Source organism: Rhodococcus sp. T9N, from assembly GCF_024436645.1.
Classification (GTDB): domain Bacteria; phylum Actinomycetota; class Actinomycetes; order Mycobacteriales; family Mycobacteriaceae; genus Rhodococcus_F; species Rhodococcus_F qingshengii.
The window spans coordinates 227971-284256 of record NZ_JAMSKS010000003.1; the positions used below are offsets into that span (position 1 = coordinate 227971).

At 62.4% G+C, this 56286-nt stretch carries 57 protein-coding genes and 1 pseudogene (2 of these 58 cut by a window edge); 33 read left to right on the top strand and 25 right to left on the bottom strand.

Annotated elements, in window-relative coordinates; all coding sequences use genetic code 11:
- Positions 1-561 carry the 3' portion of a hypothetical protein gene (locus M1L53_RS07495; protein ID WP_021345221.1) on the top strand. It extends 171 nt beyond the left edge of the window, so only the last 561 of its 732 coding nucleotides appear in the window; its start codon lies beyond the left edge, outside the window; its stop codon occupies positions 559-561.
- 74 nt (positions 562-635) lie between these two features.
- Here M1L53_RS07495 and M1L53_RS07500 read toward each other — a convergent pair whose 3' ends face one another.
- The 4 genes from M1L53_RS07500 to M1L53_RS07515 are packed head-to-tail and all read right to left on the bottom strand — an operon-like array spanning position 636 to position 4697.
- Positions 636-2294 carry a long-chain-fatty-acid--CoA ligase gene (locus tag M1L53_RS07500; RefSeq protein WP_054188832.1) on the bottom strand — a complete coding sequence of 553 codons (1659 nt, stop codon included), beginning with the start codon at positions 2292-2294 and terminating at the stop codon, positions 636-638.
- Positions 2291-3346 (bottom strand): dihydrodipicolinate reductase, encoded by a 1056-nt coding sequence (locus tag M1L53_RS07505; RefSeq protein ID WP_050654671.1) that lies wholly within the window; start codon positions 3344-3346, stop codon positions 2291-2293. Before M1L53_RS07505 ends, M1L53_RS07500 begins: the two co-directional genes overlap by 4 nt.
- Positions 3343-4113 (bottom strand): SDR family oxidoreductase, encoded by a 771-nt coding sequence (locus M1L53_RS07510; RefSeq protein WP_042451076.1) that lies wholly within the window; start codon positions 4111-4113, stop codon positions 3343-3345. Before M1L53_RS07510 ends, M1L53_RS07505 begins: the two co-directional genes overlap by 4 nt.
- Entirely contained in the window at positions 4110-4697 is a 588-nt protein-coding gene (locus M1L53_RS07515) for a nuclear transport factor 2 family protein (RefSeq protein ID WP_042451074.1), read from the bottom strand. Before M1L53_RS07515 ends, M1L53_RS07510 begins: the two co-directional genes overlap by 4 nt.
- 114 nt (positions 4698-4811) lie before the next feature.
- On the opposite strand from M1L53_RS07515, the gene M1L53_RS07520 reads away from it, so the two are divergent.
- The 9 genes from M1L53_RS07520 to M1L53_RS07560 all read left to right on the top strand — a co-directional run bounded on the left by M1L53_RS07520 (position 4812) and on the right by M1L53_RS07560 (position 13636).
- Positions 4812-5615, top strand: a complete 804-nt coding sequence (locus M1L53_RS07520) for an ABC transporter ATP-binding protein (RefSeq protein WP_003940309.1) — start codon at positions 4812-4814, stop codon at positions 5613-5615.
- Positions 5612-6325, top strand: a complete 714-nt coding sequence (locus tag M1L53_RS07525) for an ABC transporter ATP-binding protein (protein ID WP_054188831.1) — start codon at positions 5612-5614, stop codon at positions 6323-6325. The genes M1L53_RS07520 and M1L53_RS07525 overlap by 4 nt, the downstream gene beginning before the upstream one ends.
- A 3-nt stretch (positions 6326-6328) precedes the next feature.
- Complete coding sequence (locus tag M1L53_RS07530; RefSeq protein WP_003940241.1) at positions 6329-7225, top strand: branched-chain amino acid ABC transporter permease; 897 nt, start codon at positions 6329-6331, stop codon at positions 7223-7225.
- On the top strand, positions 7222-8310 hold the full coding sequence (locus M1L53_RS07535; RefSeq protein ID WP_030534909.1) for a branched-chain amino acid ABC transporter permease: 1089 nt from the start codon (positions 7222-7224) through the stop codon (positions 8308-8310). Before M1L53_RS07530 ends, M1L53_RS07535 begins: the two co-directional genes overlap by 4 nt.
- 58 nt (positions 8311-8368) lie before the next feature.
- Positions 8369-9652: an ABC transporter substrate-binding protein gene (locus tag M1L53_RS07540; RefSeq protein ID WP_054188830.1), complete on the top strand. Its 1284-nt coding sequence runs from the start codon at positions 8369-8371 to the stop codon at positions 9650-9652.
- Positions 9653-9665: 13 nt separating this feature from the next.
- Complete coding sequence (locus tag M1L53_RS07545) at positions 9666-11387, top strand: class I adenylate-forming enzyme family protein (protein WP_054188829.1); 1722 nt, start codon at positions 9666-9668, stop codon at positions 11385-11387.
- A complete protein-coding gene (locus M1L53_RS07550) occupies positions 11384-11785 on the top strand; it encodes a nuclear transport factor 2 family protein (protein ID WP_021345212.1) in 402 nt (133 codons plus the stop codon). The genes M1L53_RS07545 and M1L53_RS07550 overlap by 4 nt, the downstream gene beginning before the upstream one ends.
- Positions 11766-12770, top strand: a complete 1005-nt coding sequence (locus tag M1L53_RS07555) for an LLM class F420-dependent oxidoreductase (protein WP_228232790.1) — start codon at positions 11766-11768, stop codon at positions 12768-12770. Before M1L53_RS07550 ends, M1L53_RS07555 begins: the two co-directional genes overlap by 20 nt.
- A 65-nt stretch (positions 12771-12835) precedes the next feature.
- Positions 12836-13636: a crotonase/enoyl-CoA hydratase family protein gene (locus M1L53_RS07560; protein WP_042451070.1), complete on the top strand. Its 801-nt coding sequence runs from the start codon at positions 12836-12838 to the stop codon at positions 13634-13636.
- 46 nt (positions 13637-13682) lie between these two features.
- Here M1L53_RS07560 and M1L53_RS07565 read toward each other — a convergent pair whose 3' ends face one another.
- Both M1L53_RS07565 and M1L53_RS07570 read right to left on the bottom strand, forming a co-directional pair.
- Entirely contained in the window at positions 13683-14984 is a 1302-nt protein-coding gene (locus M1L53_RS07565; protein WP_007727683.1) for an MFS transporter, read from the bottom strand.
- A gap of 267 nt (positions 14985-15251) precedes the next feature.
- Positions 15252-16439, bottom strand: coding sequence for an ROK family transcriptional regulator (locus tag M1L53_RS07570; protein WP_003946405.1), 1188 nt, complete (start codon positions 16437-16439; stop codon positions 15252-15254).
- Positions 16440-16633: 194 nt separating this feature from the next.
- Here M1L53_RS07570 and M1L53_RS07575 point away from each other — a divergent pair, with 194 nt between their 5' ends.
- From M1L53_RS07575 to xylB, 3 genes are all read left to right on the top strand, one after another.
- The gene (locus M1L53_RS07575) at positions 16634-16864 is read left to right on the top strand and encodes a DUF3263 domain-containing protein (RefSeq protein ID WP_030534904.1); all 231 of its coding nucleotides are present in this window, start codon (positions 16634-16636) and stop codon (positions 16862-16864) included.
- Positions 16865-16933: 69 nt separating this feature from the next.
- A complete protein-coding gene (locus tag M1L53_RS07580; protein ID WP_003946343.1) occupies positions 16934-17251 on the top strand; it encodes a WhiB family transcriptional regulator in 318 nt (105 codons plus the stop codon).
- A 24-nt stretch (positions 17252-17275) separates the two neighbouring features.
- The gene (gene xylB / locus M1L53_RS07585) at positions 17276-18673 is read left to right on the top strand and encodes a xylulokinase (protein ID WP_007727678.1); all 1398 of its coding nucleotides are present in this window, start codon (positions 17276-17278) and stop codon (positions 18671-18673) included.
- 7 nt (positions 18674-18680) lie between these two features.
- Here xylB and M1L53_RS07590 read toward each other — a convergent pair.
- Positions 18681-19393 (bottom strand): annotated as a pseudogene (locus M1L53_RS07590) (HAD family hydrolase).
- A gap of 142 nt (positions 19394-19535) precedes the next feature.
- Between M1L53_RS07590 and cycA the strand changes: the two are divergent.
- The 7 genes from cycA to M1L53_RS07625 all read left to right on the top strand — a co-directional run bounded on the left by cycA (position 19536) and on the right by M1L53_RS07625 (position 27742).
- Positions 19536-20999, top strand: a complete 1464-nt coding sequence (cycA, locus tag M1L53_RS07595) for a D-serine/D-alanine/glycine transporter (RefSeq protein ID WP_003946351.1) — start codon at positions 19536-19538, stop codon at positions 20997-20999.
- A 122-nt stretch (positions 21000-21121) separates the two neighbouring features.
- Positions 21122-21892: a M23 family metallopeptidase gene (locus M1L53_RS07600; protein WP_003946431.1), complete on the top strand. Its 771-nt coding sequence runs from the start codon at positions 21122-21124 to the stop codon at positions 21890-21892.
- Between the two features lie 125 nt (positions 21893-22017).
- Positions 22018-23523 carry a glutamate-cysteine ligase family protein gene (locus M1L53_RS07605; protein ID WP_050654664.1) on the top strand — a complete coding sequence of 502 codons (1506 nt, stop codon included), beginning with the start codon at positions 22018-22020 and terminating at the stop codon, positions 23521-23523.
- Positions 23524-23664: 141 nt separating this feature from the next.
- The gene (locus M1L53_RS07610) at positions 23665-24558 is read left to right on the top strand and encodes a universal stress protein (RefSeq protein WP_007727672.1); all 894 of its coding nucleotides are present in this window, start codon (positions 23665-23667) and stop codon (positions 24556-24558) included.
- A 176-nt stretch (positions 24559-24734) separates the two neighbouring features.
- Positions 24735-25775: an LLM class F420-dependent oxidoreductase gene (locus tag M1L53_RS07615; RefSeq protein WP_007727670.1), complete on the top strand. Its 1041-nt coding sequence runs from the start codon at positions 24735-24737 to the stop codon at positions 25773-25775.
- Between the two features lie 358 nt (positions 25776-26133).
- On the top strand, positions 26134-27027 hold the full coding sequence (locus M1L53_RS07620; protein WP_003946389.1) for a universal stress protein: 894 nt from the start codon (positions 26134-26136) through the stop codon (positions 27025-27027).
- Between the two features lie 76 nt (positions 27028-27103).
- A complete protein-coding gene (locus tag M1L53_RS07625) occupies positions 27104-27742 on the top strand; it encodes a response regulator transcription factor (RefSeq protein WP_003946380.1) in 639 nt (212 codons plus the stop codon).
- A gap of 3 nt (positions 27743-27745) precedes the next feature.
- Here M1L53_RS07625 and M1L53_RS07630 read toward each other — a convergent pair whose 3' ends face one another.
- From M1L53_RS07630 to M1L53_RS07650, 5 genes are all read right to left on the bottom strand, one after another.
- Positions 27746-29437 carry a GAF domain-containing protein gene (locus tag M1L53_RS07630; protein WP_054188826.1) on the bottom strand — a complete coding sequence of 564 codons (1692 nt, stop codon included), beginning with the start codon at positions 29435-29437 and terminating at the stop codon, positions 27746-27748.
- Positions 29438-29464: 27 nt separating this feature from the next.
- The gene (locus M1L53_RS07635; protein ID WP_054188825.1) at positions 29465-30160 is read right to left on the bottom strand and encodes a hypothetical protein; all 696 of its coding nucleotides are present in this window, start codon (positions 30158-30160) and stop codon (positions 29465-29467) included.
- A 19-nt stretch (positions 30161-30179) separates the two neighbouring features.
- Positions 30180-30512 (bottom strand): cupin domain-containing protein, encoded by a 333-nt coding sequence (locus tag M1L53_RS07640; RefSeq protein ID WP_003946336.1) that lies wholly within the window; start codon positions 30510-30512, stop codon positions 30180-30182.
- 84 nt (positions 30513-30596) lie between these two features.
- The gene (locus tag M1L53_RS07645; RefSeq protein ID WP_003946393.1) at positions 30597-31088 is read right to left on the bottom strand and encodes a dihydrofolate reductase; all 492 of its coding nucleotides are present in this window, start codon (positions 31086-31088) and stop codon (positions 30597-30599) included.
- A gap of 2 nt (positions 31089-31090) precedes the next feature.
- Positions 31091-31891 (bottom strand): thymidylate synthase, encoded by an 801-nt coding sequence (locus M1L53_RS07650; RefSeq protein ID WP_054188824.1) that lies wholly within the window; start codon positions 31889-31891, stop codon positions 31091-31093.
- 86 nt (positions 31892-31977) lie between these two features.
- Here M1L53_RS07650 and cobF point away from each other — a divergent pair, with 86 nt between their 5' ends.
- From cobF to M1L53_RS07670, 4 genes are all read left to right on the top strand, one after another.
- Positions 31978-32718: a precorrin-6A synthase (deacetylating) gene (gene cobF, locus M1L53_RS07655; protein ID WP_050655570.1), complete on the top strand. Its 741-nt coding sequence runs from the start codon at positions 31978-31980 to the stop codon at positions 32716-32718.
- A gap of 76 nt (positions 32719-32794) precedes the next feature.
- A complete protein-coding gene (locus tag M1L53_RS07660; RefSeq protein ID WP_223304416.1) occupies positions 32795-33961 on the top strand; it encodes a GGDEF domain-containing protein in 1167 nt (388 codons plus the stop codon).
- Positions 33962-34004: 43 nt separating this feature from the next.
- The gene (locus M1L53_RS07665; protein WP_007727655.1) at positions 34005-35180 is read left to right on the top strand and encodes a diguanylate cyclase; all 1176 of its coding nucleotides are present in this window, start codon (positions 34005-34007) and stop codon (positions 35178-35180) included.
- 40 nt (positions 35181-35220) lie between these two features.
- Positions 35221-36087, top strand: coding sequence for an Fpg/Nei family DNA glycosylase (locus tag M1L53_RS07670; protein WP_007727653.1), 867 nt, complete (start codon positions 35221-35223; stop codon positions 36085-36087).
- Here M1L53_RS07670 and M1L53_RS07675 read toward each other — a convergent pair.
- Positions 36080-36955 carry a LysR family transcriptional regulator gene (locus M1L53_RS07675; protein ID WP_007727651.1) on the bottom strand — a complete coding sequence of 292 codons (876 nt, stop codon included), beginning with the start codon at positions 36953-36955 and terminating at the stop codon, positions 36080-36082. The genes M1L53_RS07670 and M1L53_RS07675 overlap by 8 nt on opposite strands.
- 72 nt (positions 36956-37027) lie before the next feature.
- On the opposite strand from M1L53_RS07675, the gene M1L53_RS07680 reads away from it, so the two are divergent.
- A complete protein-coding gene (locus M1L53_RS07680; protein ID WP_042921334.1) occupies positions 37028-38260 on the top strand; it encodes an MFS transporter in 1233 nt (410 codons plus the stop codon).
- A 30-nt stretch (positions 38261-38290) separates the two neighbouring features.
- Here M1L53_RS07680 and M1L53_RS07685 read toward each other — a convergent pair whose 3' ends face one another.
- From M1L53_RS07685 to M1L53_RS07710, 6 genes are all read right to left on the bottom strand, one after another.
- Positions 38291-39070, bottom strand: coding sequence for a DUF427 domain-containing protein (locus tag M1L53_RS07685; protein WP_047272578.1), 780 nt, complete (start codon positions 39068-39070; stop codon positions 38291-38293).
- Positions 39071-39127: 57 nt separating this feature from the next.
- Positions 39128-39604, bottom strand: a complete 477-nt coding sequence (locus M1L53_RS07690) for a nitroreductase/quinone reductase family protein (protein WP_003946395.1) — start codon at positions 39602-39604, stop codon at positions 39128-39130.
- A gap of 199 nt (positions 39605-39803) precedes the next feature.
- Positions 39804-41597, bottom strand: coding sequence for a DEAD/DEAH box helicase family protein (locus tag M1L53_RS07695; RefSeq protein WP_050655573.1), 1794 nt, complete (start codon positions 41595-41597; stop codon positions 39804-39806).
- Positions 41597-42457 carry an SDR family oxidoreductase gene (locus tag M1L53_RS07700; protein WP_054188823.1) on the bottom strand — a complete coding sequence of 287 codons (861 nt, stop codon included), beginning with the start codon at positions 42455-42457 and terminating at the stop codon, positions 41597-41599. The genes M1L53_RS07695 and M1L53_RS07700 overlap by 1 nt, the downstream gene beginning before the upstream one ends.
- A 59-nt stretch (positions 42458-42516) precedes the next feature.
- Positions 42517-43419, bottom strand: a complete 903-nt coding sequence (locus M1L53_RS07705) for a dihydrodipicolinate synthase family protein (protein ID WP_007727643.1) — start codon at positions 43417-43419, stop codon at positions 42517-42519.
- A 33-nt stretch (positions 43420-43452) separates the two neighbouring features.
- Positions 43453-44238, bottom strand: a complete 786-nt coding sequence (locus tag M1L53_RS07710) for an aldolase (protein WP_030534888.1) — start codon at positions 44236-44238, stop codon at positions 43453-43455.
- 166 nt (positions 44239-44404) lie between these two features.
- Between M1L53_RS07710 and M1L53_RS07715 the strand changes: the two genes are divergently transcribed.
- Positions 44405-44995: a helix-turn-helix domain-containing protein gene (locus M1L53_RS07715; RefSeq protein WP_003946400.1), complete on the top strand. Its 591-nt coding sequence runs from the start codon at positions 44405-44407 to the stop codon at positions 44993-44995.
- Positions 44992-45417 (top strand): hypothetical protein, encoded by a 426-nt coding sequence (locus M1L53_RS07720; protein ID WP_054188822.1) that lies wholly within the window; start codon positions 44992-44994, stop codon positions 45415-45417. Before M1L53_RS07715 ends, M1L53_RS07720 begins: the two co-directional genes overlap by 4 nt.
- Before the next feature lie 7 nt (positions 45418-45424).
- Here M1L53_RS07720 and M1L53_RS07725 read toward each other — a convergent pair whose 3' ends face one another.
- From M1L53_RS07725 to M1L53_RS07735, 3 genes are read right to left on the bottom strand one after another with little or no spacing between them, the layout of a single operon-like run.
- Positions 45425-46897 (bottom strand): carboxylesterase/lipase family protein, encoded by a 1473-nt coding sequence (locus M1L53_RS07725; RefSeq protein ID WP_261949213.1) that lies wholly within the window; start codon positions 46895-46897, stop codon positions 45425-45427.
- Complete coding sequence (locus M1L53_RS07730) at positions 46894-48423, bottom strand: carboxylesterase/lipase family protein (protein WP_003946388.1); 1530 nt, start codon at positions 48421-48423, stop codon at positions 46894-46896. Before M1L53_RS07730 ends, M1L53_RS07725 begins: the two co-directional genes overlap by 4 nt.
- Positions 48424-48452: 29 nt before the next feature.
- Positions 48453-49862 (bottom strand): NAD(P)/FAD-dependent oxidoreductase, encoded by a 1410-nt coding sequence (locus M1L53_RS07735; protein ID WP_042449247.1) that lies wholly within the window; start codon positions 49860-49862, stop codon positions 48453-48455.
- Between the two features lie 82 nt (positions 49863-49944).
- On the opposite strand from M1L53_RS07735, the gene M1L53_RS07740 reads away from it, so the two are divergent.
- Complete coding sequence (locus tag M1L53_RS07740) at positions 49945-50697, top strand: SDR family oxidoreductase (RefSeq protein WP_054188820.1); 753 nt, start codon at positions 49945-49947, stop codon at positions 50695-50697.
- Positions 50697-52019 carry an NAD(P)/FAD-dependent oxidoreductase gene (locus M1L53_RS07745; protein ID WP_003946361.1) on the top strand — a complete coding sequence of 441 codons (1323 nt, stop codon included), beginning with the start codon at positions 50697-50699 and terminating at the stop codon, positions 52017-52019. Before M1L53_RS07740 ends, M1L53_RS07745 begins: the two co-directional genes overlap by 1 nt.
- A gap of 3 nt (positions 52020-52022) precedes the next feature.
- Here M1L53_RS07745 and M1L53_RS07750 read toward each other — a convergent pair whose 3' ends face one another.
- Positions 52023-52526 (bottom strand): hypothetical protein, encoded by a 504-nt coding sequence (locus tag M1L53_RS07750; RefSeq protein WP_054188819.1) that lies wholly within the window; start codon positions 52524-52526, stop codon positions 52023-52025.
- A 125-nt stretch (positions 52527-52651) separates the two neighbouring features.
- Here M1L53_RS07750 and M1L53_RS07755 point away from each other — a divergent pair, with 125 nt between their 5' ends.
- From M1L53_RS07755 to M1L53_RS07765, 3 genes are read left to right on the top strand one after another with little or no spacing between them, the layout of a single operon-like run.
- On the top strand, positions 52652-53122 hold the full coding sequence (locus M1L53_RS07755; RefSeq protein WP_261949214.1) for a MarR family winged helix-turn-helix transcriptional regulator: 471 nt from the start codon (positions 52652-52654) through the stop codon (positions 53120-53122).
- A gap of 1 nt (position 53123) precedes the next feature.
- Complete coding sequence (locus M1L53_RS07760; RefSeq protein ID WP_042921332.1) at positions 53124-53975, top strand: ABC transporter ATP-binding protein; 852 nt, start codon at positions 53124-53126, stop codon at positions 53973-53975.
- Positions 53935-54753 (top strand): ABC transporter permease, encoded by an 819-nt coding sequence (locus tag M1L53_RS07765; protein WP_007727621.1) that lies wholly within the window; start codon positions 53935-53937, stop codon positions 54751-54753. Before M1L53_RS07760 ends, M1L53_RS07765 begins: the two co-directional genes overlap by 41 nt.
- 26 nt (positions 54754-54779) lie before the next feature.
- Here the strand turns inward: M1L53_RS07765 and M1L53_RS07770 are convergent, their stop codons facing one another.
- A complete protein-coding gene (locus M1L53_RS07770; RefSeq protein WP_003946341.1) occupies positions 54780-55223 on the bottom strand; it encodes a helix-turn-helix domain-containing protein in 444 nt (147 codons plus the stop codon).
- A gap of 551 nt (positions 55224-55774) precedes the next feature.
- Positions 55775-55936 carry a hypothetical protein gene (locus M1L53_RS07775; RefSeq protein WP_157092633.1) on the bottom strand — a complete coding sequence of 54 codons (162 nt, stop codon included), beginning with the start codon at positions 55934-55936 and terminating at the stop codon, positions 55775-55777.
- Positions 55937-56146: 210 nt separating this feature from the next.
- Between M1L53_RS07775 and M1L53_RS07780 the strand changes: the two genes are divergently transcribed.
- Positions 56147-56286, top strand: the 5' end (the start) of a protein-coding gene (locus tag M1L53_RS07780; protein WP_007727618.1) for an FAD:protein FMN transferase. It continues 673 nt past the right edge of the window; only the first 140 of its 813 coding nucleotides appear in the window; the start codon lies at positions 56147-56149; the stop codon falls past the right edge of the window.

Genomic DNA, 56286 nt, shown 5'->3' on the forward strand with positions numbered 1-56286 from the left:
GGGCCGCAGGCATTTCTCGAGATCGTCGCGCCGCTCGACGAGAAGGTCTCGCTGGCGAGATGGATCCGCAAGGGCGGAGGGGAGGGCGGCTATGCACTCTCGATCCAGGTTTCGAACATCGAGCCCTATCTGGAACGTGCAGCTGCGGCGGATGTTCGGACGGTGGCAGATCTCGAGGCCTACGGTCACCGGATCGTCCAACTTCATCCCGGTGATCTCGGACTGCTCGTAGAACTCGACGAGATTCCCGACGCCGACGAGTGGTTCTGGGATGAGACGGAGAAGGAGGTTTCCCTCGATCCCTGGGTCGACGACATCCTCGGCGTCGACGTGTCCTCGCCCGATCCGGCCAGGACGGCGACGCTGTGGGCCGAAGTGTTCGGAAAGAAACCGGTCTCGGCGCAACCACTCTCGATCAGGCTGGGATCACGCGTCGTGTCGTTCGTTCCGGGGGAGCGGTCGATGCTCACTGCAATCGATCTGGCGGCGTCGAGCGGCGCGTCTGCCGTCGAGCCCGGGCTGAGTGTCGGCGGCGTGGAATTCCGGATTCACCCACGCTGAGCGTGCTTCACATCGAACGACAGAAATCGGGGCCGATCGCTCGAAGCGACCGGCCCCGAATTCGTGTCATGGACTCAAGCGAAGTCCTGTCGCAAACGAGTCTTGAGCAGCTTCCCGCTAGCGTTGCGTGGCAGCTCCTCGATGAACCGAACCGCACTGGGGCACTTGAAGTGAGCCAGTCGCTCGCGTGACCACTCGATGATCTCCGCTTCGGTTGCATCCGAATCAGCAGCTCGAACGACCACGGCAAGGGGAGTCTCACCCCACCGATCGGAGTGAACGCCGACTACCGCGACCTCGCGGATGCCGGGGTGCCCGGAGAGAACACTCTCCACCTCGGCCGGATAGACGTTCTCACCGCCGGAGACGATCATGTCCTTGAGGCGGTCGTGGAGGTAGAGATAGCCGTCCTCGTCGAACGATCCGCCGTCTCCGGTGCGAAGCCAGTCGCCGTCCAACATGGTGGCCGCAGTTGCTGCTTCGTTACGCCAGTAACGCTTCATGACGTGAGCGCCGCCGATGACGACCTCGCCGCGGGTACCGACCGGGACGTCTTCGAGCGTCACGGGATCGACTATGCGGATGGGCACTCCGAACATCGGCTGCCCGACGGACTTCAACCGATGCGCGGTCGACTCGTCGGTCGCCCGATGATCTTCCGGGGTCAGCATGGTGACGCCGCCGGTCGACTCGGTGAGTCCGTATGCCTGCAGGAAACTACACCCGAAGACCCCGGTCGCGTCTTGCAACAGGGGAAGTGGCATCGGCGCGGCTCCGTAGACCAGGAACTGCAGGGCACTCCAATCTGCCTCGCGCACAGCCGGAAGGGAGGTCAGGACGCTGATCACCGCGGGAACGGCGACCGCATGCGTGACTTTGTACTCCTGCATCAGCGCGACGAGTTCGAGAGGTCCGGCGATGGTCTCGAGCAGTAGAGCGCCACCGCCGAGCGTCGTGACCAGGGCGAGACCCAGTCCGGCCACATGGAAGAACGGAACCGGGCACATAGCCACGGAGTCGGTGTCGAGATCGAGCAGGTGATACATGGTGGCGAGGGCACGGCCGAGGTTGGCGCCGGTGAGTTCGATTCCCTTGGGGTGACCGGTGGTTCCCGACGAGTAGAAGATCAGCGCTGTGTCGTCGGGGCGGCGCGACGACCCCGGATCGTCGTCGCCGACACCGGAAAGCCAGTCGTTCCACGAGATCGAGTTTCCGGCGCCATCCACCGTGACGACGGTCCGGACGCTACCGACCGCCGCGGCGACGTCGGAGAGGCCCTCATCGCCTGCTCCGAGTACGACGACGGTCGGCTCGCTGTTGCTCAGGATGTAGCCGACCTCGCCCGGTGCCAGCCGATTGTTGACGGCCGTCAGAATCGAGCCCATCTTCGAAGATCCGTACAGGACGGAGAGGAAAGACGGTGCATTGGCCCCGATGTACGCCACCCGGTCGCCGGGTCGAACACCATCGCGCAGAAGTGCATTCGCGACACGATTTGTTTCGATGTCGAGTTCGCGGAAACTGGTACGCCCGTCATCGGAGATGACGGCGGTGCTCTCCGGACTGGCAATCGCCCGGCTGCGTAGCAAGTCTTCCAGATTCTGCACGGGGCGACCGTCGGGCAGGAGCGCGTTCACGGAAGGTTCACGGACGGCAGGTTCACGGACGGCAGGTTCACGGGTGGCAGGTTCACGGGTGGCAGTCGAACCTACGGCCGTCGGCTGAGTTGTCATGCTGAATGCTCCAATCTGAAGGGGGCAAAGACAGGGGGTTCGAAAATGCCGGCGGGAGCAGCGAGTACATGCTCGACGGCGCGTAGTGCCGGGCCTGCAGTGATGAACTGACCGGCTGTCGTGCGACTGTTCGGATCTTGTGGTTCGACCAGGTTGACGGTCATCACGATCTCGGGTTTGCCGAAGAGGTGGACTTCCCATTGGTCCCGTCCCGCGTATTCGTCGCGATCAGGTTCCATGGTCCAGATGATGGCGAGGGTGAGGAACTGCTTTCCGTCGACCATTGCGTGCCAGCGCCATTCGGTGGTTCCGACGGTTCCCGCGGCGATGCGTCCGGCGGCGACGTCGAGATCCGTACGTGCCGGAACGACCCTGTGATCGGACACGACCTCGTCGTAGGTGACGCCCAGGCGCTCGCACATGAACGCGATGGTCTCGAGGTACAGCGACGCGTACAGCGAGGGCAACGGCCCGGTTCCGTCCAGTTCCTCCGGGGGCGAACCCATTCCCATGACGGTGAACGCGAAGTCGGGGTCAGGCATGCCGCGAGCGTCGAGCACCTCGTCGATCGTAATTCGGTCGAGTTCGATCGATGTTCCCGTCAGCGCCAACGCCAATCGCTCGCCGATGACACCTGGGCTCACGCCGACCCCGAAGAGCGTCGAATCGCCTTCCTTGCATGCTTGGGCGAACATGTGCTCGCGTTCGGTGCCGTGTGCGCGGGGGAAGTGCTGCCCGGCCGTCGTGATCACGTTGATCCCGGCGCGAAGCAGACGGCACAGATCGTCGTCGTGGCGTTCGTACGGAATCTGCAACCGCGGACTGTGGATGAGAACCTGTGGGCGCGAGCGGATGATCTCGTCCACGTCGCGTGTAGCGATCACCCCCGTCGGTGCTCGTCTGGCGATGTCACCGGCGTCTCGACCCGCCTTGGCGTCGCTGTACACGTACAGGCCGACCAACTCGAGGTCGGGACGATCGATGATTCCGCGTAGCGCTGTCTTGCCGATGGCACCGGTCGCCCACTGGGCAACACGAATCGGATCGCTCATGATCGAGTGGTCAGTTCGCCGGCGAAGAGGAGCTTGCCCAGACCGCGTTCGTACCGAATCGGGTCGCGTGCCAGACGCGCACGGGCATCGATTGCCATGAAATCTGTGTCGCACGTCCACTCACCGCGTTGCGTGGCGGCGAGTCCGGTCGCGGCGATGTCCAGAGGATTTTCCTTGTGGCCCTGAACATGTGACGCCATGCGGGTATCGACGCTGCCGACGATCAACGACGTGACGGTGATGCCGTGCGGTTCGAGTTCGGCGCGAGCGATGCCGCCGAGCGACAGAGCAGCCGCCTTGGCCGGTGAATAGCCACCCATGAAGGCGGTCGGAGCGATTGCGGCCACCGACAGGACGTTGACTATCGATCCTCCGCCGCGGGCGGCGAGTACCGGCGCGAAGGCGCGGATCATCGTCAGAGGCCCGAAGTAGTTGACCTCCATCTCGGCTCGCGCAGCCGCTTGGTCGTCGGCCTCGATCAACCGATTCCCGGTGAACAGTCCGGCATTGTTGACGACCACTGTGGTGTCACCGCACGCCCTGGCCGCTGCATCGACGAGTCCTGGATCGGTCACGTCGAGTTCGACGATGTGTGCTCCGGTGGATCGCAGCTCGGCGGGCGCCTCGTCGGGATTTCTCACCCCTGCATAAATTTTGGCGGCACCCATCGACTTCGCCTGTTGGACGAAGGCCAAGCCGAGCCCTCGATTGGCGCCGGTGACGAGGACAGTCGCGCCCTCTATCGGCGTTCCGCGAAACCTTGTCATGAGTGCTCCTGTGTCTGCCGTGTGTAGATGAGGTCGTCGGGAAATTTCTTGCTCTTCTTCAAAGACGTTTCAGGCGCGAGCATCCCGAAGATCCAGCCTTCGGCTGTGGCCATGTCGTGGTTCCAGTCCCACCGCAGTGCGCGGTGGCGGATTCCCCACCTGCCGTCCTCGTAGCCGAAGCGGTCGATCAGGCGCGCCGCGGTGAGTGTGTCGGCTATGCCGTCCGAGTGCTTGATTCGCGCGAAGGCAAGCACGTAGGACTCGACGTGTGCTGTGGCCCCGTCGAGTTCGATCAGGACGTTGGTCATTGCGTGGGTCGTCAGTGACCGTGGGTGAGTGATGGCCCCGGCGATGTGGTCGATGTAGTCGTCGGCGGTGCCGGTGAAGACACCCCCGTGGTCTTCGGTTGCGCCGGGTAGATAACACCGCCTGGCGTCCTCGACGTCTCCGCGATCGGCAGCTCGGAGGAAACGAGCCAGAACCTCGTAGATTTCCTGCTTGGCGACGAGAGCGTCGACCCGGCTGTAGTCCCTGACGTCTGGGCCCCCGCCGCTGTCGACTGCGTGAATGTTGTTGGACCTCACGATGATGTCCCTTCTCGGCTCCGGATCGGGGGCCGCACGTTGACGGAGTGCCTCTGTTTACTGTAGTAATCTCTATCACACTGTTAATTGAAGTGTCACGAGGAGGTGAAACCAATGCTTGGAAACACACCACCCGCACAACCTGCGAATGACCCGGTCGTACTCACGCTCTCCGATGTATCGATCGAATTCGGCGGAGTCACGGCTCTCGACGACGTCGGCTTCGACGTCCACGCCGGCCAGATCTGCGGACTCATCGGGCCGAACGGCGCTGGTAAGACCACGCTGTTCAACTGCATCACAAGGATTTACGAACCGAGTCGCGGTGTCATCACCTGGCAAGGAACCGACCTCTTGGGATTGCGGCCCTATGCATTGGCATCTGCAGGGATCGCTCGGACCTTCCAGAATCTCGCACTGTTCAGCGGCATGAGCGTCTTCGACAACACCATGGTCGGCGGATCGTCTCGGGGCCGCTTCGGACTGGCGAGCGGGCTTCTCGGCTGGCCTCCAGCGCGCGCCCGAGTCCGAGAACTGCGAGAGAAGGCCTGGTACCTGCTCGAACGCCTCGAACTCGTCGACGTCGCGAACGCGCCGGCAGCAGGCCTTCCGTTCGGAACACTCAAGCGCGTCGAACTGGCACGAGCATTGATGTCCGAGCCTTCGCTGCTTCTGCTCGACGAGCCCGCCGGCGGGCTCACACACAGCGAAGTCAAGGAGTTGGGAGAACTGATCGTCTCGCTCCGCGACGACTTCGGCTTCGGAGCGCTTCTGGTCGAACACCACATGGGATTGGTGCTGGGTATCTCCGATCACGTTGTCGCACTGAACTTCGGCCACAAGATCGCTGAAGGTACTCCGGCGGAGATCCAGCAGAACGACGCCGTGATCAATGCTTATCTGGGGCGAGCGGCATGAGCCTGCTGACCGTCGATGATCTGCATGCCGGTTACGGGCGAGGCAATGTACTGCACGGGGTGTCGCTCGACGTGGAACCCGGCGGGGTCGCTGTTGTTCTCGGCGCGAACGGTGCCGGCAAGACCACCATGATGCGTGCGCTTGCCGGATTGATTCCGCACCAGGGAACGATCACCTTCAACGGTTCGCCGCTCGGATCCAAACCTGAACGCGCCGTGGCCGCCGGCGTCAGCCTTGTCCCACAGGGCCGTGGAACTCTCGGTCAACTGTCGGTACGTGACAACCTGCTCGTCGGCGCTGCGCTTCGCAACGACAAGGCGGAGATCGAGGCCGACATCGAGCGGTGGTGTGAGACATTTCCGGTGCTCGCGAGGAGGTCCACACAGTTGGCAGGTTCGCTGTCAGGCGGTGAACAGCAGATGCTCGCGGTCGCGCGGGCATTGATGAGCCGTCCCACCCTGCTTTTGTGCGACGAACCGAGCCTGGGTCTGGCGCCCATCGTCATCGCCGAATTGTTCGACACGCTCGGTGCGATCAACCGGAGCGACGGAACTGCACTGCTGATCGTGGAACAGAATGCCGATCTCGCGATGAAACTCGCGTCGAAGGTCTTCCTGCTCGACGTAGGCACCATCGTCGCTGCCGGCACGCCCGAGGAATTTCGTTCGGACGACGTCGTGCGCAGCGCCTATCTCGGGTACCAGGAGTAAACGGTGACACTCTTTCTCGAACGACTCATCTCCGGATTGACCAACGGCTCGATCTACGCAATTCTCGCGCTGGCACTCGTGGTGGTGTTCCGTGCCACCGGCACGATCAACTTCGCTCAGGGCGAGTTGGCCCTGTTCACAACCTTCGTGGCGTGGTGGCTCACAACGATGTCCTGGCCGATCTGGGCCGCGATCGGAGCGGCTCTCGCTCTCGGCTTCCTGCTCGGGGCGTTGATGGAGCGTCTGCTCATCCGGCCGGTTCAACGTAGAAGTGACATGGCAGTGCTGATAGTGGCACTGGGATTGTTCACCGGGCTCAACTCGTTGGCCGGAATGCTGTGGGGGAGCGAAACGAAGATCATGCCGAGCCCGTTTCCCAACGGTCCCACCGACTACATCTCAGTGGGCGGCGCGCGCGTGTACGGCGACGCACTGGGCGTACTGGTTGCGCTCGTTGTCCTACTTGTGTTGATGTCCTTGCTCTTTCGCAAGACGAGAGTCGGTCTGCACATGCGTGCCGTCGCGGACAATGCCGAATCTGCCACTCTCGCCGGAGTTCCGACCAGCCGGATACTCGCAATCGGCTGGGGTGTTGCGGCAGCGATCGGCGCACTGGCCGGTGTCCTGGTCACTCCGCTCTCGCCGCAACAACTCGGCCTCACGACCATGTTCCCGATCTTCATCGCAGCATCTGCGGCAGCGCTGTTCGGCGGTCTGGACAGTCTTGTCGGCGCAGTTGTGGGTGGGTTGACGATCGGTGTTCTGGAATCGATGCTCAGCGGCTACATTTCGGTCATCGGCGGTTCGCTGCAGCAGACATCCGCGCTACTGATCATCGTGGTGATCCTCTTCGTCAGACCCAATGGACTGTTCGGTACCAAGAAACTGGAGCGGGTATGACGACGCTTGCCGAGAGAAATGAACCCGCGGTCGCCGAAAAGGCAGTCAGGCAGCCGCGCGTGGTGGTTGCCGGATCGACGTCGTACCGGATACTCCAACTGGTTCTGCTGGTGGCTGCCGTCTGTGCCCTGCTCCTCGTGTCGCAGAGCGCGCCGTTTCGCGTAGGGCAGTTCACGAGTGTCTTCATCATCGCGATTGCCATCGCCGGACTGAATATCGTCAGCGGGTACACCGGACTTCTGTCGATCGGCCATTCTGCCTTCTTCGGCCTCGGCGCGTACACGACCGGCGTTCTGATCGTCGATCGCGGATACTCGCCGTTGACCACAATCCCGATGGCAGTCGTATTGTGTTTCGTACTAGGACTTCTCGTCGGGCTTCCCTCCTTGCGGATCAAAGGGCTGTATCTGGCCCTCGTTACCCTCGCCGTCGCTGTGGCGTTTCCCGAAGTGATCCGCAAGACCGGGGATCTCACCGGTGGCGCGGCCGGCATGGTCGTTCGTGCGAATCTTCTGGTCCCGCCGAAATGGACGGGTTTGACCCGCGCGGACACCTATCTCTGGATCTTCTGGGTTTCGGTAGTGACGCTGGCAGTGGTCATGCTCCTGATCCGCAATCTCGTCAAGAGTCGATTCGGTCTGGCAATGGTTGCGGTGCGCGACAACGAGATTGCGGCGAGTGCAAACGGCATCAACGTCGCGCGGGTCAAGATTCTCGCTTTCGGACTTTCCGGCGCGATCACCGGTCTGGCAGGTTCGCTGTTCACGATGTACATCGGCGCGCTCTCACCCGAGTCCTTTTCGTTGATGAAGTCGATCGAGTTCATCACCGGACTGGTGTTGGGCGGAATCGCAACGCAATTCGGCCCGATCGTCGGGGCTACGGCAGTGGTGTTCCTGCCGTACTACACCGGAAGCGTCACCGACGGCCCCGTGTCGGGAGTGGTGTTCGGCGCGGTGCTGATCGCGATCGTGTTCTTGATGCCGGACGGAATCGTCGGCCGGATCAACAGCGTTCTCCGACGGTTTGTCCTGGTGGTTCCCGCAGATCATCCCAAGTATCGCGAAGGTGAACCCCGCACCTGAGCGCCGTCTCCCTCGCCCACTCTCGTTTCTCTCAACTCACAGCAAGGAACTGGACGATATGAAAAGGCAGACCACGATTCCCGCAGTCATCGCCGCTGCGGCACTACTCCTTTCGGCCTGCGGAGGTAACTCCGACGCAGAGAGCAACACGTCGACCTCGGCCGGAGCAGTATCGGTCGACGACTGCAGCGATCCCAGTGGTGCCGCGGCGCCGATCACCGACAAACTCACGGTGGGGTGGAGTGGGCCGACGTCCGGCCCGCTCGCCGACGCGGTCGGCAACGTGATCGAAGGAATGCGAGCACGGTTCGAGGTCGAGAACGCGGCCGGCGGCGTCGGCGGCGTCAAGCTCGACGTCGTGGTCAAGGACGATGCCTTCTCCCCGGAGCACGCCAAAGCCAATGTCGGAGAGTTCATTCAGAAGGACAAGGTCGACGTTCTGGGCACGTTCGGAGCAGGCCAGTTGAACGCCATCGCGGACGACCAGACCACTGCCTGTGTTCCACTGCTCTTCGCGCAGGCAGGCATGCCCGAGTTCCGGGTGATCGAAGACTTTCCGTGGACCACGGAGTATCTACCGGATCCGGGCGTCGAGATGGAGGTAGTGGTCGAAAGCCTGAAGAAGAAGTATCCGAGCGGCGCCAAGGTTGCCTTGGCCACGAACCAGACCGAGTCCGGACAAGGGATCGCCAACGGTTTCAAGTCCGCGATCGAAGGAACGAACTTCGAGATCGCAGCCGAAGAGGCGCTGACCGACCCCAAGACGGCGGCATCGACCCTCAAAGCCAGTGGCGCCGAGGTATTGGTGGTGGCCGGTGTCACCACCGATTGCCTCGCGATCACCCAGGCGATCGGACGTGTCGGATGGAAGCCCGACACCGTGATTCAACCGTCGAACTGCGTCGACGGTGCGACGCTGTATGCGCCCGCCGGTGATGCTGCCGACGGGCAGCAGGTGATGGTGTGGCTCAAGGATCCCAACAACGCCCTCTACAAGGACGACGCGGCGGTACGTGACTACCTGGCCGGTGCGGCTGCTCACGGTGCCGATTCCCCGACCAACAGCTACACCGTGAACGGCTGGGCCATCGGTGACCTGTTGGTGGACAACTTCACTCGGGCCTCTGAGTCATCCGACGGGCTCTCACGCGCCAGCATCATGAGTGCCGCACGAACGCAGGACTACCACCCGCCGATGTTCATCGACGGAATCAAATTCACGATGACCGCGGACCATGCATTGGGAATCCTGGCATTCCAGCCGTTCGAGTGGAACGCCGCTACCCAGGCGTTCGAGAAGCAAGGCGACGTGATCGACATTTCCGGCCGTTACGAGAACTGAAACGAGTACGCGAATGAACAAGGCACACAGGGGATTGCATCCTCGCGTCAAGGTGGACGAATACACCTCGAAAGGGTGGTGGTCCGACGAGACGATCGATCAGGTGTTCCGGGCGCAGGTGCGGGTACGCGGTGACGAACTTGCCGTGGTTGATCCGGCGAACCGGAGCGAGTTGTCCGGCGGAGATCCGCGACGCCTCAGTTGGAACCAACTGGAGAGCGAAGTCATCGCGCTCGCTGCCGGCTTCTCCGAGGTGGGTTTGGGCCGGGGAGATGTTCTGGGCGTGCAGATGCCCAATACCGTCGAATTGGTCGAGGTCTACCTTGCAGCGTGGTCTCTGGGGATCGTGGTCTCACCCTTGCCCATGCAGTACCGCGAACGTGAAGTGGAAGGAATGGCAAACCAGGCGGCGTTTGCAGCATTTGTCACCGTACCCAGTTTTGGTGACAGACTCCCTGCTAAGGAGATCGCTGCAATCAGATCCCGGATTCCCTCTCTGAGATCGGTGTTCGCCTACGCTCCCGCATCCGAGCTTCCGGCCCAGTTGCCCGCCGGTGTCGTGGGGCTGAGTCCTCGGGCGGCCACCGAAACACAGCGCAGTGAATTGGATGTACGAATCACCGAAGATCCCAACGACCCCAACGATGCGATGACGATCTGTTGGACCTCCGGGACCGAAAGCGAACCGAAGGGTGTCCCACGTTCGCACTACGAGTGGCTGGCCATCTGCTGGGCCACGATCGACGCTCCCGACATCGGAGTCGGCGACGTCTTGTTGAACCCGTTCCCGATGGTCAACATGGCCGGAATCAACGGAATGTTCCTGCCGTGGCTCCGCACGGGATGTGTACTGGTACAGCATCACCCGTTCGACCTTCGAGTATTCCTCGGGCAGATCGAGGCCGAGCGCGTGACGTACACGGTAGCGCCGCCTGCGCTGTTGTGGATGCTGCTCGCCGACGAGTCGATGCTCGCGGCGGTCGACCTGTCGAGCTTGACTCGGATCGGTTCGGGTTCGGTGCCACTGCAACCTCCGATGGTGCGGGGATGGCAGGAGCGATATGGAATCGGAGTCATCAACTTCTTCGGGTCCAACGAAGGCATCAGTCTGCTCTCCTCGCCTGCGGACATGCCGGATCCGGACGACCGCGCACGGTACTTCCCTCGTTTCGGTGTCGAGAACTTCCGCTGGAGCACCAGAATCTCGGACTGGATGGACGTTCGCTTGGTCGACGTGGTCACCGGCGAGGACATCACGGAAGTCGGGCACCCGGGTGAGTTGCGAATCAGCGGACCGACGGTCTTTGCCGGCTATCTCGGCGATCGGCCGTCTCCGTTCGACGAGCGCGGATTCCTCTGCACCGGAGACATCTTCGAGATTGCCGGTGATCACGGGCAGTTTCTCCGCTACCTGGACCGGGGGAAGGACCTCGTGATCCGCGGCGGAATGAACATCGCCCCAGCCGAACTGGAGGGATTGATCGCCGAGCATCCGGCCGTTGCGGACGTGGCCGTCATCGGCGACCCCGACGAAGTACTCGGTGAGCGCGTCGCAGCAGTGGTGACACTTCGACCCGAGACGGAACTCGAACTCGATGCTCTGGTCGCGTTCCTGAAGGACAAGCGCATCGCGTCGTACAAACTTCCCGAGCGGCTGGAGATTCGGAAAGAACTGCCGCGCAATTCGACCGGAAAGATCCTCAAGCGTGAGCTTCGACAGAAGAGTGTGGCATGAGTGTGATGAACGACAGTGACAAGCTTGCGTTGGCGCGTGAGATGTTCCAGGCGTGGGACGTCATGGACTGGACACGCGTCGTCGACCTGTTCGCCGAAGACGGTGTGCTCCACAGCGTCATGCAGGAACCTCTTGTCGGCAAGGAGGCCGTTGCGGGCCGAATTGCGTTACTGGCAAGCAAGTGTGAACGGATCACACTGAAGATCGAGTCTCTCGGCGTGATCGACGGAAGGGTATTTGTGCAGCGAGTGGACGACTTCCACTTCGACGGTACCCATGGCGTCGTTCCTGTTGTCGGAATCCTCAGCATGGCAGACGGACGGATCACCGAGTGGCTCGAGTACTACGACCGTCCGACACTGTTGGAGGGAATGGGTCTTGTCTCCGACTTCGAGTAGAGGTTTGCCGACCATCGACATCTCCCTGGGGTTGTGGCAGGACCGTCCGCCGCGGGAGGTGACCACTACCGCGCGCCTCGCCGACAAACTGGGGTTCGGCCGAGTGTGGGTGGGGGAGATGGCGACGTACGACGCCTTTGCGCTGGCGACGTCGGTCGGCGTCGGCTTCGAGTACTCCGAACTGGTGGTCGGCCCACTCGCGGTGACGGTTCGTGATCCGGCGATGATCGCGATCGGGGCGGCGTCGGTGGCCGATCTCACCGGGCGCCACGTGTCGATCGCCTTGGGTACGTCCAGCACTGTCGTGGTCGAAAAATGGCATGGACGAAGCAGGTCCGGGGCAGCTCGGGCGCTCGCGGAGTCCGCCCGCGGTGTACGAGCGCTGATGGACGGTGAACGGGGCGAAGTCGCCGGAACGGTGATGCGGACCAGCGGATATCGGCTGCGACTTCAGCCGCCAGGTGGGCGGCTGATTGTTGCGGCATTCGGGGACAAGGCGCTTCGGGCCGCGGTGGAGTTGGGCGACGAACTGGTGCTCAATCTGGTCAGCCCGGAGCAAGCGGGGCGCCTGATCACACGGTGCAAGGAAATCGCTGCCGAGTTGGAAACCGGCATGCCTTTCGTGTCGGTGTGGGCACCGGCTGCCGTCGCCGAGAATGGACCGTCACAGGTGTCGATCGATCAACTTCGACGCGGGCTCGTACCGTATCTGGCTGCTCCGGGGTACTCGGACATGTTCGTCCGCGCGGGCTTCGCTGATGTGATCGAGGCAGCCAGGGCCGGGGCCGCGCCGCGCGAGCTCTTGAGCCAGGTCTCGGACGCGATGGTGGCAACGGTGGGAATCGTCGGGACTCCGGCCGATGCCCGCGAGCAACTCGAGGCGTACCGAGCGGCGGGAGTGGACTCCGTCGTGGCCGTGCCTTCATCCACTGATTCGGATCCTGCCGGCAAAGTGACCATGGAACTTCTTGCGGAGATGGCATGACGGACCCCCGACGAACTTACTCTCAGGTAAGTTCGTCGGGGGTATGTCTAACCGAAGGAGTAGCCGTGAGTGATCGCGTTCGTGTCGAGGTAGTGCAGTCGGTGGCGTACGTGACGCTCAGCCGACCGGAGAAACTCAACGGTCTCGATCTGGACATGCTCGACGCCCTGGTGGACGCCGCTCGAACTATCGAAGCTGATCGTTCGATCCGGGGCGTGATTCTTCAAGGCGCGGGTGACGCGTTCTCGGCCGGGTTGGACTTCGCCTCTGCGGGTAAGCAACCGAGGCGCATGGCGAAGGCCTTCGCGAAATTTCCCGGTCAGAAGACCAACCTCTTTCAACGCGCGTGCTGGGTGTGGCGCGAATTGCCCGTGCCGGTCATCGCGGTCGTTCACGGGCACTGCTTCGGTGGGGGACTGCAATTGGCGCTCGCCGCAGACTTTCGATTCACCACCCCCGATTGCACGTTCTCGGTGATGGAGGCGAAGTGGGGATTGATCCCCGACATGACCGGAACGGTCACGATGCGCGAACTCGCGGCAATGGACGTCGTGAAACGCCTCGCCATGACTGCTGAACTGTTCGACGGAAATCAGGCTCTCGAGTGGGGGTTCGTGAGCGGAGTCAGCGACAATCCGATCAAGCCGGCGCAGGAACTGCTGTCGCAGATCGCGGTTCGCTCGCCGGACGCCGTCGCAGCGACGAAGACGTTGCTGCACAAGACCTGGAACCGCTCGCCTCGCGGCGCGTTCTGGATCGAATCGCGGATCCAACTGGCGCTGATGCGAGGCAAGAACCACAAGATCGTGCGCACAGCGAATGCTGCGAAGAAGTTGCCGGAGTTCGCCTTTCGAAAGTTCGGCTGACAAACTCCGGCATCGCGACGCCGTTGGGCGTCCACATTCAGGTCGATTACACCATCAGGTCTCGTCCTGATCGATCCTTGATGAGCATCGTGGCGACGAACGAGACCGCGGCCAGCAGGGCGAGGTATATCGAGATGGCAAGGGTGCCACCGGTCTTGCCGAGGAGCCACTGTGCGACGGTGGGAGCAAAGGCGCCGCCGAAGATGGTGCCTACCGCGTAGGAGATCGACGCACCGCTGTAACGGATCGAAGCCGGGAACAGTTCGGCGAACAACGCGGGTTGAGGTCCGTACGACAGCCCGAGTCCGACCGAGAACAGGATCATCGCCACGTAGATCCAGCCGAGATTCCCGGTGTCGATGAGGAGGAAGAACGGCACCGCGAAGAGGACCATTGCGAGGTTGCCCACGTTCATCACCGTGGTGCGGCCGCGTCGATCCGACCAGTAGGCGCCGATCATGGTGAAAACGCCCCACGTGACGGCACTTGCGAGCGTGGCAATCAGTAGTTCGGTCTTACCCAGGCCATAGGTCTTGGTTGCGTACGCGACGATGAATCCGCCGATCACCATGTAGCCGTTGCCGTTTGTGCCGATGAAGGACAGCGCCGCGAGTACGACCTGCTTCGGGTGTTTCTTGAACAGAGTTCGGATAGGCGTGTTGCTCTCGGTGCGGCGTTCCTTGAGTTCGGCGAATACGGGTGACTCGCTGACCTTGCTTCGAATGTAGAAGCCGACGCCGATCAACACGACGCTGAGCAGGAACGGCACTCGCCATCCCCAGGTGGTGAACTGTTCGTCCGTGAGGGTGAACGTGCACAGTGCCAAAACGCCGGTGGCGAGCAACATTCCGAGCGGTACTCCCATCTGTACGAACGCTCCGAAGAATCCTCGACGCTTGGTGGGTGCGTGTTCGACGGCAAGAAGAGCGGCCCCGCCCCATTCGCCGCCCGTCGAGAATCCTTGGACGACGCGAAGCAGGATCAACAGGATCGGTGCCCAGATTCCGATCGATGCATACGTCGGCAGCACGCCGATGAGAACCGTCGCGGCACCCATCATCGCCAACGTCGCGACCAGGACACGTTTGCGGCCGAGCCTGTCGCCGAGATAGCCGGCCACGATGGCACCGAGAGGACGGAAGACAAAGCTGATGCCGACCGTGACGTAGGAGACGATCTGGCCGGCCGAGCCCATCGGCTTGAAGAACAGGTCGGCAAAGATCAGGGCTGCAGCTTGGGCGTAGATGAAGAAGTCGTACCACTCGACGGTGGTGCCGACCATCGACGCCATCGCGGCGCGGTCGTATTCCTTCGCGGCGGGCTTGGTGCCAGTTCTGGTTGTGGTCATCGAGCTACTTTCTGCCAGTCACGTGGTTCACCGACACGGTGAAACTGCGAAGTCGGAACAGGGGAGAAACGCTGTTCGATCTGCGACGTTGCCGGTGTGCTCGGTGCATGCTTTTGGCTGACTCGGAGCGTTCCTGCGCGATCTCATCGTCGATATCGACAACCGAATGATCGGTAGGTAATGAATTATGCAGAAGTGTGAGCGTCAACACAAGCGATGCCGGAAAAGTCTGATTGTTTGATGCGGAGCGTGCGAGAAGTCAGCGACTCACGTGTGGAGTGACGCCGCGATCCGCAGATCGATTTCCCTGGCGCTGAGCAGATGGTCGAGGACGAGAACCGCACAACCGAGGATGCCGGATTGTGCGCCGTGGCTGACCGAAGCGATCTGAAGCTTTCGGGTGGCAAGCGCCGTTGCGTTGCCGTAGACGGACTCCCGAAGCCCGGCGAGGAAGAGTTCGTCCGCCTCGGCCATGTCGCCGCCGATGATCAGGACCTCGGGATTGAGGAGATTGACCGCGCCGGAAATGACGTCGCCGATCAGTCGGCCGCTGCTTCTGATGAGCCGGCGGGCTTCGCTGTCGCCGTCCAGGGCGAGGCGGACGACATCACGCACGTGACCGACGCTTCGGCCCTGATCTCGGAGGGCGTGCACGAGAGCCCAACCGCTGGCGACAGTTTCGACGCAGCCGACGTCGCCGCAGCGACACTTCATGCCGCGCGCTGCAGCGGTTTTGGTATGCCCGATCTCGCCGGACGCTCCGAGTGAACCGCGTTGGAGGACTCCGCCCATGACGATTCCTGCGCCGAGGCCGGTTGACGCCTTGATCATCAGGAGGTTGGGCGCACTCTCGCGTCGCTCGCTCAATTCGGCCAGAGCCATCACGTTGGCATCGTTGTCCGCGAACAGCGGAGCCGTGGTCACCGATGCCAGATAGGGGGCAAGCGCGACTCCGTCCCACCCCGCCATCATCGGAGAGTCGAGGCTTGCTCCCGCGGCGACGTCGACCGTTCCGGGAATGCTCAGTCCGATTCCGATGACCTCGGTAGACGCGCGGTGGACCTGGGCCAGTAGTGACGAAAGATGCTCGGCAATTTCGGGCATCAGTTCGTCGGGGCCGACCCCGACCGACTTGTCGATGTCTTCTGCCGCGAGGATCGTGCCCGCCAGGTCGGTGACGGCAAGTTGTGCCCGCGATCGACCGATTGCCACGACAAGAACCACGCCGGACGAGTTCGCGAACGTGAGAGTGGACGGCGGCCGACCGCCTGTCGACGGGCCCTCGTCGTCATCGGCAATCAAACCAAGCGATTGAAGTGCTGCAACCCTGGCCGATACCGCCGTCCTGGACAGGCCGGTGAGCTTCCCGATCTCGCTGCGCGTGGTTGCGGAACCGCTGCGTATCAGCGTGAATACCTCTCCCGCAGTAGCCGGAGTCGTGGACGGTCGGGTCATTGTCCTATTCAAGCATTCCTCGTCGGTAACTTCAGCGTGCGAAAGTTGGCATACTTTGTTCACAAAAAGACGTAAGTAGGTCTTGTGAAAAAGCAGAAGTAGGCATAGTCTGTGTCTTGACTCACTGCCACGGGCGTCCGAGGAGACGAGTCGCAGTTTCTGTGAAGCAGGGCGCACAAACAGGGGAGAACCTGATGAGCCGCACCGATACACAAGAGATCGTCGAGTTCGCACGTAAGTGGCAGCAGTTCGACGGTGGACCTGACGAAGAGATCTTTGTAACCTTCGGCCTCGCCCCGGACGAGTATTTCCGCAGGCTGCAGGCAATTCTCGACGACGGCGTCGTAGCGCTGACTCCGCCGGTCACCGGCGAACTCGCAACGGTCTGTGCACATCGACTCGGCCAATCGGTCAGGCGTCGATAAGTCCGACCCGGCGTCAGCCCAGAGTCACCCGAATCCGTGTCACCCGAGTAAGGAATTGAGGTCGCCATCATGCACAAGCACCTTCCGATGCCGTACCCGACCGCCGAAGTGTGGGACTGGCAGCTGCAGGGAGCGTGCCGCGGGCACGATTCCGCGGTGTACTTCCATCCGGACGGCGAGCGTGGACACGCCCGCGAGAACCGTGAACGCAACGCCAAGAAGGTCTGCGCGACGTGCCCTGTACTCCAGCAGTGCCGCGAACACGCACTCTCCGTCCACGAGCCGTACGGCATCTGGGGTGGAATGACGGAGACCGAGCGCGCAGAATATGTGCGATCGCTGCGTAAGCGCAGCAACCGGATGCCCGCGGTCGCCAACGCGAGCTGACGGTCCTTCGGAAAGGACGCCAGTGTGGCCCTCGTAGCCGGTATCGATTCGTCTACCCAGTCGTGCAAAGTCATTGTCCGTGATGCCGATTCGGGAGAGCTGGTACGAGAAGGGCGGGCGGCGCATCCCGTCGGTACCGAGATAGATCCGGCATGCTGGCTCGAGGCGATGGACAGTGCAATCGCCGCAGCGGGTGGGCTCGGCGACGTCGCAGCCGTATCGGTCGGAGCTCAACAGCACGGCATGGTGTGTCTGGACAGTGGCGGCGAGGTCGTCAGACCGGCGTTGCTGTGGAACGACACACGCTCGGCGAAGGCTGCGACCGATCTGGTCGAAGAGCTCGGCGGACCCAAGGCGTGGGCCGACGCAGTTGGTGTAGTTCCGGTTGCCGCGGTCACGGCAAGCAAGCTTCGATGGCTCGCAGATCACGAACCCGGCAACGCCGATCGCACTGCCGCGGTGTGTCTTCCGCATGACTGGTTGTCCTGGAAGTTGGGTGGGTCCGGCTCAATCGAGGAGCTTGTTACCGACGCGGGCGACGCCAGTGGAACCGGCTATTATGCTGCCTCGACGCGCGAATATCGTAAAGATTTGCTGGCGTTGGCATTTCGCGGTCGAACCCCGCATGTTCCCCGAGTTGCATCGCCGAACGAAAAGATCGGAAGTACACGTTCCGGAGGTATTGTCGGGCCTGGCACCGGTGACAATGCCGCAGCCGCACTGGGTTTGGGGGCAGTTCCCGGTGACGTGATCATCTCGATCGGAACATCCGGCGTCGTCTCGGCTGTATCGGCCACCCCCACGCATGATCCCGGCGGGAACGTGGCAGGATTCGCGGACGCAACCGGCCTGCACTTGCCGCTGGTGTGCACTCTCAACGGCGCGCGCATTCTTGATGCGACGGCGTCCATTCTCGGTGTCGATCACGCCGAACTGTCGCGGTTGGCGTCGACGGCGCCCCTCGGAAACGACGGGCTGGTCATGATTCCGTACTTCGAGGGTGAACGGACGCCCAACCGCCCTGACGCCACGGGGGCCATGCACGGATTCCGGCTGCAGAACTCGACGCCTGCGCACTTTGCACGAGCCGCAATCGAAGGGCTCCTGTGCGGCTTGGCCGACGGCGTCGACGACCTGGTTCGTCAAGGCGTCGAGGTGAAGCGAGTTCTCCTCGTGGGAGGCGGAGCGAAGTCGCGCGCTCTCTGTGAGATCGCGCCGGCAATTCTCGGAGTGCCGGTCGTGATCCCTGCTCCGGGTGAGTACGTCGCCGAAGGGGCATGCAGGCAAGCAGCATGGGCACTGTCCGGGGACACGCAGCCGCCGGTGTGGCCGAAACCGGAAGAGCGACGATTCGACGCCGAACCAGCTCCCCACGTGCGCGAGCGCTACGCGTCGTTGCGCGAACTCACCGAAGGTGTCTGAGCGCTCCCTACAGAAGCCCGAACTTCCGCACTGCGTCGAGTAGCGCGGGCGTTCGGTCGTCGGCAGGGGATCGACGAGTGCGAACTGGCAACCGACGTCACGGGCAGCGCCGTCGGCGATGTCGCTGTCACCGACCATCAGAGTCTGCGCCGCATCCACATCGAGTTGTGCGAGGGCGTACTCGAAGATCGCCGGTTCAGGCTTGACTGCACCCACCTCGAACGAGAGAACGAACTCGTCGACCCAGACGTCCCAGCCGCGGTCGGCGAACGCCGGACGGATGTCGAAGGCGATGTTGCTCAAGACGGCAGTGCGTATGCCCTTCTCCGACAGTGACTTCAGGACCTCGCCGGTATCCGGGTACGGCGACCACTGATCCGGATCGACCAGCAGGGCGTAGAAAGCTTCGGCCCGAACCGGATCGGGCACCCCGGACTTACTCAACACGTCGAGGTAAGCCTGACGATGCAACTTCGGATCCCGGTCGCGGTTCTCCCACGCGTAGATCCCCGCTTCGTCCATCTCCACGGTTCTGCCCACCGGCGCGGTCATCCGACGCATCAGCTCGGCTTGAGCGTGCACGTCGAGCGGATCGCCTTGGTGATCGACGAGGTGCTCGGTCCAATCGTCGCTCTCCTCCAAACGGAAGAGGGTTCCGGAGAAATCGAACAGCGTCGCGGCGATATGTCCGTCTTGATGGGCCGTGCTGTCAGTGTTCACCTCGACAGGTTATCGGCGTCCGCTTTCCGATGCGTGATGTGAGCCAGTGCACGCGTACTTTGAGAGAGCACATTTTCCGAGGTTCCCCCGACGGGCACGATTTCGATGCCCCGGATGAACCGAACGACGAGGGGGATCCTCCGTGTCCGACCACGCGAATACACCAGACCTGACGAAGCCGTCCGGCGAAGACCCCCACCTCTCACGTCAGCTGTCCAACCGGCATATCCAGCTGATCGCCATCGGTGGTGCCATCGGCACCGGACTGTTCATGGGATCGGGCAAGACGATCTCGCTCGCCGGGCCTTCCGTGATCTTCGTGTACATGATCATCGGATTCATGCTCTTCTTCGTCATGCGGGCGATGGGGGAGCTGCTGCTCTCGAACATGGCGTACAAGTCGTTCTCCGACTTCGCCGCGGATCTGCTGGGCCCCTGGGCGGGATTCTTCACCGGCTGGACCTACTGGTTCTGCTGGATCGTCACCGGCATCGCGGACGTCATCGCGATTTCCGGGTACTTCAAGTACTGGTGGCCAGGGCTCGCGGCGTGGATTCCTGCTTTGCTGACGATCGCGGCGCTGTTGCTCCTCAATCTCCCGACCGTTCGCGCCTTCGGTGAAACCGAGTTCTGGTTCGCGCTGATCAAGATCATCGCCATCGTCAGCCTGATCGTCGTCGGCATCGTCATGGTCGTCTCCGGGTTCACGGCGCCGAACGGTGCCACCTCCGGTATCGACAACCTCTGGAACGACGGCGGGATGTTCCCGACCGGATTCATGGGCTTCGTCGCCGGCTTCCAGATCGCCGTGTTCGCCTTCGTGGGTATCGAGCTCGTCGGTACGACGGCAGCCGAGGCGAAGGACCCGGAGAAGAACCTGCCGAAGGCCATCAACTCCATCCCCATTCGTGTCCTGCTGTTCTACGTCGTTGCACTGACCGTGATCATCGCGGTGACTCCGTGGCGTGAAATCAGCGCAGACAAGAGTCCGTTCGTCGCCATGTTCACACTCGCCGGCCTCGGCATCGCTGCTTCTGTCATCAACTTCGTCGTGCTGACCTCCGCTGCATCTTCGGCCAACTCGGGTATCTACTCCACCTCGCGCATGGTGTTCGGCCTTGCGCAGGAAGGCGACGCACCGAGGGCCCTCGGCAAGCTGAACTCACGCAAGGTCCCCGCGAACGCCCTGATGTTCTCGTGCATCTTCCTGCTGGCGTCGTTGATCCTGCTGTTCTCGGGCGATTCCGTGATCGAGGCCTTCACCGTCGTCACGACCATTTCGGCGCTGCTGTTCATGTTCGTATGGACGATCATCCTGGCGAGCTACATGGTGTACCGGAAGCGTCGTCCGCACCTGCACGAGGCGTCGAAGTTCAAGATGCCCGGCGGCATCGTGATGTGCTGGGTCGTGCTCGCGTTCTTCGTCTTCATTCTCTGGGCACTGACAACCAAGGACGACACCCTGCAGGCACTTCTCGTCACGCCGATCTGGTTCGTGGTTCTGGGCATCGCGTGGGCGATCATCCGGCGTCGACCCGCTCACCGGGCACGATACGACGCATTCAAGTCAGAACTGGACGCCAGCCGACAGAACGGCGACAAATAGTTTTGGTCAAGATCGGGTAACGGTGGCGGCCGCCTTGATCAAACTGTTACATTCTTCGGCAGACAGAGGAGCGGGCTTCATCAGAAGGACGCTGCACGCCGACGACTGACGGAGTACACACTGTGGGAAACCACCACCGCACGGGCAATGACGATGTTGTCTTCGAGATCGATCCCGAGGCAGCAAGCGGCCGCCACCGCACCCCGTCGGCTGGCCCTGGTGCCGGTGTCAAGGCAGGTGTCGTAGCTGCGGCTACCGGTGCACTCCTCGTCGGTGCAGGCCAGATGGGCGCAGGAACCGCTGCTGCGGCGCCGGCAACACAGACCATCGCCGGCATCGAAATCCCGCAGGGTCTGCTCCCCGAGGGCGTTGTCGTTCCGGCTGAATTGGCGGCACTTCCGGCTCTCGACATCCCCGAGCTTCCCGATTTTGCTGCCGACCTCAACACGCAGGCACAGCAGTTCCTCGCTGGGATCAACCCCGGCACCTCAGCTCGTACCGTGCAGCCGGTGTCCGGAACGCTGACCTCAACCTTCGGTTCGCGCTGGGGAGCACACCACGGTGGCCTCGACATCGCGGCTCCGATCGGTACGCCGATTCTGGCTGCAGCCGACGGCCAGGTCATCGACGCCGGCCCGGCGTCAGGTTTCGGCCTCTGGGTCCGCGTCCAGCACGACGACGGCACGGTCACCACGTACGGCCACGTCAACGACTACCAGGTCAACGTCGGCCAGCGCGTCAACGCCGGCCAGCAGATCGCCACCGTGGGTAACCGTGGCCAGTCCACCGGCCCGCACCTGCACTTCGAGGTTGCCGAGAACGGCGCAAAGGTCGATCCCGCAGCGTGGCTGCAGGCTCGCGGCGTAGCTGTCACCTGGGTCGACAACTCGTAGAAGAAACTTTCGGAGAACTGCGGTGGCGTCGGGAAATTCTTCCCGGTGCCACCGCAGTTCTCGTTTGTCGGTGACACCGGACGGATAGCCTTCAGTGACGTTGATCGTCGAAGGGGGAATGCGCAATGGGTGCAGAGGTCACGGCGCGAGAATTCACCAGAGCCGACCGTAGGCTCTTTCGTAAGAAGGTGCGCTCGTGCGTCGACGCCATGAAGCAGATGCTCGACGGTGGTGACTTCCGAGACGCCGTCGACAAGCCCGCTCCGCTGTTGGGCATGGAGATCGAGTTCAACCTCGTGACCGGCGACATGACGCCCGCGATGTCCAACCGTGAAGTGCTCGAATCCATCGACGACTCTGCGGTTTTCCAAACCGAGCTCGGACAGTTCAACGTCGAGATGAACGTCGAGCCCGGCCCACTCACCGGTGATGCGACTTTCGAATTGGAGAAGAAACTGCGGGCGTCCCTCGACGTCGCAGACGCGCGAATCCACGCGCACGACGCCGAGATGGTGATGATCGGGATGCTGCCGACACTGCAGCTCGAGCATCTCGATCGTGAGTGGATCACCGCCAACCCGCGCTACGAATTGCTCAACGAGCAAATTTTTGCCGCGCGGGGAGAGGACATCGAACTCGACGTCGAAGGTGTCGCGCTACCCGGTGGCGACGTGGAAATCCTTCGGGCCGACACCAATTCGGTGGTGCCGGAGGCGGCTTGTACGTCCATGCAGTTGCACCTGCGCGTCGCGCCGGAAGAATTCGCAGCGCACTGGAATGCCGCGCAGTGTCTGGCCGGAGTACAGGTGGCGCTTGCGGCCAATTCCCCTTTCCTGGCAGGGAAGGCGCTTTGGCACGAATCACGCATTCCGATCTTCGAACAGGCAACGGACACCCGAACTTTCGAGCTCAAGAACCAAGGTGTGCGACCGCGAGTGTGGTTCGGTGAGCGGTGGATCCATTCGGTTCTCGACCTGTTCGAGGAGAATTCACGGTACTTCCCGGCGCTGCTCCCTGATGTCTCGGACACCGATCCACTGGAAGTGCTCGCGGCGGGCGGGGTTCCGGAGTTGAGCGAGCTTCAGATGCACAACGGCACGGTCTATCGCTGGAATCGGCCTGTCTACGACTGCTCGGATGGCAAGCCGCACTTGCGTATCGAGAATCGGGTGCTGCCGGCCGGGCCGACCGTCGTCGACATCATGGCCAATGCGGCCTTCTACTACGGAACCGTTCGCGCATTGGTGAACGCGGAGCGGCCACTGTGGTCGCACATGTCGTTCCATGCGGCCGAAGAGAACCTGCACATCGGCGCCAAGTACGGACTCGACGCCACCCTGTACTGGCCGGAGATCGGTTGGGTCGGTGCCGACGAGTTGGTCCTGCGAAGGCTGCTGCCGTTGGCGGACGAGGGTTTGGCCGACTTCGGATTGTCCGCCGCGGCCCGCGATCGGTACCTCGGCGTGATCGAAGGGCGGTGCATGAATCGGCAGACCGGTGCCGCCTGGCAACGCGAGCAAGTGGCGCACGCGGAGGCCTCGGGCGCGGACCGCTCGACTGCGCTCACCGGAATGCTCCGCGGTTACGTGGAGAACATGCGGACGGGAGATCCTGTTCACACCTGGTCCTGATTGCTCTGCTAATTCTCCTATCCGTCAACAGTTTCGGGGACCTAAGTCCCCGAAATGAAGAGGGGGCGACCCCAAAAAAGCCGGACAAGTGGGATGGTTAGAGTGAAAGTGGCTCGGTTACTTCTTCAGGAAGGTGGGCACATGAGTTCACGCGAACATAACAGTGTTGTTGTCGGAGTCGAGGGTTCGGACACTGCGTCCACAGCGCTCCGCGAGGCCGCGAAAATCGCCGCCCAGCGCGAATTGCGACTCGACATCATCCACGCTCTCGACTTCGCGCCTTACGGTTTCGGCGGACCGTACGTCGACGCGGGTGGGGTGTACGAATGGGTCGAAGAGGCCGGAAAAGCGATCTTGGCAGAGGCGGAACAATTCGCCCGTGAGATCGATCCGAAACTCGAAGTTCACACCGAAATCGCCATCGGCAGCGCAACTCAGTGGCTGATCGAGAGTTCGGCACAGGCCAGGCGGGTCGTTGTCGGAGCGTCGGCGTCAGGCAAGGCGGCGACAGCAGTCCTCGGCAATACCGCGGTCGGTGTGGCCAGTCACGGCAAGTGTCCGGTCATCGTCGTCCGAGACCGCGATGGTGCGGTGCCCTCGGAAGGACCCGTAGTGGTCGGCGTCGACGGCAGCGCGTTGAGCGCCCAGGCCGTCGGTGCGGCTTTCGAGGAAGCGTCGTTCCGCGGAGTCGAGTTGGTGGCGTTGCACGTGTGGAGTGACCTCGGCAGTGCGGCATTCGAAGACCCGAGGGCCGCTGCGCTTGCCCCGCAGTCTCTCGAAGAGGAAGAGCATGCGGTACTCAGCGAGAGCTTGGCCGGATGGTCCGAGCAATACCCGGACGTGAAGGTCCGGCGCGAGGTATACCTCGACAACCCACGCGGACGGCTGCTGGACTGGTCGGCAAAAGCGCAGCTCGTCGTAGTCGGAAGCCGTGGTCGCGGTGGATTCCGCGGCATGTTGCTCGGCTCGACCAGCAACACCCTGATCGCTTCGGCCAAGTGCCCCGTCATGGTGGTTCGCCCCGAAGAATCCTGACCCTCGACAGGCTCTCCCACTACCCCGTTCATTTCGGTCATCGAATATGAACGGGGTAGTCACATGAATGCGGACTCAGGTTCCGTAGTGTTCGATGTGAGTAAGTGTTCGATGGGAGTACCACTGCTCGTGTGCGCGTCGCACACGGCAGCAATCGTCAGGATTGGGGTTACAACGTGCGTATCGGTATGGGTTTGAACTACAGCGGCGGGTTCGCCGAAACCGTCGAAGAGGTCGGTGACCTGGAGAAGGCGGGCCTCGACATCGCCTTCGTCCCGGAGGCGTATTCCTTCGACGCCGTCAGCCAGCTCGGTTACCTGGCGGCCAAGACGTCGACCATCGAACTCGCTTCGGGAATCTTTCAGATCTACACCCGTACGCCCTCGTTGACCGCCATGACGGCGGCGGGCCTGGACTTCGTCTCCAACGGTCGCTTCGTGATGGGACTGGGCGCTTCCGGACCGCAGGTGATCGAGGGGTTCCACGGCGTCAAGTACGACGCTCCGCTGGGACGCACACGTGAGGTCGTCGAGATCTGCCGTCAGGTATGGCGCCGCGAGAAGGTCGAGTACCAGGGCAAGTACTACCAGGTTCCCCTCCCCGCCGAGAAGGGCACCGGACTCGGAAAGCCACTCAAGCTGATCAATCATCCTGTGCGTGAGCGCATCCCGATCCTGATCGCTTCGCTCGGACCCAAGAACGTCGAGCTGACGGCGGAGATCGCCGAAGGCTGGGAACCTATCTTCTTCCATCCGGAGAAGGCAGCAAGCGTGTGGGGTGAGCCGATCGCCAAGGGCAAGGCCAAGCGCGATCCGAGCCTCGGTGAGCTTCAGGTGTACGCGTCGCCGGCACTGGCCATCGGTGACGACGTCGACCACATGCTCGACTGGGTACGCCCGAGCCTTGCGCTCTACATCGGTGGCATGGGCGCCAAGGGCAAGAACTTCTACAACGACCTCGCGGTGCGCTACGGCTACGAAGAGGCCGCCGAGAAGATCCAGGATCTCTACCTCGCGGGCAAGAAGGACGAAGCCGCCGCAGCAGTGCCGGACGAACTGGTTCGCGCCGTGTCGTTGATCGGTCCCGAGAGCTACGTCAAGGAACGCGTCGCAGCCTTCGCCGAAGCCGGTGTCACGACGCTCAACGTCACGCCGTTGGCGGCCGACCGCAACGGCCGAGTGCAGCTGATCGAGAAGTTCCGCAAGATTTGTGACTGACCCTGCTGTGCGCCTTTATTAACCGCCGGCGGTTAATAAAGGCGCACAGCAGGGCGGGTGGTTCGGGATCTCCTGCGTACGAAACCCGATTTTGGGCGCTTGTTGACAGGACTTTTTTCACTTCTGACCGGTCGGGTTCTTCACCTAACGTGGATCGAGTAGCCAGGGTTTGCGTGCGAATCCGGCACCGGTGGCCTCGTTGACGCCCGAAAGGGATGTTGGCGGGGCCGTTGCCGCAGTCCACCCGAACACCCAATGTCCGATTCGGGACTCGCGTCGGCTGATGAATCCTTTTTGCCGTCATTGGGCAATAGTGTGAGGGCGAAGAGATTCTGTGGTCGATTGTGGAGGGACGAACATGAGTGCAACCAAACCCGTCGTCGTAGCGGTAGACGGTTCGGAATCGGCGTCGTCGGCTGTCGTCTGGGCGGCGAGGACCGCGGTGGCGCTCGGTCGACCGCTCCACATCGCGACGGTGGTGCACATCCCAGCCTTCTACTACTCCGAGCCTTACCTCGCCGAGAGCTTCAAGGACGAACTGCGGCGCACTGCCACCGCTCGTCTGGACAGCGCACAGATTCTCGCGCGGCAAAGCATCGACGACGACCTCGAGATCGTCACCGAACTACTCGACGGCAGCGTCTCCGATCGCCTGATCGAATTGTCCAAGGGCGCGTACATCATTGCGCTCGGCCCTCGCGGGCACGGCGAATTCACCGGATTGGTCGTCGGTTCTGCGACGGTCTCGGTTGTCTCGCACGGCGAATCTCCGGTTGCAGTTGTCCGAGGACGGACGCTCGACGGTCGACCGCCGACCGAGGGCCCCGTCGTCGTCGGTGTCGATGGATCCGAAAGCAGCATCGAGGCAGTCGAGCACGCTTTCGAGCAGGCCTCCGCGCGGGGCGCCACCTTGATCGCCGTCAACGTGTGGAGCGACGTGAGTGTGCAGCCCTCGTTGGGCGCCACCCCCGACGACCCACTGTGGAGCAGCATCCAGACGGGTGAGGAAGTTGTCCTCGCGGAGCAATTGGCCGGATTCACCGAGCGTTACCCGGACGTCGTCGTCGAAAGAGTCGTCGCGCGTGACCGTCCGGTCCGAGTCCTGAGCGAATATGCGGAGACGGCGCAGTTGATAGTCGTCGGCAGTCGCGGGCGCGGCGGATTCGCAGGAATGCTCCTCGGATCGACCAGTCGAGCGCTCCTGCACACCGCGGATTGCCCGGTTCTCATCGTCCGGCACGTCAACAAGTGAAGAGAATGCATTCCATGAGTTCTGAGTCCACCGTCTCCGGTACCGTTCGACGTGAGATGTCTTTTGGAGGGGTTCGATGACAACGCGGATATTCCTGGTGGACGATCACGAGATCGTCAGACGCGGATTGTTCGACCTACTCGGTGGGGTCGAGGACTTCGTGGTGGTGGGCGAGGCGGCGTCCGTGGGGGAAGCGCTGGCCGCGGTACCGCAGAGCAACGCCGACGTCGCTGTTCTGGACGTACGCCTGCCTGACGGCAACGGCGTCGAACTGTGCCGAGAACTCCGCTCGATGCTTCCCGACCTCCGCTGCCTGATGCTCACGTCGTACGCCGACGACGAGGCGTTGCTCGACGCGATCATGGCGGGCGCCTCGGGATTCGTCCTCAAGCAGATTCTCGGAACCGATCTGGTCGCTGCAGTCCGCACAGTCGGGCGCGGCGGTTCACTGCTCGACAGTCGTGCAACCGAGGCGCTGATGCAGCGGATCCGCAGCGACCGTACAGCTGATCCGTTGGCCGAACTTTCCGATCAGGAGCGAGCAGTCTTCGACCTCATCGGAGAGGGGCTCACCAACCGGGAGATCGGCGCGCGATTGTTCCTCGCGGAGAAGACGGTCAAGAACTACGTGACGCGTCTGCTCTCGAAGCTGGGCATGCAGCGTCGTACTCAGGCTGCGGTGCTGGCGACCGAAATCCGTAGCGGCAGTCGCTAGGATCTAACGACCGGATTTCGGTCGATTCGAGTTGGTGCGACCGAGCGGTACTCGCCAGAGCAGGCGTGCACCGCTCGGATCGTGATTGACGATCGTGCACGTACCGCCGCAATGTTCGGCGCGGCGCTCCAGATTGTGCAGTCCACTCTTGTGGAAGTCGGAGGGGAGTCCGACGCCGTCGTCCTCGATCGTGATCGCAAATTCGACGTCCGCGGTGACAGCGATGGTGATGTGGCGTGCGTGTGCATGCCGAAGGACGTTGCTCAACCCCTCACGCAGCACGGCTTCGGCGTGCTGGTGGATCCCGGGATTCACCAGAGTGTCGATGGCGCCGGAGAATTGGACGCTCGGGGACACAGCGGACTGTGCGGTGGCGTCGCCGATGACATCGAGGAGGCGTCGGCGCAGGCTCGACGAATCGGTGGCCGTCGGAGTCTGCAGATCGAAGATGGTTGTCCGAATCTCGCGGACTGTCTTGTCGAGCTGTTCGAGAGATCGTTTGACAATCGCGCGCGCCGACTCCGGGAGGGTCTCGTCCGGAAGCGTGCTCTGCAGGCTCATTCCGCTCGCGAACAGTCGCTGGATGACGTTGTCGTGCAGGTCTCGTGCGATGCGGTCGCGGTCGGCGAGAACGGACAACAGGCGTTGCGCCTTTTGTTTCTCGTCGAACTCGATTGCAACGGAGCCGAGTTCGGCCATCGACTCGATCCGGGTCAGTTCGTCGTGATCCCAGTGTGTGTTGGTGGAATTCGACGCCACGATGACCGCGCCGACTACACCCGAGGCGACGCACATCGGTGCCACGACCGCACTCCCAGCCGACGGCACCAGTTCGGTGAGTGCGCCTAAAGTGGTGAGTACCTGTAGCTTTCGAGTGCTCCGCACCACGTCGAACGGATAAGTGGTCGCCGGGATTCTGACTCCACGCGACGTGGTCCGGGCGCTGGCCGCGGCGTGAACCTGTGCGTAGCCGTTCTCGCAGATCACCACGATCACGTCGTCGACGCCGGTCAGGTCCCGAACGCGACTGGCAAGAAGTTGCAGGCCGTCCTCGAGCGAGTCACCGGCCAGCAACCGCGAGCGGATGGCAGATGTTGCGGTGAGCCATCTTTCACGAGTTCGTGACTGCTCGAACAGTCGGGCGTTTTCCACAGCGATACCGGCTGCGATGGCGAGGGCTTCGAGAATGACCTCGTCTTCTTGGGTGAACTCGGCCTGTCCCCGTTTCTCGGTCAGGTAGATGCTTCCGAACACCTTTCCCCGCATCATGATCGGCGCTCCGAGGAAGCTCTCCATCGGTGGATGATTTGCGGGGAATCCCACCGATTCGGGATGGTCGCCGAGATGGGCCACACGCAAAGTCTGCGGGTGATTCATCAGAACACCCAGCACGCCATGACCTTCGGGGAAATGTCCCATGGTCGCGCGTTGGGACCCGGAGATTCCCTCGTACACGAATTCCGAGAGCCCGCCCCCCGGCGCCGCGACCCCCAGGGCGCCGTAGCGGCAATCCAGAACCGTTGTCGCAGAGGTGATGATCCGTTGAAGCGTCAGGTCGAGGTCCAGGCCGGAGCCGACCACCAGGACCGCCTCGAGCAGGCGGTGGAGTGTCGGTATGTCGGCATTGGAATCGCCCAGGCGGTCGAGCAACTCGCCGAACGTACGTGCCGGACTGTGACCCGAAGCTTCGACCATGGTCGAAGCATATCGCCTCACCGAACGTCAGCTCTCCTGGCGGCGACCTTCCCACCACGACGACCAGTGATGCTTGATCTCGTCGAACTCGTCATCGCTCAGGTCGTAGGTGGTCAGCAGGATGGACATGCCTCCGTCGGGCCGCTGCGCCGTCACCGACTGGGTGGCGACAGACAGCAGGCCAGGGCCGAGATCCTCGACTGTCAACCCGAATTGGTGGTCGGTGACGTAGTCGACGACGCCTTCGAAATAGTCGCCGGGAGCGATTGTCACCGCGTACCGACTTCCCGCTTCCAATTCGATTTCGGTGAGCCCGAGGACGCTTGCCACGTTCTCACCGGGGAGCAGAAGGCCGTCGAGGTAAATGGTTCCACGCTCGGCCAGTCCGTGGTGCTCCACTGCGAATCTGAGCAGCTGGAGGAATGTCGTCCAGCCCTCGGTGATGTCGTCGTACCAGTCGTCGTCGGCTGATTTCGGCGGTCGGTCGATGCGGACGACCGTCTTGCCGTCCTGTTCGCGAAGTGAGAAACGGTCACCGTTTCCGAGTTTCAGCGTCAACGCTTCGGGGTCGGCCTCAGCGGTGGAGTAGATCTGGGTGATTTCGTCGTCGAGTCCGTCGTACTCCCAGCCGAACCAACGTCGAATCAGCGACGGGTCGCGCAGCGCGGGCCAGAGTACGGACGGGGCTGCGACGACGGACACTTCGATCACGGTTTCGCTCACGCGGAAGACGCTACCGATTTCAGCCCTTCATGGCGACGGTCAGTAGAAATGCAACGTCTTCGAGCGCTTCGACGCTGTGCCGGTCGGCCGGGACGGTCAGGAAATCACCCGTGGATCCTTTCCACTGGTCGCTCCCACATACAAGATTCAGCTTCCCGCTCAGGACCAACAACGTGGCTTCGCCCGGACTGTCGTGTTCGGCGAGGCTCTTGCCGGCGCTCAGCGCGATCACCGTCTGTCGCAGGCTGCGCTGGTGGCCACCGTAGACGGTTTGTGAACTGCGACCGCTGGTCGCCGAGCCCGCCAGTTTCAACTGTTGGCGAGCGAGAGCGGTCAGTGACTTCTTGTCCATCGAAGACCTCTCGGAAGCGGTGAATGTCCTTCTTGGAGTATGACCGACTCACTCGCGAGGTGCCTCGTTATCGGCGGAAGTCGGTCAGCGCGTGTACTCCAACCAGCGGAAGCGCAGGCCGCTCTTCTCCGAGGTCTGCCAGGGCTCGTCGGATTTCAGGTTCCATTCGGGGCCGATCTCGGGAGCAAAAGCATCACCGGCGATGTCGAGGTCGATCTCGGTCACCAGTAGATGCGTCGCGAATGGCAGTGCAGCCGAATAAATTTGCCCGCCACCGACGACGAAGACGTCACCGTCCGGCAACGCCAGGGCGTCGTCCAGACTGCGGACCACCTCGGCGCCTTCGGCGTGCCATTGCGGATCGCGTGTGACGACGATGTTCCGACGCCCGCTGAACGGACGGAACTTCGATGGAATGGAGTCCCAGGTGCGCCGCCCCATGATTACCGGATGGCCCATGGTGACGCGTTTGAAGTAAGCCATGTCCTCGGACACGCGCCACGGGATCGAGTTGTCGGCGCCGATGACGCCGCCGTGGGCCTGCGCCCAGATGAGGGTGACTGTGCGATCGGTCATCGTCAGACCGCTACCGGTGCTTTGATCGCGGGGTGGTGCTGGTAGTCGACGATCTCCACGTCCTCGAAGGTGTAGTCGAAGATGGAGTCGCGCTTGTTCAGCTTCAGGGTCGGCAACGGCAGCGGTTCGCGGCCGAGCTGCTCGGTCACCTGGTCGACGTGATTGTCGTAGATGTGGCAGTCGCCGCCGGTCCAGACGAACTCGCCGACGTCGAGTCCGGCCTGCTGGGCCATCATGTGGGTGAGCAGCGCGTAGCTGGCGATGTTGAACGGAACGCCGAGGAACATGTCGGCGCTGCGCTGGTACAGCTGGCAGGAGAGCTTGCCGTCGGCGACGTAGAACTGGAAGAAGGCGTGGCACGGCGCCAGGGCCATCTGCGGAATGTCGGCGACGTTCCACGCCGAAACGATGATCCGCCGCGAATCGGGGTTGGAGCGCAGAGCCTCGACGGTCTGCGTGATCTGGTCGATGTGCTCGCCCGAAGGGGTGGGCCAGCTACGCCACTGGACGCCGTAGACGGGGCCGAGTTCACCGTTCTCGTCGGCCCACTCGTCCCAGATGGAGACGCCGTGCTCGTGCAGCCACGCCACGTTGGAGTCGCCGCGCAGGAACCACAGGAGTTCGTTGACTATCGACTTGAGGTGGACCTTCTTGGTGGTGACGAGCGGAAAGCCGTCGGCAAGATCGAAACGCATCTGGTGACCGAAGATGCTGCGGGTGCCGGTTCCGGTTCGATCGGATTTGGCGGTACCCGTCTCCATGACGAGCCGGAGGAGGTCTTCGTAAGCAGTGGAGACAGTCACGGGAATCAGTCTAGGGCCTGCCCTGCTGTGCGCCTTTATTAACCTCCGGCGGTTAATAAGGGCGCACGGCAATATAGCCTCGGCACATGCGCGAACTCTTGGTGATCGGTATCGGTGCTGGTGATCCCGACCAGGTGACGGTTCAGGCGATCAAGGCTATGAACAGGGCCGATACCTTCTTCATCATCGGAAAGGGTGACGAGAAGCAGGCCCTGGTCGACTTGCGCACCGGCATTCTCGACGAGCACGTTCACCTCGACTACAAGGTGGTCGAGATCACGGACCCGCCGCGGGACCGAACCCCGACCGACTACGAGGGCGTCGTCGAGGACTGGCACGAGCGTCGGGCCGCGAAATTCGAAGCGGAATTCGCGGCCGAACCTGGCGTCGGCGCGATTCTCGTCTGGGGTGACCCTTCCCTCTACGACAGCACTCTGCGGATCGTCGAGCGCGTGCTCGCTCGCGGGAGAGTTTCGTTCGACTACTCCGTCATCCCGGGAATCACCAGCGTGCAGTCGCTGGCTGCACAACACCGAATCGTCCTCAACCGAATCGGCGAACCCATCCACATCACGACCGGCCGCAAACTGGCCGAGGGATTGCCCGACGGCGTGGACAATGCCATCGTGATGCTCGACGCGCATTGCACCTTCACTCAGGTAAGCGAAAACGACGCCGAGATCTGGTGGGGCGCGTACCTCGGGACCCCGGACGAGGAGTTGATTTCCGGCAAACTGCGTGACGTCGAAGATCGGATCGTCGCTCGCCGGGCGGAGTTGCGTGAGAAGCACGGTTGGATCATGGATACGTACCTCGTTCGGCGCTGACAACCGACCCTGAATTTGCCGCCTCGATCCTGCACTCTTGATCCCGAACGACGGTCTGCGCACCTATGATCTGCGCATGACATCGTTCGGGCAGGACCGACTGCAGTCGATTCTGCCCGCGCCGCGTGGCCGTGAAAAATCAGCTGTGAAGTCGGCTTTCGACCTTCTGGTTCAGTGGTATCGGCGTCCTGATCAATTCGACAGTTTCAATCGATACCTCGCCACGAAGGGCCTGGAGCTAGCTGTCCGATTGCTGGTCATCGGCTCGCTGACGACGGTCATCATTGCGATGACTCTGCTGCGCTTCAGCGACGCGGGCGTGCACAACCACGTCACCAGCGTCGTCAACGCCGTTATCATCGCCGTCACGATTGCGGTGATCGTGCTCTTCTGCCTTCTGCCCGAAATCACGCGTCGGTGGTCGTACTTCTTTGTCGCCTACTGCGAGGTCGGCGTATTCGTCGGTGTGTTCTTGAACAACGACCCTTTCATCGGGTTGATCCAGTGTGTGCTCTTCGTACTGATCGGTGGTTACATCGCGTACTTTCACAACGCGAGACTCCAGGCGGTTCACATCGCGCTGTCCATCGTGGTTCTGGCAGTGGTCGGCCGAAAGGTTGCGGTCTACGCGGATCCTGCGTTGGCCACCGCACTGTGTCTGATCATCGCCACCGGGATCGTGGTCATCCCGTTCGCCTGCCAGTTCGTCCTCTCACTTCTCGGCTCCGACGCGGACAGTTCGGACGTGGATCCGTTGACAGGGCTTCTGAATCGGCGCGGGCTGCAGCGAGCTGTTGTCGAAATGGGGGCGACGGGGCATGCGTCGAGCAAGTCGTCGTATGTCGTCGCGATTGTCGATGTCGATTCGTTCAAGAGCGTCAACGACTCACAGGGGCACGAAGAAGGCGATCTCGTACTTCGCCAGATTGCTGATCGACTGCGGTGGTGCGGCGGCGAGAAGGCGCTCTTCGCCAGATTCGGTGGGGACGAGTTCGTGTTGGTAGACACGATAGACGTCGGCGCAGCGCCTGCGTTCGAAGACAATCTGCGAAGGCACTTGCGAATCGACGATCGTGATCCGGTAGTGACCACCAGCGTCGGAGTCGCGATCACCTCTGCCGAATGGTCGTCGATTATTTCCGACGAGGAGTTGACGGAACTGTTTCGAGTAGCCGATGCCTCGATGTACCGCGCGAAGGCCGCCGGCGGCGATCAGGTTGTGATGTGGGACGGCAAACAGTGAAAATTGTCTGATTGCGGGGAGTTGACTGGATTACCCTGACCCTATGGAATCTGCCGAGAGTGTTGAGCGTTCGGACGCCGTGGCGTCTCGACGACCGCTCTCGGGTCCCGCGTTCCGGCTGATCTCTTCTCAACTTGTCGATTGGTATCGGCGTCCGGACCAATTCGACACCTTCAATCGCTATCTCGCGGACAAAGGGTTGACCGTCGCCTCGCGGTTTCTCGTCGTCTGCTCGTTGGTGCTGGTCACCGTGATCATGTTCCTCACTCGCTTCAGTCCACAGGGACCGACCACTTCGCACGCGCGCACCGCGAACGCAGTCATCATGGTCATAACCGTGATGATGGCCGTCGCCCTCTCGACGAGGCGCAATCTCTCCCGTTCCTGGTCTTACGCCTTTGTGCTCTACTCGGAAGTGGGAATAGCGGCCGCAATGCTGCTGTACTCCAATCCACTTGCAGCACTGGCACACGCCGTGATGTTCTCGGTGATCGGCGGATACATCGCGTTCTTCCACAATGCTCGAATACAGAGCCTTCACATGTTGTGGGTACTCGTCGTGGTCATCGGCATCGTGACACGTACGGCGGTGGTCGAAAACGATGTGGATGCTCCGGTTCTGGTCGCGTTGGTAGTACTGGTCGGCGCGGCAATCTACGTGATTCCCTTTGCCTGTCAGTTCATTTTCTCCATCCTCGGCACCGACGCGTTGAACTCGCAATTGGACCCACTGACCGGACTGCTCAACAGGAGGGGACTGGCCGACGAAGTGCGACTGTTGCTGGAGCGGTCGTACACGCACTCGGCGCTCTTGGTAGTCGCCGCCGTCGACATCAATCGATTCAAGGCCATCAACGACGAGTACGGACATACCGTCGGTGACGCCGTGATCGAAAAAGTCGGATCGAGACTGGTCGAATGCGCCGGCCCGGCGGCCTTGATCGCACGGATAGGCGGCGACGAGTTCGTCATCGTCGATTCGGTCGATCAACGCTCGTTCCATCGACTCGAACATGAGCTACTCCGTTCGACGATCACCTCGCCCGATCATCCCGAGGTGGCGATGAGCGTCGGAATCGCGAAGATCGCAGGGCCTTTCGAATCAGCGGATGATGCGCTGGTCACCTACCCGACTCTGCTGCGGCGAGCGGATCGGGCGATGTACTCCGCGAAGGCACGCGGTGGGCATTCGGTGGTGCTGCAGACGGAAACGGACTGAGCGCGCTGTGAGTGTCCGTGGTCGGCGTTAGTCTGTTGCCATGCCTGAACTACCCGAGGTGGAAGCGCTGGCAGGGTTCCTTCGTCAGCACGCGGTCGGCGCAGTGGTGGGACGCGTCGACATCGCTGCATTGAGTGTGCTCAAGACCTTCGATCCGCCGATCACTGCTCTGCAGGGGCGTGACGTCACGGGTGCCGCCCGCTTCGGGAAGCATCTGGCTCTGGATTGCGACGGGTTGTGGTTGGTCACGCATCTCTCCCGTGCCGGCTGGATGCGCTGGCTGGACAATCCATCGGCGACGCCGCCGAAGCCGGGGAAGGGGCCGTTGGCGCTGCGCGTTCATTTCTTCACACCCGAAGGGTTGACGCCGGCATTCGATCTCACCGAAGCCGGCACCAAGAAACGCCTCGCCGTCTGGGTCGTGAACGATCCGCAGGAGGTTCCGGGCATCGCCCGGTTGGGGCCGGACGCGATGGCCGTGACCGAAGCCGAGTTCGCACAGATTCTGGGCGGAACGTCGGCGCGGATCAAGAACTCGATAGTCGAGCAGTCGTTGATCGCCGGTATCGGGAACGCCTACTCGGACGAGATCCTCCACACCGCGAAACTCTCGCCTTTCGCGACCTCGTCGCGGCTGACGCCGGATCAGATTTCGACGTTGTATGCCGTGATGCGATCTACGCTGGCCGACGCGATCGAGCGTTCGGAAGGTCAGGACGCGGCCCGGCTCAAGGGTGAGAAACGCTCGGGGATGCGAGTGCATGCTCGTACCGGACTTCCGTGCCCGGTGTGCGGTGACGTCGTACGCGAAGTGTCGTTCGCGGAGCGTTCTTTTCAATACTGCGCGACGTGCCAGACCGGCGGTAAGCCGTTGGCGGACAGGCGAATGTCGAAACTGCTCAAGTAGCGAACTGCGCTGCGAGTAGTTCGACGAACTCGCGGGCGAGCGCCGACGAATGGGTGGGTTCGGTGATTGCGTGGACGATCCGATGCGGCGCATCGGTGATCGGAATACAGACCAATTCGGGGTGCAGGGCGCTCATGGACTGGGGGAGCAAACCTACGCCCAGGCCGTTGGCGGTCAGTGAACAGATCAGGTCTACCGAGTTGGCTTCAAGTGTTTTTCCCCGAGGGACCTGTGATTCGGCGAAGGCTTGGTCGGTTTGGACACGGGCCTCGCTGCCGGAGGCGAAGTCCACGAGAGTGTGATCGCGTAGGTCTTCGAGCCTGATCGACGAAGCCTGGGCAAAGGGATGGTCGGGAGCAACGAACGCTGCGGTGGGTTCACTCCACAGCGGTGCGGCGGCAAAGCTCTTGGGTAGGCGACCTGCGGCCAATCCGACAATGCCGACGTCGATTGCACCGGACCGGACTCCTTCGATAACTACTTCACTGCCGTACGGTCGCGCGGTGATGTTGATTGCAGGGTGGCGCCGTGTCAGATCTGCCAGCGCGCGTCCGACGTCGACGCGCCCCGCCGAGGTGATGGTGCCGACCGTCAACCGCACTTGCTCGTTGCTCCGTGCGGAGACATCACTGACGAGTCTCGACACGGCGCCGAGTACCTCGCGGGAGCGGGCGACAAAAACCTCGCCTGCAGCAGTCAGGCCGACGTTTCGGCTGTTCCGGTTGAACAATTCGACTCCCAGTTCCTTTTCGAGGTCTCTGATCTGGGCACTCAAGGCGGACTGGGAAACGTGCAACCGCGACGCTGCTCGGCTGAAGTGTCTGTCTTCCGCGACTGCCAGGGCGTAGCGGATGTGACGTAGTTCCATTGCACCAATCTATCGTTTCTGGAGATAGATCATGCATATCTATCTATTGGACGCGCGTCGGTGTAGGCGGTCATGCTTGACGACATGATTTCAAGCGACGCGCGTCCGAGGCTCGGACTACCGATAGTGCTGCTGATGGCTGCGGCGACGGGCCTGTGCGCGGGCGGTAACTATTTCAACCAGCCACTCCTCGATTCCATCGCAGATCACCTGAATGTGTCGGCCTCCGCAGCGGCCGCGACGGTGACCATCGCGCAGGTCGCGTATGCACTCGGATTGATACTTCTGGTTCCGGTGGGCGACATGGTGGACCGACGCAAGCTGACGGTAGGGCTCATGCTGCTGGCGGCGACCGGTCAAGCGGTCAGCGGATTTGCGCCCAACTTTGCCACGCTGGCAGTGGGAATCGCTGTCGCTGGAGTCTTTTCGGTCGCCGCCCAGGTGCTCATTCCGTTTGCCGCCTCGCTGGCCGAACCTGAGAGGTCCGGTCAGGTGGTCGGCACGATCATGAGCGGACTGCTGATCGGAATCCTGCTGGCGCGCAGCGTTGCCGGCGTCCTCTCCGGACTGGGAGGTTGGTCGACGGTATACAAGGTTGCGGCGGTGCTGATGGTGGTGATGGCCGTGGCATTGTGGCGATCTCTGCCTTCCGATTCCGCAGATCGCCCGAAGGCAAGCTACCGCGCAACGCTCGCTTCGGTAGGGAAGTTGGCTGCGACCTTGCCGCGCCTGAGAACCCGATCGGCCATGGGCGGACTGGCTTTTGCTGCTGTCAGCACCGTCTTCACGACGATGGCCTTTCTTCTGTCCGGCGAATTCGGCTACAGCGACACTCAAATCGGCTTGGTCGGACTACTCGGTGTGGCGGGAGCTTTGATGGCGACGGTGGCGGGCAGACTGGCCGATCGGGGATTGGGTCAGCTGGCGACCGGCGGCGCCATCGCGATTCTCTTGGTGTCGTGGCTTCCCTTTGTCGCCGGTGCCACCCACGTGGTGTGGTTTCTCGTTGCCATCGTCCTTGCCGACCTCGCGCTGCAGGGAGTGCACGTCAGCAACCAGAACGTGATCTACGCCCTTGTCCCCGAAGCACGTTCGCGTGTGAATTCCGTGTACATGACCACCTACTTCGTCGGTGCTGCCGTGGGCTCGGCGGTGGGGTCAGTGGTGTGGAAGTCGTACGGCTGGAACGGAGTATGCATCGCCGGGTTGGTCTTCTCCGTTGCAACGGCGATGGTGTGGGTGCATGATCGCCGACTGGAGACGGCTGAACTGCGAATCCCGGAATCCCCTGTTGCAGTGGGGTAGGCACCCACACCTTCTCGGCTCCAGCACCTTTCAGATTTCGGCACCGTCCACCAGGATCTTGCCGACGCGTTCGGGATAGAACGACACGTGGTCGTCGATCCCGGACGCTTCGGCGGTAGTGAACGGATAGAACCACGCCAGATCCTCGATCGGAGCGAGTTCGGTTGTGCCGGTGAACGACAGATACGACGCAGTGCCCTTGTAGGGGCAGGCCGTGGTGGTCGGGGACGGCGCAAAGTACTCGCTGCGAACGTCGATTCTCGGAATGTAGTACCGCGTGGGCAGTCCGGTTTCGAAGAGCAGTCTGGGTCGTCTCGTCTCGGCGACCAGTACGTCGCCGACAAAGACCTGGACGTGGCGGGACGAGGGGAGTGCGTCGATACGTACGTATGGATCGCGGGCGTGGACAAAGACCTGTTGATCCTCCTCGTACCAGGCGTCCATGCGATCCCAATAGAATGCGACGTACTCACTCAGATCCAGGGAACCGTCGAACTGTTCAGGGTAGGTCCAGACGGCGTCCTCGGCCCGGCGATCCCCGATCTCGATCGTCCAGTAGGTGGCGTCACCTTTCCATGGGCAATGGGTGGTCGTCGACGTCGGGACGAGGAATTCGGTACGAACGTCCGCGAGGGGGATGTAGTACATCGGCAGGCGGCCGCGTTCGAAAAGGTATACCGAACGAGTGGTGTCTGCGACGGCGTGACCAGCGAAGAAGGCTCGAATTCGGCGGGGGTTCGGCTCCAGTGCGATCCGCCCGTTGGAAGCTGTGATCTGTGTGTCTTCTGCGTGAGTCAGTGCTGTGGACATTCGCGAATGCTCCTGAGATCGGCAGGGTGGTCCTTCCCATCCTGCGCCCGGCAGCAGTTATTTGACAGGTTGGAGTCGAAATACGCGGATCTGGCGCCCGAATGCTCGATCGGCGTAGGTTTCGTACGGCGGCCACGTGGTGGTCGCGAGCTCCCACAGCTTCTTACGCGTGGCGCCCTCCGCCAGACTCGCACCGACCGGTATTTCGACGCCCTTCACTGTCACGATTGCGGTGGGGTTTGCCATCAAATTGAGTGTCCATGCTGGATGCGTATCCTGCCCCCAGTTGGAACCGACGACGACAAACGCATCGCCGTCAGGTGCGTACAGGAGTGGCGTGGTGCGAGAACGGCCGGTCTTACGGCCCGTCGTGGTGAGCAGTAGCTGAGTCACGGTGTTCTCTCCGACCAGCGAGAGCTTGCCTCCCGACACTCTCTGCACTGCTCGATCGAGCGGAACCAGATCCTTGCCGAGATCCGAGAACCATTGTGTATGGCCGACATTGCGCATCAATGACCGGTAGATATTGCGCATCGGACCCCTCGCATTCTCGGCACTGTTTCGAGGCTGGTGCACCTCGACTCGAAAGAGTCTGCCACGTCTGGTCACAGATACCTGAGTCCCAAGGTCCCGAAAGGAATGAAGCGGTCAGCCGAATTCGGTTTTGGTGGAGTAGAATTGGGGCATACCGCCGAAACCGTTCGTTTGTGCGCGTTGGACGGTCGTTGGAAGATCAACCCTCCGAGGTCAAGACATCAGGCTCTAGCCACTCGACGCCGAGCAGTTCGGACAGCGACCGCAGACCGGATCGATCACCACCTTTCAGACCTGTGACCGAATTGAGATTGCGCAACATGACCGTGGCGACGTCCTCTTCCTTGGTGCCCACGCCGAAGGGTATGACCCACGGGCACGTCTGGTAGTCGCGATGCGACCGACCGAACGTCTGTTCTGCCGCGATCCCTGAGTATCGCGGTTGATGAAAGATTCCCGTCCGTGGCAACGGGGACGCGTGAGTGCCGTCCGGGAGTGCTTCGTTGGCATGGAGCGAGATCGAGGTCGTGACATTGAAGACGATGACCGGTGCGTCCCCGCGTTGAAACCGCAGACGTTGACCCTCCTTGTCCGGCACCGCACCGAACAGTTTTGCCACCGAGATCCCGGCGTCTTCGATCATCTCGACCAGTGGATCACCTGCCGTGGAGACGAATTCGACGGCCACCAACACCTGCTTGCCTGCCTTGACCTGCGCCTGCGCCCACTGGGCCGTCGACTCGGCGCGGATCATGCCCGCTTTCTGTCGGTAGCGCAGAACCAGCGCACGGCCGCGCGCGATGTTGCGACTCTTGCGGGCCAATCCCATTTCGTAGGCGTACTCGGCCCACTCCGTCTCGTACTCGGCGCGCTGGGCATGGGTGAGGTCGATCGGCATACCGTCGAGCGGAACAGGTCCCCACGGAGTCGGTCGATGAATCATCAAGGGCGGTTTGCTGTTCGACATCCACCCACGCACGGTCTCGAGCGCTCGAGATTGCAGCGTAGGTGATTCCTTCGCCTCTGCGCTCCACGTCCACTTCCCGTAGGACTTGTCCAGCGGAAGGCCGGACTCGACCAGCCTGGCGCCCAGGTCGGACCAGTACTCCGAAGGTTCTGAATGCAGCTGCGCGAAAAGCGGTGCCAGGTAACGCTGGTCGGCCGGCGTGTGTCCCGGTGTTGCCGTCACGGACAGGACGAACGGCGCTTGCTCGTGAGCATTCGAAAAGCGCGCGACCTTCTCGAATGCCGCCGTGCGCTGTGTGTCGTTGCTGTACAGCTGGGCCTCGTCGGCAATCACCACACCGAACGTGTACTTGGGGCGGCCGTTTCGCGCGATCAGCTTCTTCAATTGGTCAGGCGACATGATCAACCAGCGGAATCCACCGTCGCCCACCGAGGCGATGGAATAGCGCCAATGCGGAATGGTGATCTGTGCGGGTCGATCGACGAGGACGAGGATGTTGGTTTCGCCGCGCTCCTCGGCAATCGTCTTGGCAGACATCACTGCGATCAGCGTCTTACCCAGGCCTGCATTGTCTGCCAACAGAAATCCGCGTTTGCCGGCGCGAGCGGCATCGACGACGGCTGCAGCCCCCGAAACCTGCTCGGGCCGAGGAATTTTGGGTGCAGCAACGGGACGTTCACCGGTGCTGTCATTGATGTCGTCCTCTACCCACTGCTGATAAGAGAAGGGGAGTGCCTTGAATGGAGCGAGTTCTACGGGCAACTCCGTACCGACCCACGCGTAGCTCTTCCATTTCTTGACGAACTGCGCACCAGGCGCCGGCGTCCGAAAGGGAACGTCGAGGAGCCAGACTCTCTCACCAGGGCCGGCAGTCGGCACATCCGGCATCGTCGCGCGTGAGCTCTTCTTTGCGACAGTCTTCTTCGGGGCGGTCTTTCTGGTCGTGTTCCTCTTGGGTGCAGCCTTCTTCGGTGCAGCCTTCTTTGCGGCAGCCTTGCGTGCCGTGGTTGCTTTGCGTGGTGGCATCAGGCGGTTTCTGCTGTGAGGAATTCACGCAGCGTGAGCGCAGGCCGGCCGACAAGGTCCTCCACGGTGCCCGTGATCAGCGCCAATTCACCCTGCGCGATTGCGGTGTACGTCGACACCCATGCGTCGAGTTCCCAAGCGGGTGCGTTGTACGACGCCCGCGATTCGTAAGCTTCCTCGAGCGTTTCCTCGACGTACGTGGTTCGCTTGCCGGTGACTTCGGTGATGATGCTCGCGGCCTCGGAGAGCGTCAGTGCCTCCCGTCCGGTCAGGTTGTACGTCTGTCCGACATGAGAATCCAGATCCTGCAGAACCGACACAGCGACGGCAGCAATGTCGGAGCGCGCTACCGCGCCGACGAGACCGTCCCCTGCGGGTCCGCGGATCACACCGTCTTCACCGGCGAGAGCGGGTAGGAAATCGAGGTAGAAGCTGTCGCGCAGGAAGGTGAATGCGAGCCCGGAAGCGCGGATATGTTCTTCGGTGACCCAGTGATCGCGAGCGAGCGTGAACGTCGCGTCCGGAGCAGCGCCGAGGAAAGACGTGTACACGATGTGCCTGACCCCGGCCTCCGCTGCGGCGTCGATGAAGGTGCGGTGCTGATCCAGACGATCTGCGCTTTCGGCCGCCGAGACCATGAAGAGGGTGTCGATTCCGGCCAGAGCCGCGAGAGCGCGCTTCTGATCCCCGTACGTGGTCTCGGCCGAATCGGCACCGGGGAGCTGCGGTAATCGGTTGACCGACCGTGCGATCAGCCGCTGTGGGACACCGGCGTCGGCCAACGACCGGGCCACCAGTCCGCCGATATGACCGGTCGCGCCGGTGACGGCGATCCTCGCAGACCGTGAATCTACGGACATGGTGCCCCTCCTTCGGTCGGTGTGCATCCCATCTTGCCGGAACCCACTCCCACGTCAGGTCACGACGCGACGATTACACCGCGAGCCACCGACAGAGCGTCGGACAAAGCTGTCCTGGTGTTGTCGTCGAGGGACAGCAGGGGCCGGCGGGGAAGGCCGGCGTCGATGCCGAGAGATTCCAACCCGGCTTTGACCGTCGACGGCAGTCCGCGACTGACGAGGACCTTCAGTAGCGGCTCGATCTGTTCGAACACAGCGGCGGCACCCGACCGATCACCGGATTCGAGTAGACGCCAGAAGTGCACCACCTGTTCGGGGGCCAGACACGGGGCTGCCGTGCACCATCCGCTTGCACCGGCAGAGAAAGATTGCAGTGCAAGAGGATTGCTGCCGTTGAAGAAGGGGATCGTGCCACCGCTCAGTTCGTTGATGCGGTTCATCCGGGTGATGTCGCCGGTGGATTCCTTGATCATCGTGACGCCGTCGACGGTGGAGACGAGATCGACGAGAAATTCCGGCGACATGTCGATCCCGGTGGTGGCCGGATTGTTGTAGATCATCGTGGGAATGTCGACGGAATCGGCCACCGCGGTGACGTGTTCACGAATCTCCTGCTCACCCAGATGCCAGTACGACGTGGGGAGGATCATCATTGCGTCGGCTCCGGCGTCTGCCGCGATCGATGCTCGGCGGAGTGCTCCCGCCGTCGTCAGATCCGACACTCCGACGACGGTGGGGACTCGGCGGTCGACGTAGTCGACAGTCTCCCGAGCGACCGTCTCCCACTCTGCATCGTCGAGATAGGCGCTCTCGCCGGTACTGCCGAGTGGGGCTATCGCGTCGACACCACTGCTGATCATGCTGTCGAGGAGCGTGTGTAGCGGCTTGGGGTCGAATGCTCCGGTGTCCCGGTCGAACGGGGTGATGGGATAGGCGACGATTCCCTTGATGGTGCTGCTCATGAGGCTCTCAGTTCTGTTGGTGGGAAACAAAAGTCAGTTGGTCAGTGTGTCGGGATGATTGCGGAGAGCGCGACGGGCGTAGTAAGCGAAGTTCGCCTCGCTGCGCCGAGGAGTCAGTGTCCAATCGTGTGCCTCCTTCGCCAGGCGAGGCGGTAGCGGCTTGATGTCTCCGGCAGCCATCGCCAGCAACTGCAGTCTGGCCGCTCGCTCGATCAGATGCCCGAGAGAGCATGCCTCTTCGACCGTGTTGCCGACGACGAGTTGGCCGTGGTGGGCGAGCAGAATTGCCCGCTTGTCGCCGAGTGCAGCCGAAATGATCTCGCCCTCCTCGTTTCCCACGGGAACCCCGGGCCAGTCGGCGAGAAATGCGCAGTCGTCGTAGAGCGGCGCGATGTCCATTTGGGAGACGACGAGGGGAATCTCGAGCATCGACAGCGCCGTCGCATGTAGTGGGTGTGTGTGGACGATGCAGTTGACGTCGGGTCGTGCGCGGTAGATCCAACTGTGGAACCTGTTGGCGGGGTTCGGCATGCCCTCCCCGTCGAGGACTTCGAGATCCTCGTTGACGAGCAGGAGGTTGTCCTCGGTGATCTCGTCGAACCCGAGGCCGAGTCGCTGTGTGACAAACGTTCCTGGCTGCCCACCGCGGGCGGAGATCTGTCCGGCAAGGCCGGAGTCGTGGCCGGCGTCCGACAGTGCCCGGCAGGTCAGTGCGATCTTCTGTCGAAGAGTCCAACTACCTGTCGTTACTTCGGTGAGCATCTTCGTCTCGGCGGTGGCCATGAGTTCCTGCTTGCTCGCATGCATCGTGTCGGTCATGGGGTGTGCCTTTCTCGGGACCCGGAAATCAATGACATTCAGTCACCTATAAGACACAAAGTGTCATATAGGACGGAAATGCGCAACCCTCGATTCCTGCATCGCTGATCGCCGCAGGTCAATGTATTGGTAGGGTGATGACACAAAGTCTCGTGAGGGGAACCGAATGGCAGCGTTTTTGCGAACACATCGGCGTCGCGCCGGTCTGACGCTCGAGGGCCTGGCCGAGCAGACCGGTCTGACGAAGAGCTATCTCTCCAAGGTCGAGCGGGGTATCAGTACCCCGTCGATCGCGGTGGCACTCAAGATTGCGCGTGTGCTCGACGCCGATGTGGGGCAACTGTTCTCGGACAGTATGGAGGGAAATGCCATGACGATCGTGCGCGCGAAGGACCGCGTGATCGACCCGGCCAACTCCGTGCAGTCTTCCGTCTACGATCCGATCGCGCCCTCACTGGTCGGAAAGGCCATGCAGCCGTTCGTGGTTCATCCGGCCTCGGTGATGGGTCCCAAGTTCATGGACCACACGGGAGAGGAGTTCGTGTTCGTGCACTCCGGATCCGTAGAATTCGAAATCCCCGGGCAGACGATGCACCTCGACGCCGGCGACAGCTTGTACTTCGACGCGAATACGCCGCACCGGATGCGGTCGGTGTCGGCGGATCGTGCGGTGGTGCTGGTTGTCGTCTACGACAAGCCTTCGGCTGGATCACCCAGCGGTGACTCGCTGGAAACGCACTGCGGGGTGGGCAGATGACGCTGGGGATCGACACGACACTGACGCTTCTCGCGGCCGGTCTGATCTTCCTTCTCTCCCTGTGCCTGGGAATCTGGAAATACCGACAGATGGCCACTTCGGACAATCACCTCGCCCATCCGTATGTCGACATCGCACACCGCGCTGCCCTGATGTACTCGTTTGCGACGCTGCTGATCGCGGTGTTCGTCGAAATCAGTGCGTGGCCGACGTGGATCAACCTGACCAGTGCCGCAGTGGTCGTGTTCTTCTTTCTCGCAGCGATATTCAGCTACATCGCTCACGGTGCGATGAAGGACACCGACAATCAGTTCGAGTCCGCCGGTCCGCCCCTGCACCTCGGGATGTTTCTGCTGATTCTCGGCGAGGTGGGCGGATTTGCCGTCCTACTCGCAGGTTTCGTGAAAGGCCAGTTCTTCTGATCGGGCTTCAGCGCCTGTGCTCGTAGCCGATCCAAGCCCGTCGACGCTCACCCATCGGGTCGTTCTCCACTCGGGACGTCTCGTCGAAGATCATTGTTTGCCGCTCCGGTACGGAGTAGGCGGGCCAATCCCGGTCCGGCACTCCGTGGCGGGCGAAATGGATCCAGTGGCGCTGCATGGTGGAGGTCACCGCAGTCAGTCCGCGGCGCCCACCGACCGCTGTCAAGGCCGCGGTGAGTGCATCCGAATGCCCGAAGACCGCAAGCAATTCGGTGGCGTGGGTAGCGCCCATGCCGATGAGTCTGAGCAGGCGAGGCGCAAAATCGTAGCGGTAACTGTAGGTAGGAGCTACCTGGCAATGACCCTGTGCGCAGAGTATCGCGGGCTCCCAGAACGTGATGTCGCCGCCGAGATCTGCGGCAGCAAACCGGTGCGGATACGTGGGATACGCCGCGAGCGCACGTGCTTTCACTTCAGGGGTGGTGTGGGAGAACATCTTCTCGATCCGAACCGGGTCGGTAGGCAAGATGTCGAGAACGCGCGGGAAGATTCTTCCCTCGTGGAGATTCGAACCGACGAGCAGCGGAACGGGGTGGGCGCGTCCGGCGGCGAACACGTCGAGCGGGTGTTCGGGAAGGACGTCGTCACCCACCACGGGGGCAAATGCCCGCGTTCCGGGTTCTTCGTCCGCGCCGCGGCGCGCAAGTTCTTCGCCGGCATCGACCAGGTCCTTCACCGAAGCGGAGCGCAGCCACGATGCCGGATCGGCATCCGGAGCCTGTGCGATCTCGAGGAACTCGCGTGCCCAACGGTGCGCTCGCTCTTTTCCGTATGCCGAAGCAGCCGGCGGACTTTGAGCGATGGCCCGGGCGAACAGCCCTCGTGCCGCCGGCGTTGCCATCAGAGTGGTGACCGCGTTGGCGTCGGACGATTCACCGAAGACGGTGACGGCGTTCGGGTCGCCACCGAAAGCGGCGATGTTGCGTTGGACCCACGTCAGCGCGGCGATCTGATCGCGCAATCCGAGGTTCGTCTCGAATGATTGTTCCGCAGTGGAATATTCACTGAAATCGAGGTAGCCCAACGCGCCGAGACGATATTGGATCGAGACGTAGACGATGTCGCCACGTTCGACCAGGCTCGTTCCGCGGTACATGGGCGTCGACGGATTCCCGCCGTTGTACGCGCCGCCGTGAATGAAGACCATGACCGGTCGCAACGAATCCGACGGTACCTGCGGGGCCACGACATTGACGAAGAGTGAGTTCTCGTCGAAGTTGCTCTTGCGCTGCGGAGACGGAGAGCCGAATGCTTCCGCCGGGCGGACACCATGCCAAGCCTCGACCGGCTGCGGTGCGCGAAATCTCCAAGGACCGGTCGGGGCCGTTGCGTAGGGGATTGCTCGCCAGGTGCGCAGTCCTCGATCGAGGCGCCCGCGTACGACCCCGGAATCGAGAGTGATCTCGAGGGGGCTCGTCACGGTAGGGAGATGTCGGTGCCGTGGCTACGGTAACCGCTGTATCCCGCCCAGGCCAAGCGTTGTTCACGTCTGGGATCGTTCTCGACGCGGACGATCTCGTCGAAGATCATGGTCCGACGCTCCTGCCCCTCGTAGCGCGGCCACGATCCGCGCGGCGAGCCGTGCTCGGCGAAGTGAAGCCAGTGTCCCTGAACAGATTCGGTGACTGCGCGCAGTCCGCGTCGACCGCCGGGAAGGGTGAGGCCGCGCCCGACAAGGGTGTCACCGATGCCGAAGACTGCAAACATCTCGAATCCGTGTGTGGCGTCGAGGCCGAGCCAGCGCATCATCGTCGGCGCGAAGTCGAATCGGTAGGCGTATGTCGGCGCTGATTGTGCGTGCGCTTGCATCAACTCCACGGACGGGTGCCAGAACGTGACGTCTCCGCCGACGTCGATCGCGGACTGCTCGTCCGGGTAGCCGGGATAGGTTGCGAGGATGCGCTTCCCGGCCTCGGGATCGGTGAGGGCAAACATGGTGTCGATGCGCGACGGGTTGGTCGGAAGTGCGTCGAGCACCTTCGGGAACAGCGTCCCCTCCCGTCTGTTGGTGCCGATGATCATCGGCACCTGGTGTGCCGATCCTTCTTTGAATGCGTCCAAGGGGGAGCGCGGCAGGAAGTCGCCGTCGACGACCGGTCCGAAGGGATGTAGTCCAGGTGTGTTCGCGAGTACCTCGGCGCCCAGTCTGCTTCCGGCTCTGCCCAATTCGACGGCTGTCGCCGAGGTCAGGGCCTTCGCGGGTGGTAGGCCGGAATTGAGGATCTCGACGAAACGCGCGCCCCAGGCATGCGATCGCTGCGTGCTCGAGACCAGATCCGGAGCCGAACTCTCGGCGATAGCGCCGGCAAAGAGTCCCTTGGCGGCCGGAGTCGCCATCAGGGTGGTGACGGCGGTGGCTCCGGCGGATTCACCGAAAATCGTGACTTTTTCAGGATCCCCACCGAAGGCGGCGATGTTGCGTTGCACCCACTGCAGGGCCGCGACCTGATCGCGCAGTCCGAGGTTGGAGTCGAATACGCGCTCGGATGTGGAGAACGGGGTGAAATCGAGGTAGCCCAGAGCGCCGAGTCGGTAGTTGATCGAGACGTAGACGACGTCGCCGCGTTCGACGAGGGACACGCCCGAGTACAAGCCGGTGGCCGAGGTCCCGATGGTGTTTGCCCCACCGTGGATGAAAACCATGACGGGACGCGGAGTATTGCCGGTGTTCGCGGGGGCGAGCACGTTGAGCGTCAGGCAGTCCTCGCTGCTCGGCTGGTACTTCCCGGGCGCGAGCAACAGCCCCTTCTTGTGTTGGACAGACGCGTCGCCGAACCTGGTCGCGTCGCGTTCTCCGGTCCACGGCGTGACCGGCTGGGGTCGCGTCAGACGCAGTGTTCCGACCGGCGGCCGGGCGTAGGGAATTCCGCGCCAGGCACGAAGTTTTCCCACCCGGCGGCCGCGCAGGGTGCCGTCGGCCGTGGTCACAAGTATGTCGGACGCCATGTCGCGACTATACGTACTTCGGGAGCGCGTCAGCGGCGAGCCTCCAGCAATCGAAGCCAGACTTCACTGACCGTCGGATACGAGGGCACCGCATGCCAGAGAGTTTCCAGTGGTACGGCGCCGACGACCGCGATTGTCGCCGCATGCACCAGCTCGGATACTTCGGGCCCGGCGAAGGTAGCGCCGAGGATCACGTCGGTGGCCTTGTCGATCACCAACTTCGCGCGCCCCGAGTAGTCGTCGCGCAGCAGCGAAGATCCCGCGACGGCGAGTTCGATCTCCACGACTTCGACGTCGTAGCCGTCGTCGCGAGCTTTCTTCTCGGTGCGTCCCACCCAGGCGATTTCGGGTGAGGTGAACACCACCTGGGGGACCTGTCCGTTGTCCGCCGACGCCGTGTACCGAGGTCCCCTGAGTCCGCGGCTCTCGGCCCGCGCGGCGATGACGTCTCCGCAGACTCTCGCCTGATACTTGCCCATGTGGGTGAGGGGAGAACGACCGTTGATGTCGCCGACGGCGTAGAGCCACTCACCTTGGGCACAGAGGTGATCGTCAGTGGTGACGTACTTGCCGTCCTCGAGGCCGATGACGGACAAGCCGAGATCGGCAGATGTCGGCCCGCGGCCCGCCGCGACGATGACCTCGTCGACTTCGATCACGCCGGACGATGTCTCGATGCTGACGGGTCCACCGTGGATGTGACCTTCGCCGGTGTCCTTGGCATCGGGGCGTGAGACCGAGTTGACGGCAGTGCTCAGTCGAACGTCCACACCGCGGGCGCCGAGTGCTTCGGCCACCATCGTTCCGGCAAACGGTTCTGCTGATTTCAACAGAGCATCGCCCCTCACGAGCAACGTCACGTGAGCGCCGAACGACGACAACCACGTTGCGCACTCAGTTGCGACCACTCCGCCGCCGATGACCGCCACTCGCGACGGAACCTCGTGCAGGTTGGTGGCGTCGCGCGAGGTCCACGGGAGTGCCTCGCGCAATCCCGGTGTCTTCGGGACGGTGGCGGTCGTTCCCGTGGCGAGTACGACGGCCTGGCGGGCACGGAGCTTACGGGTCCCGTCGACGGTCACTGCTCGCTCGCCGTCGATGACCCCGTGGCCTTTGATCACGGTGATGCCCGCGGAGGTTGCCCAGTCGACCTGGGACGAATCGTCGTGGTTGTGGGTGAACGAGTCGCGCCGTTTCAGAATGGCATCGACGTCCAGCGGTCCGGCCGGGATCCCGGGCAAGGCGTCGGCCGCCTCGAGGACCTGCCCCGGGCGCAGTAGTGCCTTGCTGGGCATACAGGCCCAATACGAGCATTCACCACCGACCAGTTCGTGTTCCACGATTGCGGCGGTGCGATTACTTCCGGCGATGGCGTATGCGGCGGCGTTCTCGCCGGCGGGCCCACCGCCGATCACGATGACATCGAATTCGTCGGTCATTGCTCCACGGTATGCCGGATCGGTCCGAGTTCGCTCGGTTACTGCCGGGTACGAGAGCTCGATGGTGGCTACAGTTGCACCCATGACGCGGCAGAAGATTTTGATCACCGGTGCCAGTTCGGGTCTGGGGGAGGAGATGGCCAGGAGATTCGCCGCGGCCGGTCGCGACCTCGCGCTGTGTGCCCGGCGGACGGATCGTCTCGACACGCTGCGAGGGGAGTTGGTGGCGCAGTACCCGTCGATCAGCGTCGCAGTGCGCGAACTCGATGTGACCGAACACGATTCCGTCGTCCGGGTTTTCGGTGAGCTGCGCGACGAGTTGGGTGGCCTGGACCGGGTGATCGTGAACGCCGGGCTCGGCAAGGGCGCCAAGATCGGAACCGGAAAAGCGCACGCGAATCTTGCAACAGCGCAGACGAATTTTGTCGGCGCGCTGTCGCAGTGTGAAGCTGCGCTCGAGATCTTCCGCGCGCAGGACGCCGGACACCTGGTTCTCGTGTCCTCGATAAGCGCGGATCGGGGGCTACCCGGGCCAAAAGCGGCCTATTCGGCAAGCAAGGCCGGGGTAGCGGCTGTGGGTGAGGCGCTCAGTATCGAGTTGGCGCGCACACCTATTCGGGTCACCACCCTGCTGCCGGGCTTCATCAAGACCGACATGTCCGCCGGCGCCGGCGACGACGCAGCGCTCATGGCCAGTCTGGACGAAGGCGTCAGTGCCATGGTCGACGCCATCGAGAAGGAAACCACACGAGCGGCGCTACCAGGCCTGAAGTGGCAAGGGATAGATGCGGCCCTACGATTCCTGCCCAACTCCGTGACAGCGAGGTTTGTCTGATGAGCATCCACATCTCGAACGGTAAGCCCCGCGTAGTGATCGTCGGTGGCGGCTTCGGTGGACTGTACGCAGCGAGACGGCTCAAGAAGGCCGACGTCGAGGTGGTTCTGATCGACCGAGGGACCAGCCACGTCTTCCAGCCCCTGCTATACCAGTGCGCCACGGGTCTGCTCTCCGAAGGGCAGATCGCAAGTCCGCTGCGACATCTGCTCGAGGACAACAAGAACACGAACGTCGTTCTGGGCGAGGCCAAGTCGGTGGACGCCGACGCCGGGATACTGACTGCCAGTCGCTTCGACGGGTCGACCTTCGAATTGCCGTACGACTACCTGATCGTGGCGGCTGGAATGCGCCAGTCGTACCACGGCCAGGACGAGTTCATCAAATGGGCGCCTGGCATGAAAACCCTCGACGACGCTTTGGCGATCAGGCGCAGTCTCATTGCTGCGTTCGAGATGGCCGAATCGCTCCCGACGGCGGAAGAACGTCGGCCGTGGCTGACCTTCGCCGTGGCGGGCGGTGGACCCACGGGAGTCGAATTAGCCGGGCAGATCCGCGAATTGGCAATGCACGCGCTGACCAACGAGTTCCGGTCCATAGACCCGGACGAGGCAAGGGTGCTGCTCTTCCACGGCGACGATCGGGTGCTCCCTTCGTTCAGTCGCAAGCTCTCGGCCGCCGCCAAACGTACTCTCGACGGGATCGGCGTCGAGACGCACCTCGGAGTACACGTTACCGACGTGTGCGAGACCAGCATCGAGACGACGGACAAGAAGACAAAAGAGAAGCGGCAGTACGAGACCCGCACGATTTTGTGGACCGCGGGCGTCGAAGCGGTGCCGTTCGCCGAGGCACTGGCCACGGCGCTGGGTGTGAAGCAGGTCGGCGGTGGCCGCATCGAGGTGGAAGCCGATCTGACCGTTCCCGGCCACCCGAACGTCTACGTGGTGGGCGACCTCATGTCGCGGGACAAACTTGCCGGGGTGGCCGAGGTCGCGATGCAGGGTGGTCGGCACGCCGGTGCCCGGATCGCTGCAACCGTGGAAAACGGAGTGCCCAGCCGAAAACCGTTCAAGTACCGCGATCTTGGAACCGCGGCCTACATTTCGCGACGCCACGCGTTGCTTCAGGCAGGGCCGGTCCAGTTGTCCGGGTTCATCGGATGGGTGTCATGGGGAATCATCCACATCGCGTTCCTCGCGGGGTTCCGCAATCGCGCCAGCACGGTGCTGAACTGGGGCGCAACCCTGGCGTCGAAGACGCGTCGGGAACGGGCAATCACGTACGGCGACCCCGAAACCGCTCGGCAGCCGTACAACTGAGGGTTACTCGGTCTTGAACACGGGGTTTCCGGCGGCGTCGATCATCCACCACAGGCTGCCGACGCTCTGTCCGAGCATGTCGCCGGGAACCTTGTCGTCGAGGTACCGATAGACGGGCTTGCCGTTGACGGTGATCTGGAAGGATCCTTCCGGCCCGTCGATGGTACCGATGACAGCGTCGATTCCTTCGACGATCGGCGAATCCGTGACCGAGGTGACCGCCGGCCAGTAACGCAGGCACGCTTCGTCGCACGACCCGGCTTGTGAGTTCTCCTCGTCCGGGTTGTAGACGTAGACGGTCATGCCTTCGCCGTCGACGGCGATCGTCCCGAGTGGGGAGTCGGCGGTCTTCAGCAGGGGTGCATCAGCGGCGGCGGGTGGCGACAGCGACGTCGAAATGGCAGTGACGTTGTCTGCGCTGTCCCCGGAATCGAGGGCGTCGGGCGAGCAACCGGTGAGGATCAGGGCGGTACTCGCAACTGTCGCGAACAACCACTGTCTGCGCATGACGTCTCCGTTCTGGGCGGGAGTGCTCGGGACAAGCAATCGGGGATACCCGTTGCGGACGAGCTGAAAACGCCGGGCGTCCGGATTCCTCGACAATAGCTCTGTTACAGAGCTATTGTGAGGTTGTGGATGGAAGCGGAGCAAATCTTGCGGATGACGTCCTGGAGACGCTCGGACAATTGCGCCGGGGCACGAGGAAGGCGTCGGGGCGGCCGTTTGCGGAACGACCGCTCGCCGGCGCCCAGATCGAACTCGTCAGGCTGCTACGACGCAACCCGGGTCTGTCGGTGGCCGAGGCTGCCGGGCGATTGGGTGTCGCGGCAAACACGGTGTCCACCTTGGTGCGGCAGCTCGTCGACGAGGGAGTGATCGAACGCGTTGCCGACGAGGCCGACCGCCGCGTCGCGCGATTGGTGCTCGCGGACGAGGCGCGCGCCCGCGTCGAGGTGTGGCGTGATCGCCGGAGTGTGATTGTCGGTCAGGCATTGTCGACTCTGACCGCAGAGGACAGGGCAAGTATCGAGGCTGCTCTACCGGCCCTGTCTCGATTGGCGAGCGCTCTGGTAGCAGCCGGATCGGAAGGCGGGGGGCAGTGAGATGCTGACACAGTGGTGGAAGAGCCGAGCGGCAGGTTCACCCGACCCCGGCGCACACGCGGTCGAGATCGACTCGGTTACATACAAGTTCGGCGACCACCGCGCGGTGGACAACCTGAGTCTGGTCATCAATGCGGGGGAGTGTTTCGGCCTGCTCGGTCCCAACGGCGCAGGAAAGACTACGACGATCAGGTTGCTCAACACGTTACTTCCTCTGCAAGACGGTGACATTCGGATTCTCGGTCGCTCAGTTCGTACCGAGGCGATGACCATTCGGCGCTACCTCGGGTACGTGCCACAACAGCTCTCGATCGAAAGCGCATTGACCGCACGCGAGAACGTGACCTGGTTCGCGCGACTGTACGACGTTCCGCGGTCCGAACGACGCGAGCGCGTCGACCAGGCGCTCGAGATGGTGGACCTACTCGATTCAGGTGATCGTCTGGCGTCGGGTTTCTCCGGCGGTATGGTGCGACGTCTCGAACTTGCGCAGGCGCTGGTGAACCGACCGTCGTTGCTGGTGCTCGACGAACCGACGGTGGGGCTGGATCCCATTGCCCGCGAATCCGTCTGGCAGCGAGTGGCGGAGATGCAGAAGCAGTACGGCATGACTGTGCTGCTCACGACGCACTACATGGAAGAAGCGGAGGAGTTGTGTGATCGTGTTGCGTTGATGCATCACGGTGAACTTCGTGCGGTGGGCGAGCCGAGCGCGTTGGCCGCCGAACTGGGGCCGGAGGTCACTCTCGAAGACGTGTTCCGTCACTACACCGGCGACGATCTCACCGGCGACAAGTCAGGAGGTCTCCACGATGTCCGCAGTGCCCGTCGCACAGCGCGCCGCTTGGGCTGATCCCACTACCAACAGTCTTGCTCGATTGCTCTCGAGAATTTACACATTCTGCCTCGTGGAAGTTCAGAAGTTGCGGCACGACCGATCTGAATTGGTCACGCGCGCAATCCAGCCGATCCTCTGGTTGGTGATCTTCGGTCAGACGTTCAGTCATATCCGAGCGATCCCGACTGGCGACGTACCGTATCTCGACTTTCTCGCGCCGGGCATCATTGCGCAGTCCGCGCTTTTTGTTGCGATCTTCTACGGAATCCAGATCATCTGGGAGCGTGACGCGGGAGTCCTCACCAAACTCATGGTGACGCCGACGCCACGAGCCGCGCTGGTCACCGGAAAGGCATTTGCGGCCGGTATCCGTGCGGTCGCCCAGGCCGTGGTCGTAGTCGTTGTAGCGGCGCTGCTGGGCGTGAGCATGACGTGGAACCCGATCAAGCTGCTCGGCGTCGTGGCTGTCGTTGTCCTCGGCTCGGCGTTCTTCGCCTGTCTGTCGGTTGCGATCGCGGGGATCGTGCTCAAACGAGATCGATTGATGGGCATCGGCCAGGCGATCACCATGCCGTTGTTCTTCGCGTCCAACGCTCTGTACCCGGTCGAACTCATGCCGACGTGGGTTCAGTGGCTCAGTCGCATCAATCCGCTGAGTTACGAGGTGTCAGCGCTGCGCGGTCTGCTGATCGGAATGCCGACCGACTACCTCGTCGACTTCGGCGTGCTGATCGGGGCCGCGCTGCTCGGAATCATCACAGCTTCGGCACTATTGGGCCGCTTGACTCGCTGATCTGACTCGCTGAACTTCGCTCCGGACTAGTCGCGAGTGAACGGTGGGGTGTAGGTGCTGCAATCCGGAGGGACGGCCGGGAGTCCTTCGGACGAGCGAAGTTTCTCCGCAATCGATGAGAGCAAGTCCTGCGATTCAGGGGAGAGATCGACCGCTTTTATGGCCAGAGAACGTAATTCGCTGTCGTGGAACTCCTCGACAACCGAACGGTCTTCTTCCGGAATCAGTTCGGGATCTTGGCGAGGTGTCGGGCCGAAGAAGTACTCTGCTGCCACGCCGAAGTAATCGGCCAATGCCAAAACGACTTGCTCCGATGGATTCGTGCGCACACCGCTCCGGAGTTGCGAGAGGTACGGTGTCGAAATCTTGCATCCACGTTGCGAAAGGGCTTCCACAACTTGTGCGTTGGTGAGTCTCGGTGCTGTGGCCGGGTACAAGGCGTTCAAACGGTCCTTGAATGAATCGGTCACAATTCCTCCCTCGAGCGTGACCCAGCGTCACAGCTACTTCGCAGTTTTCACATAGTAGACGACACGGTTATTCTGGACTCTGGTCGAAAGTCCTTTCACCTGCGGATATTTGGCGCAGAAAAATTCCAAAGACTTTGTAAAGTATGTGATTTTCGCCGCGTACTGACCGTTCGTTTTGCCAAGGTGTACGGCGGTAGCGTATAAGCCGAACGGTGGTGGTTACGCCATTGTGCTGCAGGTTCTTTCAGCCGGTCCTATCCATTTTGTGTCGATGCATTCCTGCTCGGTCTGTAACGTGCGAAGCGCTGCCGCCGGGCACCGGGCGTCGTCGTGCCGGCGGTTGGCGCGCCGCGTGTTCGGGACTTCTTCTCGGTGCTCTGCTCGACGCTCGCGCGCAGTGGTGGGCCCGTATTTTGCTGCACTCGAGAGTGAGCGCTCAGGTGTGTCCACCTGCGAAAGTGACGCGCATTGAAGCGGCCGATTGGTATGTCATCGACGTTGGAACACAGTGCTTCTCGTCGGTCCCCATTTTTCATGCGGTGACATAAGGTTCATGCGGTGACATCAGCGCCGCCCGGGCGTGTTGCTGCGGCGGACCGGGCTCGAAGCGCAGCCGGTCGGCCGGACATGTCGAGCGTCGACTCTGCGTCTTTCGGATCGGAATTGCCCGCTGCGCCAGTAGTAGTAGTCGACGTCGTCGCAGTCAGGTGCATGTCAGAACCATGTGGAGGATTACACGTCTTGCACACGGAGGGCGACAGTCCGGGCGGCAATTCTGTCGCACAGATCTACCATCCAGTCCCCGCCGTGCGCTGCTCAACCTGCGGCATGTGTGCCTCGGCCTCGGAAGCGCTTTATGGCACGGGGGTTGCTGACCGGCGCATACTGGTTACAACACAGTGTGTTCGAAGGGCAGGACTGACATGGTCAGTGTCGAGAAGTGGGCGATGTGGGATTCCGCCGTGGAGGTGGACGTCACCGAGGGCGCTGCGCTGCCTACTGCGCACGCGTTGATCGCAGCTGCCATCGACGAAACCGAAGCGGTCTGCGACCTTCGCCGGGG

Coding starts and splice junctions, on each gene's coding strand:
- M1L53_RS07500 (WP_054188832.1), bottom strand. CDS start 2,294: ATGACAACTCAGCCGACGGCCGTAGGTTCGACTGCCACCCGTGAACCT.
- M1L53_RS07505 (WP_050654671.1), bottom strand. CDS start 3,346: ATGAGCGATCCGATTCGTGTTGCCCAGTGGGCGACCGGTGCCATCGGC.
- M1L53_RS07510 (WP_042451076.1), bottom strand. CDS start 4,113: ATGACAAGGTTTCGCGGAACGCCGATAGAGGGCGCGACTGTCCTCGTC.
- M1L53_RS07520 (WP_003940309.1), top strand. CDS start 4,812: ATGCTTGGAAACACACCACCCGCACAACCTGCGAATGACCCGGTCGTA.
- M1L53_RS07525 (WP_054188831.1), top strand. CDS start 5,612: ATGAGCCTGCTGACCGTCGATGATCTGCATGCCGGTTACGGGCGAGGC.
- M1L53_RS07535 (WP_030534909.1), top strand. CDS start 7,222: ATGACGACGCTTGCCGAGAGAAATGAACCCGCGGTCGCCGAAAAGGCA.
- M1L53_RS07540 (WP_054188830.1), top strand. CDS start 8,369: ATGAAAAGGCAGACCACGATTCCCGCAGTCATCGCCGCTGCGGCACTA.
- M1L53_RS07545 (WP_054188829.1), top strand. CDS start 9,666: ATGAACAAGGCACACAGGGGATTGCATCCTCGCGTCAAGGTGGACGAA.
- M1L53_RS07550 (WP_021345212.1), top strand. CDS start 11,384: ATGAGTGTGATGAACGACAGTGACAAGCTTGCGTTGGCGCGTGAGATG.
- M1L53_RS07565 (WP_007727683.1), bottom strand. CDS start 14,984: ATGACCACAACCAGAACTGGCACCAAGCCCGCCGCGAAGGAATACGAC.
- M1L53_RS07570 (WP_003946405.1), bottom strand. CDS start 16,439: ATGACCCGACCGTCCACGACTCCGGCTACTGCGGGAGAGGTATTCACG.
- M1L53_RS07575 (WP_030534904.1), top strand. CDS start 16,634: ATGAGCCGCACCGATACACAAGAGATCGTCGAGTTCGCACGTAAGTGG.
- M1L53_RS07580 (WP_003946343.1), top strand. CDS start 16,934: ATGCACAAGCACCTTCCGATGCCGTACCCGACCGCCGAAGTGTGGGAC.
- M1L53_RS07605 (WP_050654664.1), top strand. CDS start 22,018: ATGGGTGCAGAGGTCACGGCGCGAGAATTCACCAGAGCCGACCGTAGG.
- M1L53_RS07610 (WP_007727672.1), top strand. CDS start 23,665: ATGAGTTCACGCGAACATAACAGTGTTGTTGTCGGAGTCGAGGGTTCG.
- M1L53_RS07620 (WP_003946389.1), top strand. CDS start 26,134: ATGAGTGCAACCAAACCCGTCGTCGTAGCGGTAGACGGTTCGGAATCG.
- M1L53_RS07625 (WP_003946380.1), top strand. CDS start 27,104: ATGACAACGCGGATATTCCTGGTGGACGATCACGAGATCGTCAGACGC.
- M1L53_RS07630 (WP_054188826.1), bottom strand. CDS start 29,437: ATGGTCGAAGCTTCGGGTCACAGTCCGGCACGTACGTTCGGCGAGTTG.
- M1L53_RS07640 (WP_003946336.1), bottom strand. CDS start 30,512: ATGGACAAGAAGTCACTGACCGCTCTCGCTCGCCAACAGTTGAAACTG.
- M1L53_RS07645 (WP_003946393.1), bottom strand. CDS start 31,088: ATGACCGATCGCACAGTCACCCTCATCTGGGCGCAGGCCCACGGCGGC.
- cobF (WP_050655570.1), top strand. CDS start 31,978: ATGCGCGAACTCTTGGTGATCGGTATCGGTGCTGGTGATCCCGACCAG.
- M1L53_RS07660 (WP_223304416.1), top strand. CDS start 32,795: ATGACATCGTTCGGGCAGGACCGACTGCAGTCGATTCTGCCCGCGCCG.
- M1L53_RS07665 (WP_007727655.1), top strand. CDS start 34,005: ATGGAATCTGCCGAGAGTGTTGAGCGTTCGGACGCCGTGGCGTCTCGA.
- M1L53_RS07670 (WP_007727653.1), top strand. CDS start 35,221: ATGCCTGAACTACCCGAGGTGGAAGCGCTGGCAGGGTTCCTTCGTCAG.
- M1L53_RS07675 (WP_007727651.1), bottom strand. CDS start 36,955: ATGGAACTACGTCACATCCGCTACGCCCTGGCAGTCGCGGAAGACAGA.
- M1L53_RS07680 (WP_042921334.1), top strand. CDS start 37,028: ATGCTTGACGACATGATTTCAAGCGACGCGCGTCCGAGGCTCGGACTA.
- M1L53_RS07685 (WP_047272578.1), bottom strand. CDS start 39,070: ATGTCCACAGCACTGACTCACGCAGAAGACACACAGATCACAGCTTCC.
- M1L53_RS07690 (WP_003946395.1), bottom strand. CDS start 39,604: ATGCGCAATATCTACCGGTCATTGATGCGCAATGTCGGCCATACACAA.
- M1L53_RS07695 (WP_050655573.1), bottom strand. CDS start 41,597: ATGCCACCACGCAAAGCAACCACGGCACGCAAGGCTGCCGCAAAGAAG.
- M1L53_RS07700 (WP_054188823.1), bottom strand. CDS start 42,457: ATGTCCGTAGATTCACGGTCTGCGAGGATCGCCGTCACCGGCGCGACC.
- M1L53_RS07705 (WP_007727643.1), bottom strand. CDS start 43,419: ATGAGCAGCACCATCAAGGGAATCGTCGCCTATCCCATCACCCCGTTC.
- M1L53_RS07710 (WP_030534888.1), bottom strand. CDS start 44,238: ATGACCGACACGATGCATGCGAGCAAGCAGGAACTCATGGCCACCGCC.
- M1L53_RS07715 (WP_003946400.1), top strand. CDS start 44,405: ATGGCAGCGTTTTTGCGAACACATCGGCGTCGCGCCGGTCTGACGCTC.
- M1L53_RS07720 (WP_054188822.1), top strand. CDS start 44,992: ATGACGCTGGGGATCGACACGACACTGACGCTTCTCGCGGCCGGTCTG.
- M1L53_RS07730 (WP_003946388.1), bottom strand. CDS start 48,423: ATGGCGTCCGACATACTTGTGACCACGGCCGACGGCACCCTGCGCGGC.
- M1L53_RS07735 (WP_042449247.1), bottom strand. CDS start 49,862: ATGACCGACGAATTCGATGTCATCGTGATCGGCGGTGGGCCCGCCGGC.
- M1L53_RS07740 (WP_054188820.1), top strand. CDS start 49,945: ATGACGCGGCAGAAGATTTTGATCACCGGTGCCAGTTCGGGTCTGGGG.
- M1L53_RS07745 (WP_003946361.1), top strand. CDS start 50,697: ATGAGCATCCACATCTCGAACGGTAAGCCCCGCGTAGTGATCGTCGGT.
- M1L53_RS07750 (WP_054188819.1), bottom strand. CDS start 52,526: ATGCGCAGACAGTGGTTGTTCGCGACAGTTGCGAGTACCGCCCTGATC.
- M1L53_RS07760 (WP_042921332.1), top strand. CDS start 53,124: ATGCTGACACAGTGGTGGAAGAGCCGAGCGGCAGGTTCACCCGACCCC.
- M1L53_RS07765 (WP_007727621.1), top strand. CDS start 53,935: ATGTCCGCAGTGCCCGTCGCACAGCGCGCCGCTTGGGCTGATCCCACT.
- M1L53_RS07775 (WP_157092633.1), bottom strand. CDS start 55,936: ATGCACCTGACTGCGACGACGTCGACTACTACTACTGGCGCAGCGGGC.